The organism is Cohnella lupini (assembly GCF_003386205.1).
Classification (GTDB): Bacteria; Bacillota; Bacilli; order Paenibacillales; family Paenibacillaceae; genus Cohnella; species Cohnella lupini.
Genome location: NZ_QRDY01000018.1, coordinates 1 through 57,671, shown reverse-complemented (window position 1 = coordinate 57,671; position 57,671 = coordinate 1). Strand labels below are relative to the sequence as shown.

Annotated in this window: 42 protein-coding genes and 2 pseudogenes (1 of these 44 running past the window's edge); 25 read left to right on the top strand and 19 right to left on the bottom strand. The window is 49.4% G+C overall.

The window, feature by feature from the left end:
* A protein-coding gene (locus DFP95_RS22150; RefSeq protein ID WP_115994882.1) for a sensor histidine kinase crosses the window boundary here: on the bottom strand, positions 1 to 1,081 show its 5' portion. It extends 68 nt beyond the left edge of the window; the window shows 1,081 of its 1,149 coding nt (coding positions 1-1,081); its start codon is at positions 1,079 to 1,081; its stop codon lies off the left edge, out of view.
* Entirely contained in the window at positions 1,078 to 1,764 is a 687-nt protein-coding gene (locus DFP95_RS22145) for a response regulator transcription factor (RefSeq protein WP_115994881.1), read from the bottom strand. The genes DFP95_RS22150 and DFP95_RS22145 overlap by 4 nt, the downstream gene beginning before the upstream one ends.
* A gap of 202 nt (positions 1,765 to 1,966) precedes the next feature.
* Here DFP95_RS22145 and DFP95_RS22140 point away from each other — a divergent pair, with 202 nt between their 5' ends.
* Together DFP95_RS22140 and DFP95_RS22130 are read left to right on the top strand one after the other, a co-directional pair.
* Positions 1,967 to 2,446, top strand: coding sequence for a DUF6220 domain-containing protein (locus DFP95_RS22140; protein ID WP_147304207.1), 480 nt, complete (start codon positions 1,967 to 1,969; stop codon positions 2,444 to 2,446).
* Between the two features lie 310 nt (positions 2,447 to 2,756).
* Positions 2,757 to 5,000 carry an MMPL family transporter gene (locus tag DFP95_RS22130; RefSeq protein WP_115994878.1) on the top strand — a complete coding sequence of 748 codons (2,244 nt, stop codon included), beginning with the start codon at positions 2,757 to 2,759 and terminating at the stop codon, positions 4,998 to 5,000.
* 194 nt (positions 5,001 to 5,194) lie between these two features.
* Here DFP95_RS22130 and DFP95_RS22125 read toward each other — a convergent pair whose 3' ends face one another.
* The 4 genes from DFP95_RS22125 to DFP95_RS22110 are packed head-to-tail and all read right to left on the bottom strand — an operon-like array spanning position 5,195 to position 7,952.
* On the bottom strand, positions 5,195 to 5,554 hold the full coding sequence (locus DFP95_RS22125; protein WP_115994877.1) for a hypothetical protein: 360 nt from the start codon (positions 5,552 to 5,554) through the stop codon (positions 5,195 to 5,197).
* Positions 5,555 to 5,556: 2 nt separating this feature from the next.
* A complete protein-coding gene (locus tag DFP95_RS22120; RefSeq protein ID WP_115994876.1) occupies positions 5,557 to 6,963 on the bottom strand; it encodes a hypothetical protein in 1,407 nt (468 codons plus the stop codon).
* On the bottom strand, positions 6,964 to 7,356 hold the full coding sequence (locus DFP95_RS22115) for a hypothetical protein (protein WP_115994875.1): 393 nt from the start codon (positions 7,354 to 7,356) through the stop codon (positions 6,964 to 6,966). It abuts the gene before it with no gap.
* Between the two features lie 32 nt (positions 7,357 to 7,388).
* Complete coding sequence (locus tag DFP95_RS22110; RefSeq protein ID WP_115994874.1) at positions 7,389 to 7,952, bottom strand: hypothetical protein; 564 nt, start codon at positions 7,950 to 7,952, stop codon at positions 7,389 to 7,391.
* Between the two features lie 544 nt (positions 7,953 to 8,496).
* Here DFP95_RS22110 and DFP95_RS29875 point away from each other — a divergent pair.
* From DFP95_RS29875 to DFP95_RS22095, 5 genes and pseudogenes are all read left to right on the top strand, one after another.
* Positions 8,497 to 9,408, top strand: a pseudogene (locus DFP95_RS29875) (purple acid phosphatase family protein); the annotation flags it as partial.
* Positions 9,409 to 11,326: 1,918 nt separating this feature from the next.
* A pseudogene (locus DFP95_RS29870) lies at positions 11,327 to 11,590 on the top strand (hypothetical protein); the annotation flags it as partial.
* 59 nt (positions 11,591 to 11,649) lie between these two features.
* Positions 11,650 to 12,207 carry an S-layer homology domain-containing protein gene (locus DFP95_RS29865; protein WP_425453315.1) on the top strand — a complete coding sequence of 186 codons (558 nt, stop codon included), beginning with the start codon at positions 11,650 to 11,652 and terminating at the stop codon, positions 12,205 to 12,207.
* A 116-nt stretch (positions 12,208 to 12,323) separates the two neighbouring features.
* Positions 12,324 to 13,478: a HupE/UreJ family protein gene (locus DFP95_RS22100; protein WP_115994872.1), complete on the top strand. Its 1,155-nt coding sequence runs from the start codon at positions 12,324 to 12,326 to the stop codon at positions 13,476 to 13,478.
* Between the two features lie 11 nt (positions 13,479 to 13,489).
* On the top strand, positions 13,490 to 14,641 hold the full coding sequence (locus tag DFP95_RS22095) for a tetratricopeptide repeat protein (protein WP_115994871.1): 1,152 nt from the start codon (positions 13,490 to 13,492) through the stop codon (positions 14,639 to 14,641).
* Positions 14,642 to 14,830: 189 nt separating this feature from the next.
* On the opposite strand, the gene DFP95_RS22090 is transcribed toward DFP95_RS22095, so the two are convergent.
* Both DFP95_RS22090 and DFP95_RS22085 read right to left on the bottom strand, forming a co-directional pair.
* Complete coding sequence (locus tag DFP95_RS22090) at positions 14,831 to 16,348, bottom strand: response regulator (protein ID WP_115994870.1); 1,518 nt, start codon at positions 16,346 to 16,348, stop codon at positions 14,831 to 14,833.
* Between the two features lie 20 nt (positions 16,349 to 16,368).
* The gene (locus tag DFP95_RS22085) at positions 16,369 to 18,132 is read right to left on the bottom strand and encodes a cache domain-containing sensor histidine kinase (protein WP_181907563.1); all 1,764 of its coding nucleotides are present in this window, start codon (positions 18,130 to 18,132) and stop codon (positions 16,369 to 16,371) included.
* A 218-nt stretch (positions 18,133 to 18,350) separates the two neighbouring features.
* On the opposite strand from DFP95_RS22085, the gene DFP95_RS22080 reads away from it, so the two are divergent.
* The 5 genes from DFP95_RS22080 (at position 18,351) to DFP95_RS22055 (ending at position 25,487) form a co-directional block, all read left to right on the top strand.
* On the top strand, positions 18,351 to 19,703 hold the full coding sequence (locus DFP95_RS22080; protein ID WP_181907562.1) for an ABC transporter substrate-binding protein: 1,353 nt from the start codon (positions 18,351 to 18,353) through the stop codon (positions 19,701 to 19,703).
* Positions 19,704 to 19,804: 101 nt separating this feature from the next.
* Positions 19,805 to 20,677: a carbohydrate ABC transporter permease gene (locus DFP95_RS22075; RefSeq protein ID WP_245987852.1), complete on the top strand. Its 873-nt coding sequence runs from the start codon at positions 19,805 to 19,807 to the stop codon at positions 20,675 to 20,677.
* Entirely contained in the window at positions 20,674 to 21,504 is an 831-nt protein-coding gene (locus tag DFP95_RS22070; RefSeq protein WP_115994867.1) for a carbohydrate ABC transporter permease, read from the top strand. Before DFP95_RS22075 ends, DFP95_RS22070 begins: the two co-directional genes overlap by 4 nt.
* A 37-nt stretch (positions 21,505 to 21,541) precedes the next feature.
* Positions 21,542 to 23,611, top strand: coding sequence for an alpha-amylase family protein (locus DFP95_RS22065; RefSeq protein ID WP_115994866.1), 2,070 nt, complete (start codon positions 21,542 to 21,544; stop codon positions 23,609 to 23,611).
* A 346-nt stretch (positions 23,612 to 23,957) separates the two neighbouring features.
* The gene (locus tag DFP95_RS22055; protein ID WP_115994928.1) at positions 23,958 to 25,487 is read left to right on the top strand and encodes an ATP-binding protein; all 1,530 of its coding nucleotides are present in this window, start codon (positions 23,958 to 23,960) and stop codon (positions 25,485 to 25,487) included.
* Between the two features lie 65 nt (positions 25,488 to 25,552).
* On the opposite strand, the gene DFP95_RS22050 is transcribed toward DFP95_RS22055, so the two are convergent.
* From DFP95_RS22050 to DFP95_RS22025, 6 genes are all read right to left on the bottom strand, one after another.
* Entirely contained in the window at positions 25,553 to 26,431 is an 879-nt protein-coding gene (locus DFP95_RS22050; protein ID WP_115994864.1) for a carbohydrate ABC transporter permease, read from the bottom strand.
* A 17-nt stretch (positions 26,432 to 26,448) separates the two neighbouring features.
* The gene (locus DFP95_RS22045) at positions 26,449 to 27,375 is read right to left on the bottom strand and encodes an ABC transporter permease (protein WP_115994863.1); all 927 of its coding nucleotides are present in this window, start codon (positions 27,373 to 27,375) and stop codon (positions 26,449 to 26,451) included.
* A gap of 104 nt (positions 27,376 to 27,479) precedes the next feature.
* Positions 27,480 to 29,201 carry a type 2 periplasmic-binding domain-containing protein gene (locus tag DFP95_RS22040; RefSeq protein WP_181907561.1) on the bottom strand — a complete coding sequence of 574 codons (1,722 nt, stop codon included), beginning with the start codon at positions 29,199 to 29,201 and terminating at the stop codon, positions 27,480 to 27,482.
* Between the two features lie 131 nt (positions 29,202 to 29,332).
* The gene (locus DFP95_RS22035; RefSeq protein WP_115994861.1) at positions 29,333 to 30,967 is read right to left on the bottom strand and encodes a response regulator transcription factor; all 1,635 of its coding nucleotides are present in this window, start codon (positions 30,965 to 30,967) and stop codon (positions 29,333 to 29,335) included.
* Positions 30,942 to 32,720 carry a sensor histidine kinase gene (locus DFP95_RS22030; RefSeq protein WP_115994860.1) on the bottom strand — a complete coding sequence of 593 codons (1,779 nt, stop codon included), beginning with the start codon at positions 32,718 to 32,720 and terminating at the stop codon, positions 30,942 to 30,944. Before DFP95_RS22030 ends, DFP95_RS22035 begins: the two co-directional genes overlap by 26 nt.
* Before the next feature lie 15 nt (positions 32,721 to 32,735).
* Positions 32,736 to 33,995: a beta-galactosidase gene (locus DFP95_RS22025; protein ID WP_115994859.1), complete on the bottom strand. Its 1,260-nt coding sequence runs from the start codon at positions 33,993 to 33,995 to the stop codon at positions 32,736 to 32,738.
* 618 nt (positions 33,996 to 34,613) lie between these two features.
* Between DFP95_RS22025 and DFP95_RS22020 the strand changes: the two genes are divergently transcribed.
* Together DFP95_RS22020 and DFP95_RS22015 are read left to right on the top strand one after the other, a co-directional pair.
* Positions 34,614 to 35,765: a YecA family protein gene (locus tag DFP95_RS22020; protein ID WP_115994858.1), complete on the top strand. Its 1,152-nt coding sequence runs from the start codon at positions 34,614 to 34,616 to the stop codon at positions 35,763 to 35,765.
* Positions 35,762 to 36,517: an SDR family NAD(P)-dependent oxidoreductase gene (locus tag DFP95_RS22015; protein WP_115994857.1), complete on the top strand. Its 756-nt coding sequence runs from the start codon at positions 35,762 to 35,764 to the stop codon at positions 36,515 to 36,517. The genes DFP95_RS22020 and DFP95_RS22015 overlap by 4 nt, the downstream gene beginning before the upstream one ends.
* A gap of 64 nt (positions 36,518 to 36,581) precedes the next feature.
* On the opposite strand, the gene DFP95_RS22010 is transcribed toward DFP95_RS22015, so the two are convergent.
* Complete coding sequence (locus DFP95_RS22010) at positions 36,582 to 37,580, bottom strand: aldo/keto reductase (protein ID WP_115994927.1); 999 nt, start codon at positions 37,578 to 37,580, stop codon at positions 36,582 to 36,584.
* A gap of 76 nt (positions 37,581 to 37,656) precedes the next feature.
* Positions 37,657 to 38,592, bottom strand: a complete 936-nt coding sequence (locus DFP95_RS22005) for a serine hydrolase domain-containing protein (RefSeq protein WP_115994856.1) — start codon at positions 38,590 to 38,592, stop codon at positions 37,657 to 37,659.
* Positions 38,593 to 38,748: 156 nt separating this feature from the next.
* Between DFP95_RS22005 and DFP95_RS22000 the strand changes: the two genes are divergently transcribed.
* The 7 genes from DFP95_RS22000 (at position 38,749) to DFP95_RS21970 (ending at position 45,114) form a co-directional block, all read left to right on the top strand.
* The gene (locus tag DFP95_RS22000; protein ID WP_115994855.1) at positions 38,749 to 39,033 is read left to right on the top strand and encodes a hypothetical protein; all 285 of its coding nucleotides are present in this window, start codon (positions 38,749 to 38,751) and stop codon (positions 39,031 to 39,033) included.
* A gap of 42 nt (positions 39,034 to 39,075) precedes the next feature.
* On the top strand, positions 39,076 to 39,603 hold the full coding sequence (locus DFP95_RS21995; protein ID WP_115994854.1) for a hypothetical protein: 528 nt from the start codon (positions 39,076 to 39,078) through the stop codon (positions 39,601 to 39,603).
* 446 nt (positions 39,604 to 40,049) lie between these two features.
* Positions 40,050 to 41,351, top strand: coding sequence for an ABC transporter substrate-binding protein (locus DFP95_RS21990; RefSeq protein WP_115994853.1), 1,302 nt, complete (start codon positions 40,050 to 40,052; stop codon positions 41,349 to 41,351).
* 80 nt (positions 41,352 to 41,431) lie between these two features.
* Entirely contained in the window at positions 41,432 to 42,361 is a 930-nt protein-coding gene (locus DFP95_RS21985) for a carbohydrate ABC transporter permease (protein WP_115994852.1), read from the top strand.
* 1 nt (position 42,362) lies between these two features.
* Complete coding sequence (locus tag DFP95_RS21980) at positions 42,363 to 43,190, top strand: carbohydrate ABC transporter permease (protein WP_115994851.1); 828 nt, start codon at positions 42,363 to 42,365, stop codon at positions 43,188 to 43,190.
* Positions 43,191 to 43,220: 30 nt separating this feature from the next.
* The gene (locus DFP95_RS21975) at positions 43,221 to 44,411 is read left to right on the top strand and encodes a trans-sulfuration enzyme family protein (RefSeq protein ID WP_115994850.1); all 1,191 of its coding nucleotides are present in this window, start codon (positions 43,221 to 43,223) and stop codon (positions 44,409 to 44,411) included.
* Positions 44,412 to 44,436: 25 nt separating this feature from the next.
* Entirely contained in the window at positions 44,437 to 45,114 is a 678-nt protein-coding gene (locus DFP95_RS21970) for a FadR/GntR family transcriptional regulator (RefSeq protein ID WP_245987848.1), read from the top strand.
* 64 nt (positions 45,115 to 45,178) lie between these two features.
* Here DFP95_RS21970 and DFP95_RS21965 read toward each other — a convergent pair whose 3' ends face one another.
* Positions 45,179 to 46,663, bottom strand: a complete 1,485-nt coding sequence (locus tag DFP95_RS21965) for an ABC transporter substrate-binding protein (protein ID WP_115994849.1) — start codon at positions 46,661 to 46,663, stop codon at positions 45,179 to 45,181.
* A 567-nt stretch (positions 46,664 to 47,230) separates the two neighbouring features.
* Entirely contained in the window at positions 47,231 to 48,643 is a 1,413-nt protein-coding gene (locus tag DFP95_RS21955) for an extracellular solute-binding protein (RefSeq protein WP_115994847.1), read from the bottom strand.
* Between the two features lie 228 nt (positions 48,644 to 48,871).
* On the opposite strand from DFP95_RS21955, the gene DFP95_RS21950 reads away from it, so the two are divergent.
* Positions 48,872 to 50,101, top strand: coding sequence for an aminopeptidase (locus DFP95_RS21950; protein ID WP_115994846.1), 1,230 nt, complete (start codon positions 48,872 to 48,874; stop codon positions 50,099 to 50,101).
* 85 nt (positions 50,102 to 50,186) lie between these two features.
* On the opposite strand, the gene DFP95_RS21945 is transcribed toward DFP95_RS21950, so the two are convergent.
* Positions 50,187 to 55,208, bottom strand: a complete 5,022-nt coding sequence (locus DFP95_RS21945; RefSeq protein ID WP_115994845.1) for an endo-1,4-beta-xylanase — start codon at positions 55,206 to 55,208, stop codon at positions 50,187 to 50,189.
* 334 nt (positions 55,209 to 55,542) lie between these two features.
* On the opposite strand from DFP95_RS21945, the gene DFP95_RS21940 reads away from it, so the two are divergent.
* The 3 genes from DFP95_RS21940 (at position 55,543) to DFP95_RS21930 (ending at position 57,518) form a co-directional block, all read left to right on the top strand.
* Positions 55,543 to 56,067, top strand: a complete 525-nt coding sequence (locus DFP95_RS21940) for a zinc-binding metallopeptidase family protein (RefSeq protein WP_115994844.1) — start codon at positions 55,543 to 55,545, stop codon at positions 56,065 to 56,067.
* Positions 56,068 to 56,156: 89 nt separating this feature from the next.
* Positions 56,157 to 57,020: a M28 family metallopeptidase gene (locus DFP95_RS21935; RefSeq protein ID WP_181907560.1), complete on the top strand. Its 864-nt coding sequence runs from the start codon at positions 56,157 to 56,159 to the stop codon at positions 57,018 to 57,020.
* A gap of 123 nt (positions 57,021 to 57,143) precedes the next feature.
* Positions 57,144 to 57,518 carry a hypothetical protein gene (locus tag DFP95_RS21930; RefSeq protein WP_147304206.1) on the top strand — a complete coding sequence of 125 codons (375 nt, stop codon included), beginning with the start codon at positions 57,144 to 57,146 and terminating at the stop codon, positions 57,516 to 57,518.
* The last annotated feature ends 153 nt before the right edge of the window (positions 57,519 to 57,671 follow it).

The following is a 57,671-nucleotide window of genomic DNA, read 5'->3' as shown; positions in this document are numbered from 1 at the left end:
CGACGCGGATGAAACCGCCGTGGGCCCTGACCAAATGATGAGCGATCGATAATCCGAGCCCTGTTCCCCCAGTATGCCGCGAACGGGCCTTTTCCACGCGATAAAAACGATCGAATAGATGGGTCAGCTCATCGGCTGGAATACCGATGCCGGTGTCTATCATGGAGACACATGTATAGACTGCATTCAGATCCAGGACCTTGTCTTCAATGACAACCGAAATCTTTCCGCCTTCCGGCGTGTAGCGGATTGCATTAGTCAATATATTAATGAACACCTGCGTGATCCGTCTCGCGTCGGCCATCACCGTTATTGGCCTCGTGTTCGAATAGAAGCTTATTTCCAATCCGTTATCGTCAGCCTCCATTTTCACGTCATCAACGATTTGTTCGAGTCTTGCGGACAGATCGAGCGGTTTGCAATCCAATGTCAACCGACCCGCCTCAGCCAGCGACAATACATGAAGATCTTCCACAAGCAGGCCTAAGCGAATCACTTCATCATGGAGTCTAAGCAGCATTTCAGGAGGGACGGATTGACCGGTCTGTTGAGCGTTTTCTAATTTTAGCTGCATGATAGACAGCGGTGTTCGAAGCTCGTGAGCGACATCAGCTACCAAACGTCTGCGGGCATCCTCGGCTTCACGCAGGCGAAATGTCATATCATTGAACGTTTTGGCGACTTTTCCATACTCATCTTTCGAGTCTACAGGCACTTTGACGTTCAGGTCGCCCTGCGTCACGCGCTCTATGGCGGCAATAAGCTTTTTGAGCGGAAGGGTAAGCACCCCCGATATCCAAAAACTGAAAAACAACCCGATCGCAACAAAAAAGAACAAGCGCATGCCGTTCGTGACTTTGAGCAGCGCGTTCAGCCGCGTATGTTCAAGGATATAAGATTGGAACATTTCGATTCGCTCATCGGGGGAGGCGCTCAAATAGTCGGCATCGTTTTGTACCCTTTGAAATTGATCGATCAAGCCGCTTGTGTAAACTTGCGTCGTAAGGGAGAAAGTGAAACTAACGATGAGCACGAGAAGACCCATACAGGCAAATATTTTCATGCGTACCGTCAGCTTCATGATTGTTCACCGAATCGGTAACCGAAACCGTATACCGTCTGTATATATCGGGGATTGGTCGGATCGTCTCCCAACTTGCGGCGAAGATTCCGGATATGGGAATCCATCGTTCTTTCGTATCCCATATATTCATCCTCGAGTGCGGATTTTAATAATTGCAGGCGGCTGAAAACAATACCGGGACGCGCAGCCAACGTGTACAAAATTTTGAATTCCGTCGGTGTCAGTTGGATCTCCTGACCGTCCTTGAATACCTTACACTTGACCTCGGAAATGATCAGGTTGTCTCTTTCCAAGGAAATCGACCTGTCTTCAGGTCCGTGCAAGCGGCGAAGTAAAGCTCGGATGCGCGAAGCAAGCTCGCGCAAGCTGAACGGCTTCGTCAAATAATCGTCCGCACCGATTTCCAGACCGACGATTTTATCCGATTCATCCGATCGGGCCGTGACCATTATAATACCGCAATGCGAGGTTTGCCTTAATTCACGGCATACCTCGATGCCGCTTTTCTCGGGGAGCATCCAATCAAGCACGACGATATCAGGCCGTTCAGAGCGCGCAATTGTAAGCGCATCCTTGCCGGTGCAGGCCGTCAATACCCGAAACCCTTCACGTTGCAGATAGGTGTGCATCTCTTCAAGCATGCCCTGTTCGTCCTCTACAAGCAACAATTTCGGTTCCATTCCAATCACATCTTTCCAGTTTAGTCTGCTTAAATTGGGAAAATACACCTTACCGAAAATTATACCGTAATTGAACATGTTCTTGGAGAAATCCACACAAAAGGGGGAGGATCTGCATAAGTTCTCGACATTTATTGTTTATACTGACTGGGAAACGAGAGAAAAACCCGATCGATCATAATTTAACGAAAGCGAGGTTTCAATGATGAGCAACCTATCCCTAAACCGAAGTGAACCTGAAGTCGGGGATCGTGCGGTGGAAATAACCAATCTTTCACCGCTCGCAGTTAGAGCGCGTTTGGTGTTTAAGGCAATGGTAAGGATATTTGCGATTTGCATTTTGATTCAGGTGTTTCTTGCCGGTCTAGCACTGTTTTGGGATTCGGCACAATGGGCCAGCCATACAGGCTTTGCCAGATTGCTGATCATTGTTTCGATCCTGATACTCGGGATTTCTTTCATTGCGCGGCTGCCGCTCTCTCTTCGACTGCGCAGTGCGGGTTTGTTCGGCATCATCATATTGATAGCGGTCAGCGCCGAATTACCGTCTGGAATTGGATATTTATCTGCTCTTCATCCGGTACTCGCTCTGCTGTTGTTTCTTGGGACTGTGTCCCTCATAAGGAAGACCGATGCCCTCAATAAAGAAAAAAAGAAAGAATCTGCGGAGAAAAGCGGTTAAATGGAGTTTCGATCACAATCTTCAACATGGATGGAGAGGAAAGATGCCACCCTAATCTATCCGATTATCTACTGGCCTTTCTATTCCTTATCACGTCTGGAGTATCGCTGCATCTGGTTGCGCATGATTATGAGAATAGAACTCATTGGTTTCGAAACATTGTATTTGTTCTATATGGAATGTCCGGTATCCTTGTTCTCTTTATTATTTTTCCAAGACTATGACTGAAAGACAGGCAAGTAATTCTAGAAACGTTCGAGCCTCCGAGCCATGGATGGAGTACGAGATTTGTTTAAAAGGAGAATCCGGAATGAAAGATCGATTAGGGATCCATAAATGGGTGGCGAGTCCAACAACCAGATGGGTTACTTTGCTTATTTGGTTAGTCGCTGCTTGGCTGCTGAACGCGTTGGCACCGCCGATTAGCAAAGAAGTCGTGAATAATGCTCCCCCGTTGCCGGACACCAGGCCATCCGTGCAAGCACGCGAAATGGTTGTGAGAGAATATCCGAACGCGGAAGATGCTATTGCCTTAATCGTGTGGCACCGCCAAGGAGGACTGACCGATACCGACCTGCAGCGAATCCAACAATTTACCGAAAGGTTATCGACACATCCCGTACCCTATCAGACATCCGTAGCGCCCTTGCATCAAATGTCGCTTCAAGCTTTGAAAACGAAGCTGTCGGAGGACGGCAGCACCATCGTCTCGCAAGTCTTCTTCAATAAAAGCGCGCAATCGAATGAGTGGAAGGAAGGGGTAGATCAAGCGAGGGAAGAAGCAACCGTCCTTTTCGGTTCAGATCCGTTCACCGTCGCCATCGATTCCTCGACCGATCTGAACGCAAGAGTTACCGGCCCTGTCGGCATACAGATCGACGCAACCGGAGTATTCGCTCAGGCCGACAAAACGTTGCTCTTCGGTACCGTACTTCTTGTGCTCGTACTGCTGCTACTCATTTACCGCTCGCCGATTCTTGCTATACTGCCACTGGTTGCCGTAGGCATCGCTTACCTCGTCATCAGTCCGATTTTGGGTTGGATGGTGCACGGCGGCATGATAACGGTGGAAAAGCAAGGAATCAATATCATGACGGTATTATTGTTCGGCGCCGGTACGGATTATTGCCTGTTCCTCATTTACCGGTTCCGCCAATTGCTCAAGACCGAACCGGACAAGGGCAAGGCACTTCGCGGCGCTATTTCCGGATCTTCAGGCGCAATCGCGATGAGCGGGTTAACCGTCATTCTCTCGCTCCTTGCGATGATCGCAGCGGAGTACGGTTCATTCCGACTACTCGCCGCACCGTTCGCGATTGCCATCTTCATTATAGGACTGGCCAGCTTGACGCTTGTACCTGCTTTGCTCGCCATTATGGGGCGAGCTTCGTTCTGGCCGTTCATTCCGAGGACGCCGGAGATGCTGGCCGAACTAGCCAAGAGCAAAGGTCAATCGGCCCCTACTGCGAGCAAGCCGTCGCGTAACTCGAGCGGTTCTCTTATTGTACGTCGGCCTTGGCTCATAATGGTCCTGACCTGCTTGATACTTGGCGGATTTGCCGTATTCTCGACTCAGGTTAAATTCACGTTCGATAAGCTGGCCATGTTCCCAGAAACGATGGCATCCCTCGAAGGATTCTCGGTCATTGGCGAGCAGTTCTCGCCCGGCGATCTTGCTCCCGTTAAAGTAATCGTGGATACCGACGGCAAGGATCTGGACGTTGCGCAGACTTTGGCCTCGCTTCCTTACGTGACGCAAGTATCCGAGCCGCAGGCAGGGAAGACGAACCCTTCAATTATGGCGTATGACGTACGGCTCAACCTGAATCCATATTCGATGGATGCGATGAATTTGATTCCGGAGCTCCGCCAATCGATCGAAGCAACGTTACTTCTGTCAGGTGACGCGAACGCTGCGAAACATGTATGGATTTCCGGAGAGACAGCTGAGCAATATGACACGAAAGAAACAAACATACGGGATATGCGCATCATCTTGCCGCTGATCATTGTCATGATCGCAACGCTCCTAGTTATGTATCTACGTTCTTTGATCGCTGCGACTTACCTTATTTTAACCGTATTACTCTCGTATTTGTCGGCTTTGGGAATAGGGTGGCTCGTCTTGCACCATATCCTGGGCATGGATGCGATTCAAGGGACGATACCGCTATATTCGTTCGTGTTTTTAATTGCTCTGGGCGAGGATTACAACATTTTCGTGATATCTTCCATATGGAAAAAAAGTAAACGTATGCCGTTGAAACAGGCGGTCTTGGAAGGCGTTGGCGAGACGGGATCCGTCATTGCATCGGCAGGCCTCATTCTTGCGGGTACGTTCGCCGTTTTGATCATGATGCCGGTTCAGTTGATGTTGCAAATGGGAGTCATCGTCGCGCTCGGAATTCTGCTCGATACGTTCGTTGTGCGTCCATTCCTCGTACCGGCCATTACGCTTCTTCTGGGCAAGTGGGCATTCTGGCCCGGACGCCGAAACTCCGCTTTAGGCTCGGATTTCACCTCTATCGAAAAGCAATTCGAGGCTGGTCGATAGCGAGGGATGGGGCTAAAATAAGTCGCTCCGGTCCGAAGGAGGACATTGCAGGATGGCTGATTCGCGGCGTGGAGAATGGGAAATGTCTTGAAACACAAACAAATGCCCTTCCGACTTCCTATTGGGAAGCGAAAGGGCTGAAAGTATTGCATTCACGTTATTCGATAAAACCATTGAAAGTCATATCTCGTTATTTACCAACGATAGTACTCTGTGCCTTCATTCTCGTCCGCTATATAGACAGTTACATTGCGAACCTTCAAGAAACCGGGTGCGTAACGATTTCCTTGGTCATCAACGAATTCGGATAAAGGGAAGCTGGATCTGCCGAGGGACAACACATCCACCACATAGTTGTATTTGTCATCAACAGTAATTTTTACATCGTATCGAACATCTCCGCTCCGGTTCTGTACGATCAAATTCGTTTTCGTAACGCCGATATCCGTAAAAGGAACCGTGCCGGATGGAACGGGGATGCATCCGGTCGTGAAGACGGCAAGGCAAACGATGAGCAACAATGATAATGTGTATTTTCTCAGGTTTGTCCGCATCGTCAACGTTCCTCTCGATTTGATTCAATAGATAGGCCAAGGTCGAAAAATAGATTGGGAGCGGAGGGATGGCTGCGATGCACTTCAACGGCAACAACATTAGTCCCCTGCACAAGCTTGTTCAAGTGCGCTTTCAGATCGATTCTCCGATAGAAATTAAAATCGTTCGCGAAGGCTAACGACGAATCGGATAAGAGTCCGGTTTCAATGGCGTCTCGGGATACGGCCTGACCATTTAAGTAAACGACATATCCATCCTCATAAGCGATATTCAGCGATAATCCTGACCAATCCTCCGGATTGCCATTCAATTCAAACGACTTGCGAAAATAATAAGTAGGGGACTTCCCGGCCTCCACGTTCGTTTCAATATAAGATTTCCGCTCGCCGACATTCGTATATCCGAAAGGAGCTCTGCCGATTTTCCAGTCTGAATCGTCGTATTCCGGACTTCGCCAATCGTCTGAAGGGAGTTTAACAATTTCACTGGGAAAAGTCTCGATAATCGGACCTTCTCCCGTTACATCGTACCCTTCGGGAATGGTCGTTATAATCTCCTTGCTGCCCGGATGATAGCTCCATACGGATTGGATGCCTACTAGCGGAATTTCCTGTTTGTGTTCGAATGAGTCAAGGTTAATCGTATTCTGTTCCAGGCGATCAAGCACATCTCCCTGTTGATTCTCGACTTTAATGGACAGCTTATTCTTGCTTACGTCGATGATCGTAAGGAAGGATGCTTCCTTCACCGCGGACAAGTCCCATACTCTCCAGCCATCATATTCGGTAGGCGTATAGTTAGAGGGCTCTACTTCAACGGACTTTTCGAGAGTGAAGACGGAATTTCCGATGAAAACCGCGGATATGCCGGCCGACCGGAAGGCACTCCATATTTCGGGACGCTTCGGATCTTCGCTAAGCCAGGCAAAGGCGAACGCTTGATTCGAACGATCGACGGTCTCTTTGAGCCATTCTAACTGAACATCTTCTGCATCCGATAATCGACGCGCGTTAAGGAAGAATAGCTTGGCGTTATCGTTACTGATCGAATATACGGTTTTTCCGTAACCCGGAAGCGTCGCGGACGGCACATGAGGATATTCTTGATTAAAAAGGCTATCCGTTGTAGAGCCATCATAGACGGGATAGAATTGAGACTTTTGCGCTTCGAGTTGATTTTGCAGCAATTGATCGGAAGCGGCAAAATAAGAAATGTCCCCGAATTGCTTCGTCCAATCCCCAAGTTCCCCTTGAACTTGGCTAAAGTAACCCAATTGAACCGACTTTGGCGGGGTGGGCGACTTGTTTCCCTTCATTGGAATATTCGACCAATAAAAAGAAGCAACAAGAATGCAAAAAGTCGCGAGTACAACTAGCGGAAGTTTATATTTATATAGAGTTGACATCATTCATCCCCCTCCTGCCGGCGAAGTATTAGGCAAGGCGGGCCACCACATTAAGGCGTGATAAACGGGTGGAAAGACGATAATCAAATTGGCAAGAAAGGCAACGATAAAGCCGATCGTCCATGGTTTCAGAGCAACCTCGATTCGTCCGATCGTCCAATGGAGTATAATCCATGTGGCCAACCAGACTACCAATCCCGCCACTTCTTTGCCGGCATACGGACCGATCCCCCACCAGCCGGGAATCACGGAACCCATCTTTAGCAATAAAGGGTTGGCTCTGACCGGATTGTATACGCTCCATAAATGACAGAATGTCGTCGTTACAATACCGAGCCATACCGAAAGCAGTACGGCTACGATTTCGCCTGATTTTGGCTGTTTATGTGCTTGCATGATGTTCTCCCCTTACTAAACCGTGTTTAAAATCAGACCATTTTTAGTTTCGCTAACCCGAACCCTAACACGAATCCGATCAGCAAGCAGATCCAGAATAACGTAACCAATAATGCAACGATCGAGCTAGCTGCAGATCCTGGAACAAGATTATGTCGAAATCGGCGCAATAGGAATGCTGCTCCGATTCCCAAAGGGAGCGGATAAAGCGCGACGAATTCTTTAAATTCCATCATGATCGAATGCAACGGAGGGTTATAGTACATCAGCCATTCCTGGGGACCGTCCGGGGCCCGGTAAGCGATGTATAGCCAGTTTCCGAATATGATCGTGAGTAGCACCAAGAGATTTGTGAGCCATAGCATCAATTCGAGTTTGGTAGCGGCTCCCTTCTTGCCGCGAAGCATGGGATAAACCAGATGGATCGTTTGACAGCTTAAGATGACGGTGATGGTTGCGCCCAACCCGTGTAGAATAGCCATCAGCTTATGGTTGCTGACTCCTAGGGCATTAAACAAGGGGATGGACAAAAATAAGAGGGCGGCTACGCTCGCTTGCGTGATCGCAAACTCTTTTGCAGTAAAGAAGGTTTTCATCGGCTGATCTATCACTCTCTCTCGGGAATACTTGTTGGTATTTGTCGCATCACACTAATTCTAAAAGGAAATGTATCGAGAATGTCATCGAGAAATCATGGCATTGTTAATTTGGAATGTGAATTTACTCAGAATGATTTCCTTATTGCGTTTTTTTACTTTTTCTTAACTTTCGCTATTGACTAATAGATTTCAGTTCATCAGGATTTGCGATTCTATGTTGTAAAAAATGTAATATATAAATTTTTACATAGTAATATAAAAGTTTTTACATATAAAATACACTTCTTTTGAAAGTAAGATGTATAGTTTCCTTTGGATCAATTTAGTCAGGGAATGTCTTCTGACCGAATCTATTCCATGTTACGAGAGGAAAGAAAGAATAGGAGCAAATCAGCCGAGGCAAAAGAAATATGCCGCCCGCCTTGGTCAATGCGATGAAGGGGGGCAAAGACAAGAAAAATTTCATAGTATCGTCTGAGTGTTGCAAAGGAACGGTTTTCTGAGATTCTAACTACTAATCCAATAAGACAAGAGGGAAAACATGAAAAATATAAGTAAATGGTGGAAAAGCTTGCTGGTTCTAAGTATTCTTGTTGCTCTCTTCAACGTAGCCGTGTTCCGTACGTCGGCTGCCAGCAACATTCTGAAAGGTCCGTACTTGTTGTTTAATGGCGGGAATACTTCCATGTCCGTTCTTTGGCAGACAAGCGCGAACGACTCGAACGTAATTCGCTGGGGTACCGATAAATCGTATGGGATGGGAGAAGAGACCGTTCCCGTGAACCGCGATGACAGGCAGCACCGGTTCGACATCACAGGGTTGCAGCCGGGAACCTTATACTACTATCAAGTAGACGATCAAAGCGGTTCTTTCCGTACCGCGCCGGCCGATAACGCTACATCCGTAAAGTTTCTCTCTTATGGAGATAGCCGGACGAACCCGTCCAATCAGGACAAGGTAGCAACCAGAGCGCGCTTGGATTATCAAGCCGACCCGGACTACCAGACTATTCTTTTGAACAGCGGGGATTTTGCCGCGCAGGATACCGAGAGCGACTGGACTTCGCAATACTTCGTCGACGGGACTACCTATCCCGAGATGCATGCTTTCCAGGCTGAGGTTCCCATGGTTGGCGCAAGGGGCAACCATGAGAATACAGGTTCGGTCTACAATAAGTACTATCCTTACCCTTACGTGGCCGACAACTACTGGTCCTTCGATTACGGTCCGGTCCACATTGCAATCGTTGACGAGTACGCACCTTTTGCCAAGGATACCGCTCAGTACAAATGGTTGGAAAACGACCTGGCAACCTCCACCAAACCGTGGAAGATCGTTCAGGGCCATCAACCGGGATGGGGCGCCGGTACTCATGCGAACAACACCGATGTCCAAAGCAGCATCCACCCGCTCCTGCAGAAGTACGGGGTACAGATGTACTTAAACGGACACAACCATAACTACGCGCGTGCAGAAGTCGATGGTATCGAATACGTAACTGCCGGCGGCGGCGGCGCTCCCTTGTATACCCCGAATCCTAATGCCGAGAATATCGTTACGACGGACATGTCTTACCACCTTGCCGAGTTTGATATTGAGGGCGAAACGCTCACTATGACCGCCCGTAGAGCAGACGGCACGGTCATTGAGACAATAAATATTAACCAGAAGCTACCCGATATATCCAAGTTAACACTAGCTGCAGATGGAGATACTTTACAAACGGATTCTCCTCAAAGCAGCGTGAAGCTCGGATTGACGGCTGTCGACAGCCAAGATGCCCCTGTGGATCTCACGGATGTTAACGTGAAATATAAAACGGATAAGCCGGACATTCTTTCCATTGCGGAAGACGGCACGGTGACCATCAAGAACAAACCTGTATTCAATGAATCCGTCAAGGTTTGGGCGCAGTTCCTTAACGTTAAGAGTAATGAATTGACTTTAAAAGTCCAAAATCCGGATGGGCTGGCGGAAGCAAAATTAACGTCGGATAGCGATTCGCTTAACGCTGGCTCTCAAGCTAAGCTAAGTTTATCGTTGAAAGACAATTTGCAAGCGGACATCGACCCGACCGGAGCCGATGTCGTATATAGGACGAGCAATGATGACGTATTGGCTATTTCTGCTGACGGGATTGTAACCGTGCGGAATCAAACGCCTCGCGTTACGAACGTAAGCATTTGGGCGGAAGCTACCGTTCAAGGAAGAACGGTCGAAAGCAATAAGGTATCCATCATTGTCGGCGTTACATCAGGCGGGGCTTCTCATGAGATCATAGCGCCAATCAAAGGCGTATACGACACTACCGAAGAACATGCAGACGGGACATTGGATCTTGGTAGTCCCCACCTGGAAATTGTAAATAACCAGCAGATCATACTCAGATTTGATAAACTGGCCCTTCCTAAAGGAGCTAAGATTCTTGATGCCTATGTTCAGTTTTCCGCTGCCGATCCCACTGCAAACGTTGACCCGTTTGATGTGAATATTTATGCGGAAGCAATTGCAAATTCACTTCTGGAAGATCCGGGTGATGTTTCATCACGTGTTAAGACGAATGATTTTGTAAACTGGAAGGATGCGCCGGCGTGGACAGTAGAACATGAAGCCGGTCCAGCTCAGCAAACGCCTAACGTTGCATCTTTGGTCCAAGAAATTGTAAATATGGAGGGGTGGAAGGAAGGGAATGCTTTGAGCTTCATTCTAACCGGTCAGGGCTCCAGATCCGCCGAGTCCTTCTATGGTGCAGGCTCCCACGCAGACCAGATTCCACAACTTCATGTCATTTACTCAAATCCGGAATCAGTTCCGACTGATCCGGGCGATGGCGAAGGAACAAATGAGATCGTAGCGCCTATCAAGAACGCTATGGACGATATGGAAGAGCTTGAAGACGGGTCGATGGATTCTGGTAGTTCCGACCTGGAAATCGTAATGGAAGACAACACACAGCAGATCGGACTCAGATTCGCTGATCTGGCCATTCCTAAAGGGGCCACAGTTCAAGATGCCTATATTCAGTTTTCCGTCGACGAACCCGACAAGAACTTGGATCCGTTTGATGTGAATATTTATGCGGAAGATGTATCTAATTCGGCATCGGTTGCAAATGTTACTTACAATATCTCATCCCGTGTGAAAACGGCTAGTTCTATTAACTGGAAAGATGTACCTTTGTGGACAGTAGAACATGAAGCAGGTCCAAACCAGCAAACGCCGAATCTTGCATCATTGGTACAGGGAATCATTAATAAGGGTGAATGGAATGAAGGGAATGCCATGACCTTCATTCTAAACGGGCAAGGCACTAGAACCGCTGAGGCCTTTGAAGGCGCAGGTTCTCACGCAGACCAAATTCCACAACTCCATGTCACTTATACCGTTCCAGCGAATCCAGGTAACGGCGGCGGAACACCGACGAATCCAGATAACGGAGGCGGAAATACGAATCCGGACAACGGAGGCGGAAATACGAACCCGGATAACGGAGGCGGAAATACGAATCCGGATAACGGAGGCGGAAATACGAATCCGGACAACGGAGGCGGAAATACGAATCCGGACAACGGAGGCGGAAATACGAATCCGGACAACGGAGGCGGAAATACGAATCCAAGTAACGGAAGCGGAACGACGAACCCAGGTAACGGAAGCGGAACAACGAATCCGGGCAACGGCGGCAATCCGGTCATCCCGGCAATTCCGTTCAAGGACGTCGACTCGCATTACGATTGGGCGAAGGACGCGATCGCGGTTCTGGCCGATCAAGGCATCATCAACGGAACTTCGGCCACTAGCTTTGAGCCGAGCAATCGCATTACGCGCGCCGACTTTATGATGATGCTCGTTCGCATGCTGGATCTAAATGCAGACGTCACATCCAACTTCAGCGACGTGAGCGCTAACGCGTACTACTATAAAGCGCTTGGCATCGTCAAAACGCTTGGCATCGCAAACGGCGCAGGCGGTAACAAATTCAATCCGGGCGAGTTCATTTCTCGTCAGGATATGATGGTGCTCATGAGCCGGGCGATGGACGTGACCGGCAAGCTGGACCTTAGCGGCACGCCGTCCGACTTGAGCGGGTTCAAGGACAAGGCGAAACTAGCGCCTTACGCGAACGACGCCGCGGCTAAAATGGTGAAAGCGGGAATTGTTCAAGGCAGCGGTTCGGCGCTGAACCCAACGGGCCAGGTGACAAGAGCGGAAACCGCGGTAATGATTTATCGTCTATACTTGATGCTGTAGAACGGTAAAAGCTTAGTTTAGGAAAGGCTCGTACAAAGCATGACAAATAGGCGGTCGCATGAGATTTATTATCATGCGACCGCTTAATTACTAACGGAAGAATAGAGGACAGCATCATGTCTAAACAATGGTTCATAAGATTAGCATCCATGTTCCTAATTGCCGTATTTTTATTAAAAGCTAGCCCTGTTTCCGCTCACGAAATGAATTTAGGGGGATCCAAATGGGCCATTGAAAAGGATCGCATCGTATTCACGATTGATCTCGGATACCAACTGTTCCCGCAAATCGAAGGAATAAAGGATCTCGGTTACGATCTTGAACATCTTTCCGATGAACAGCTCGGCACTATAATAACGGACGTTATTCAACCTTACATTAACGAGAAGCTGTCGGTGTCCGTCAATGAAAGTCTATACCCGGTCAAGGTTGATAGAATAGAGCGCGACAGGGAAATATGGAACATTTGGTTGGAAATCAACGATATTAGCTTTGACCAGCAAGACAACAAGGTTAAGATTGATTACCATCTCTTATTTAATGAAACTAAGAACGACCACATCAATGTCGGCACTATCTATTTCACGAATGCCGATGACGAGTCGTTGCAGGAGACCTTCAACTATACCCAACCGAATCTATATAATACATTCACACCTAGTAACACCACGTGGGAATTCTCGATGAAATCCAAGCCTCCAAGCGTATGGTCTAAAATATACGACTTTATCGTTCTTGGAATCGAACACATCTTGAGCGGATTCGATCATATCGCGTTCTTGGTCGCCCTCATCGTAATAGGATTAACGACAAGAGAAGCTTTAAAAATTATCACGGCATTTACCGTAGCGCATAGCATTACTTTGCTTTTATCGGCTTTGCAGGTAGTCACTCTGAACTCCAGATTTGTCGAGAGCATGATTGCCTTATCTATCTGTTACGTCGCTATAGAGAATATATGGAAAAAACAAGCCAAATATCGCTGGATCGTCACCTTCGCCTTCGGGTTGATGCACGGATTCGGATTCGCCAGCGTTCTTCAAGATTACGTGAAGGGGAAATCAGATCTTGTCCTCTCGGTCGTATCCTTTAACGTAGGCGTAGAAGTGGGACAACTGATGATCTTCTTGGTTCTGCTGCCCGTCCTCTATTTGCTGAAGAAGAAAATACCCGCCAGGCAAGTCACGATCGGGGTATCCGCGGTCATCTTTATTCTTGGCTTGGGCTGGCTGATCGGAAGAGTATTCGACATGCAATTGCTTCCGTTCTAGAAGGGGAAACTATGAAAAAAAATCATTCGGCACCTTTGTTTGTTTCCATTGCGATTGCTTTCCTTCTTTTGTTTGTTAGTTCGAATAGTTGTATGGCACAAGATGATCCCCGAGATCTCGAACAGGATTACATCAAAAGAGCAAGCGATCTTCTTGTCGATAAAAACTATGAACAGGCTGCAAGGGTATTAGAGGAATTATTGGCCAAACAACCGGACTTGAATAATGAAACGATCTATAAGCAGCTGACCTATATTTATGATGATTACTTGTTTAACTTTGAAGAGGCATTGTCTCTATATGAAAAATATCTTGTTCGATTTCCTAAAGGAAAATTCGTAGATAGCTTTCGCGAAAGAGTTGCGTATTTAAAAGATCGGCGCTCTGAATGGCAAGCTTTACGCGATTTTAGAAAAATCATGTTAGAAGTAGATAAAGATCGAATCCTTGAAAGTTTAAAGGAAGTCGAAGTCATTCTTACAACGAACGAGAATGCATTAATTGCTCCAGAAATGCACCGTTATTTGGCTAATTCTTATTTTGAAACCAAACAATATCAAAAGGCAAGAAAACATATGGAGGAGTACGTGAAGAGTTTTGACAAAACCGGCATATCCAATGCCGACAAAGCTCTAACCCTCGATTTGTATTCCGATATCCTGATTAGGGTGCATCGTTTCGACATGGCGTTAAAGGCTCAAGATCAAATCAAAAGGCTTGGAAATCAGGAAGAGAACGGGCCTATTGAAACGAAAAAAATATCGATTAAAGAGCAACGGACCATGTGGAACGGATTTAGGCTTTCCTTCTTCTATTTCATAGCGGTAATGATATTGTTAATTCCCATCAAGTTTTGGCGGCATTTCGCATGGCATGAATTTAAACAACTCGTAAAACCTATCCTGCTCCTCGCCCTATTATTACTAGGCCCCGTTTTGTTCCTGAATCGTATTGGAGGGCAGGAGATTAAACTTACGTTTTTTCTATACCTGTGGGGCTTGTCGGTTCTTTCGCTGGTAATCATTAAGCTTCTTGCGCCTCTATCACTAAGAGTAGGCAGAACGGCTTATATTTCAATAAGTTTAATTCATATGGCTGCCGCCAGTTTCATGACCTATTACTTGACCGTGTACACACCGATGTTGATTTTCTTTCAACGATAAGGATGGAATTTCAATGAATGTAAATATGGATCCATTAAGTAGCTTAAATATGATCTTATTAGGAGGCTCGGCAGCTGCAGCCATTTTAATAATCACCATTTATGCCTTTATTTTCTCGAAGAAGGGATGAAAAACGCTTCCGTGTTACTGGATCCCAATAGACTGTAGGAGTTACATTATAGACCTGGTTTAAAGCGGTTCGTCCGGGGCTTTAATCTTTTTTTTGTATTCGCTGGGACTGCACCCGCTGTATTGTTTGAACACCTTGCAGAAATAATGCTGATCGCCGAACCCGAGCGCGTCGGCGATGTCTTTGATTAATAGTCTTTCGTTGTTCGCGAGCAGCTTTTGGGCATGTTTCATTTGCAATTGCCTGTAGTATTCGACTGGCGTCAATCCAGTGAATTTCTTGACGATCCGGATGATGTACGAAGGAGAATAGGCCAACTCGCGGCATAAATCCTGCAGGCCGACCGGCTTGGCGAGATTGGCTCTGCAGTAAGCTTCGATCGCGTCAAACGTCTCTTTGGAGGAGAGGCGGCCGTGTAAACCGTCATCGAATATCGGGATGAAAATATCGGACAGCCGCTGATTCAATTCGGCGTGCGTACTGCTTTTGTACACGGCTTCATCGAGCAGTCCGTCCGAGGGGAGCAGGTCATGCGATTCCCGATGAAGGGCTGATCTTAACGCTTCGACAAGATCTCTAAGCGTCGTTCTGATTTGCGGGACCGCGATGGCATGCCGTTCGCATTCGTTCATCCATGCCGCAAGCTCGGAGCTGAAATTGTCCTTTTGCCCTTGTTTGATAAGGGAAGTCAGCCTAAGTCTGTAGTTTTCGTCCGTTTCGCGAAGCCGCCGTCCGAGCACCGGCGTCTCCTCGGCAGAGAATACCCCCGACCCGGAAAGGGATACATTCTCGTCAAGAATCGCGCTTAAAGCGCCATAGAGTGCTTTTATTTTGGAAGGATCGCTCTGCAGGGCAGTAAAGATTCCGTTCGCGCGGGAATTCTCGCTTCTTAAAGCCCGGATCAAACGATCGAACCGGATATCCGGCTCTATCGCATCCCGGGCATCGCTCCAGCCTATAATGATGGCCTTCTCGGAATCGGCCGGCGTGTCTGCGACGCGGCATGCCGCCTCCGGAAAGATTCGCCGGCAAACGCCTAGCAGTTGGTTTTTGTCCCATGAATATCCGCCGGTTCTCAGATAACCGCTGCGAAGAACCAACAGAACGTAATAAGGGCCGGGAAGCGGATGCTTATTCTCGTCCGAAGCCATGTAGGGATTAATTAACCTGGTGAATGCTTCCTGTTCATCGTTTTCCCGCTCGCCTTCCAATTCGAAAATCGTTTTTTGCAATGTCGCGTTCAATTCTTTGGAGTCGAGGGGCTTGAGCAGATACTCGCATACGCTAAGCTTGATCGCTTGGCGGGCGTATTCGAAGTCGTCGAAGCCGCTCAGCAGAAAGTAACGGACTTCCGGTCGGATTTCCTTGGCCAGCCGGATAAACGTCAGTCCGTCCATTCTGGGCATCCGGATGTCGGTGAACACGATATCGACGGGATTGCTCTTCAGCATCTCTAGCGCCTCGGCGCCGTTAAAGGCGGTATGAGTCACGAGCAGTCGATTGTCCGCGGACTCGATCTGAACCTTAATATTGCGAAGAATCGGCTTACTGTCTTCGACGATCATCACTTTATACACCGTTCGTGCCCCCTTCGCGTTCAAGTCATGCTCTCGTCAGCCCCTCGTATCGATACGCTTAAGCCTTCCTTCCCGTTGTCCAGCGCGATGCGAAGAGTATTCGGATACAACATCCTGAGACGCATTACCGTGTTCAATATGCCCATTCCCCCGATGCCGGACGGCTGCTCGAACGTTCCGGACAATAGGATTTCGGCGATTTGCCGCTCCAATAGAAGTTTGCGTTCCTCGGCGATTCCGGCTCCGTTGTCCCGGATGACGATTTCCCAACCGAACCGGTCCCCAGAACAATCTATCGATACCTTCCATGGCGGATTTATATTCCCGAACGCATGCTGAATCGCGTTTTCGACGAAGGGCTGAATGGTGAGCCTAGGCAATTCGACGATATACGCCGTGTCCCGGACGTCTATGGCGAAATCCACGAAATCCTCGTATTTGCACTGGATCAGCGATAAATAATTCATCGTATATTGAATTTCCTCTTCCAGCTTCACCGGCCGCCAAGGCGAATCCGCCAAGTAGCGCAGCATGTCGGACAGCTTTTTGCACATTGCGATGACGTCCTCGTGCCGCCGTTCTTGCGCCGAAATACTGATTAAGTATAGAATGTTGTGGATAAAATGCGGAGCCATCTGCGATTGCAACGCGGAGAAACGGGCCTTGGATTCTTTCTCGCGCGACTGAAGCTCCAGCTTCATGGACTGCTTGAGACGTTCCATCATCTGCTGGAAGGCATCGTTCAGCATGTTCATTTCGTTGCTCGGCGATTTGCGGTTCATGAAAAGCTGGAAATTGTCGAAATCCACTTTAAGAATGCCGGAGCGGAGTTTGCGAATCGGCGCCGTCATGCGCAGGCTGATCGTATAGATCGCGCTAACCGATAAAGACAATATGGTTAATACGAGCAGTAACGTTGTATTTTGAAGCGTATACAAAGACTTGAAAACGGATTCATCGGAATGTTTGATAACGGTCGTTAATCCTGAAGTCTCGGAATAGCGAGCCGTATAGTAGTAATTGCCGTGAACGAATCCATTGCCGTCCGCCGCGATCGCCCTCTCGAGAAGATTCATCACGCTTGGTTCAATTCGCAGAGGCGGATAGATGACCCGACGGTCGGAATCGAAGATGAATGCTTCCCCGTCTTTGCCAAGATTGGCGATCTGGGCAATGCGCGAGTAATCCTGCTGCACCTCGATATATCCGAGCACATCGCCCGAAATTTCGGCGAAGGGACGAATGCTGCTGATCGACGGCGGAGCGTTCCCATCAGTTCGGTTCTCGTTGCGGATATAGAGGACGCTGGACGATTCCAGCTTTTTCCTGTATGCCGGACTGTTGTATACCTTCTCGAAATTAGATTCGAGCAGCAAGGGTCCGTATGAAAACTTGAAACGGTTCTTGCGTCCGAAGATATAAACCTTAGACGTATTGAAATCCGAAGAATTGATTAAATAGGAGGAGTAGCTTTCGAAGCTGCGATCGAAAAACAATGTTTCGTATTGAGTAAGCTCGTGGGTAAGCTTGTCCAACTGCCGCATGTCGTCCATCAGATTACGGTTAGCGACCGAGTTGCGGGACAATTGGCTCAAGTCGTTGAAGTAAAGATCGACCTGCTGGGCGATTTTGGCGTTAAGCTGCTCGGAATTGGCGATCATCGCTTTCTCGTAAGCGCGGAGCACGTAGGAATTGATAAACCAGTAGACTCCGAGGATGATCAGGGCTATAACGAAGGAGAACACAAGCATGAAACCGATATGAACCTTGATACGGTTAAACATGGTTGTCGCAACTCCCCCCTCTGCCGTGCATACAGCATAGCTTACATTCCCCATTCCATCAATATGCTTGTTAACCTGGGCAGATAGCGGACAATTGGGCGGTTCAAAATATTACACATGAAGTGTGCAATTGCTTACATGGCACAGAAAAGCAGGGATGCGTTAAGATAAACCCTGTCAGTGATTGCGCTTACAAAAACATGCGAAGGGGATTACGTATGGGATACTTGAGGCAAAAAAGCATTCTGCTCGCGGCTACGGTCGCGTTCGTCGCCGTTATGGCGGGATGCGGCGGAGGCAACGCGGGTAATGGCAGCGAATTGAAGGGGCAACAGGAGCAGAGCTCCGGCTCCGTCGCTCCTGCGAAGGAAAGCGTGACAATTACGATGGAGGTCGGCCAAGCGCTTAAGGAAGTAGCGCCGCATGCTTTCAGCCAGGCGAATATCGACGAGTTCGAGAAGCAGACGAACGTCAAAGTCAAAGTCATCATCGATCCGGATAATCAGGTGAAGAACGTGTTGCAGACCAAGCTTTCGACGAGCGAGACGCCGGACATCGTCGTATTCAACAAGGTGTCGGGCGAGAACGAGCTGAACACCGCGAATTACATGCTGGACTTGAGCGGGGAACCTTGGGTTCGGCGACTAACCAATCCGGATGCGCTGAAAGCTCCGGATGGCAACATCTACGGCTTCGTCATGCAAAGCCCGCTTGACGCGCAAGCGATCGTGTATAACAAAGCGATATTCCAGGAGCTCGGCCTGTCCGTTCCGACCAGCTACGACGAGTTCCTCGCCGTATGCGAGAAGATCAAGCAAGCCGGAATCGCGCCGATTTTCGCTCCGTTCAAAGACCGTTGGACGTTCCAGATTTGGACGGCGGGTCCATTCGGTTACGTCGCAACCAAGGAGAAGCCTTCGCTTTGGGCGGATATCAACGCAGGGACGACAAAATTCTCCGAAGTTCCGGAATTCGAGGAAATTCTGACCAAGGGCTTGCAACTGGTCGAACGCGGCTATATCAGCCCATCCGCGTTGTCCGATGATTATAACATGGCACCGGACGCGTTCATGAAGAAGAAGGCGGCGATGATGATCATGGGCGACTGGTTCGTCTCCGATATGAAGGTAAAGGATCCGTCGATCGAGCTCGGCTTGTTCCCGGTCCCCGCGTTCAACGGCAAGGACCTGATGATCTCTCAATCGCAGATCACCGGAATGCTCCATATCCCCAAGGCGGCCAAGTATCCGGAGGAAGCGAAGATGTTCCTCGATTTCCTGTCGCAGAAAGAACAGATGGACCGCGCGCAGTCGGATCAACCGTTCATGCCTTCGGTGAACGATGCTTCCGCGCCGTCGCTCACTCCGCTTCAGCAGGAGATTTACGATACGTATATTAAAACGAATAAAGCAGTCGTCGAAATGAACGCTTTCATGAAAGTCGATCTAACCGAGCTATGGAAATATTACCAGGACATGATCGCCGGAGGCAAAACGCCGAAGCAGGTTCTGGAAGCTTGGGACGAGAAATTCGCCGAATTGATGAGCGCCGCCAATCAACCTGGATTTTAAGCAGGGCGATCGCCCGAGCGGGATCCGCCAAGTGCCGAACACGGGGGCCGGCGGATCTCGTCGTCCCGGGCGGGTAGATCAAACGGAAAGGGGAACGTCCATTGAGAAAGAGCGCCAGCTTGTATTCCTATCGGCTTGTCATTCCGGCGCTGGTGATGTACGGCCTGGTCTTCATCTACCCGACGATTACCGGCTTCTATTACTCGTTCACGGATTGGTCACCGATAAACGGCATTCTGAAGTTCAGCGGGTTGGATAACTTCAAATATATTTTCAACAACGATGCCCTGCTGCTCGCCATCCGCAACACGATAGTCTACGCGGCGATATGCATCGTGCTCAAGAACGTATTCGGTCTGCTTCTCGCAGTCGCGCTTAATACGGCGATTCGGAGCAGAAACTGGCTTCGCGCCGTGTTCTTTGCGCCGTCGATCGTTTCTTCGATCGTGATCGGCCTCGTCTTCATCCCGATATTGCAGCCCGAAGGCTTGCTGAACGAGTTCGCTTCGTTTATCGGCTTGGGGGCGCTTCGGCAATATTGGCTGTCGGATACGAGCATCGTAATCTTCACGATCGCGGCGGTATCGATTTGGCAGTGGACCGGCTATCATATGGCGATATATCTGGCGGGCTTGCAGTCGATATCGAACGATTTCTACGAGGCGTCTACGATCGACGGCGCCAATGCTTGGCAACGATTTCGTTTTATGACGATTCCTCTGCTGTCGGCCTCTATCAACATTAACGTTATGCTTAGCCTGGTCGGCGGATTGCGAGTCTTCGGAGAAGTGTATTCCTTGACGAACGGCGGGCCAGGCAATGCCTCGCAGGTGCTGTCCACTTCCGTGTTCGTCTTGTTCGGGGAAGGCCGCTGGGGATTGGGAACTGCCCTGAACACCTTACTGTTCCTGATTGTTTCCGTCGCGGCGATTCCGTTGCTGCGCAAGATGAGGAAACAGGAGGTGGAGGCATGAGTCTTATTCGCAAACGCGCTCCGCTCCTGCTGCTCGAGGCGGTGATGCTTCTGCTTTCGCTAACGGTGATCGTACCGTTCTTGATTATGATATTCGGCTCGCTGAAGACCGGTCTGGAAGCGACCGCCTTCGACTTGACCTTGCCAGTAAAGTGGATGTGGCAAAACTACAAACAGGCAATCGTGGAGGGCGATATGGTCCGGTCGTTCGTGAACGGCGCGGTGATCACTTGCGCCGCCGTCGCCTTGAATATCGTGACGACTTCGATGGCCGCCTTCATTATCGCTAGGAAGAACACCCGGCTCTCCGGGTTCCTCTATTACTTTTTCTTCATCGGCATGATAGCGCCGATGCAGCTTATTCCTACGATCCGGCTGTTTCAATCGATCGAGCTGTATGGAACGTATTTGAGCGTAATACTGATCTATTGCTCCATCAACATGGCGTTCAGCATTTTCTTGTATACAGGATTCATTCGGACGACGATCCCGCAGGCGCTGGACGAGGCCGCGGTACTGGAAGGCGCGTCGCTTGTCCGATTGTTTTTCGGCGTCGTGTTCCCTCTGCTCAAGCCGATCAATCTTACGATTCTGATCATCGTGTTCATGAATATATGGAACGACATTAACATCCCGCTGTTCTTCTTGAGCGATCCGGACAAATGGACTTTGCCGCTATCCGTCTATCAATTTTTCGGCATGTTCAGCGGAAGCAGCTGGAATCTCGTCTTCGCCAATCTGGTGCTTACGGCGTTGCCGATCATCGTGCTATATTTGTTCTGCCAACGGTATATCGTCTCCGGCTTGACCGCCGGCGCCGTGAAATAAGTAGAAATAAACAATGGAGAAGGAGAAATCGATACTTATGAACCCTCAGACCCGATTAAGATTCAGGCAAGTCCATATGGATTTCCACACTAGTCCCGACATTCCGGGAGTGGGGGAGCACTTCGACCCCGAGGAATTCGCCGGCATGCTCGAGGAAGCAAGAGTCGATTCTGTCACCTGCTTCGCAAGATGCCACCACGGCATGCTCTATTACGAATCCGAGCTGTTTCCCGAACGCGTTCATCCTCACCTTAAACGCCGTGACCTGCTTAAGGAGCAAATCGATGCTTGCCATCGCCGGGATATCCGGGTGCCGATCTACATTACGGTGCAGTGGGATTATTACACCGCGATGGCGCATCCGGAGTGGTTGTCCGTCTCCGAGAACGGCGACATATTGGCCGGTCCGGAGGAGCTAACGCAGAAGCCGTTCGAGCCCGGATTTTACCATATCCTGTGCGTGAACTCGCCTTATCGCGACTTTCTGTTCGCCCATACCGGAGAAGTATTGGAGAAGTTCGATCCGGCGGACGGTCTGTTCTTCGATATCCTGTTCCCGGTCAGTTGCGCCTGCCGGTATTGCCGGGAAGGAATGCTGGAGGAAGGGCTTCGGCCGCATTCCGACGCCGACCGGATGGCCTATTCGCTGCGATCGATCAACGGGTTCAAACGCGAGATGAGCGCGTTCATCCGCTCGCGCAATCCAACTGCGACGATATTTTACAACCGCGGCCACATTGGTACGGAGCATCGCGAGGTGGCTGCCGAGTTTAGCCACTTCGAGCTAGAGTCGCTTCCGAGCGGTTTGTGGGGCTATCTTCATTTTCCGGCTACGATCCGGTATGCCCGGAAGCTGGGCCTCGATTGCGTAGGCGTAACCGGCAAGTTCCATACGATGTGGGGCGATTTCCACTCCTTTAAAAACAAGGCGGCGCTGGAGTTCGAGACGTTCCGCATGCTTGCTCTCGGGGCCAAGTGCATGATCGGGGACCAGCTTGAGCCCGGCGGCAAACTGTCCGCTCCGGTCTATGATTTGATCGGCTCCGTCTTTCGGGAGATCGAACGGAAGGAGCCTTGGTGCGTCGACGCGGTACCGGTCGCGGAAATCGGGGTCGTCACGCCGGAGGTCTACGCCGGAGATGGGCTCGGCGAGCTGCATCCTGCGCTGCGCGGGGCGATCCGCATGCTTCAGGAAGGGGCGCATCAGTTCGACGTGATCGACTTCTACAGCGATTTGAGTCCATACAAGGTGATCATTCTGCCAGATACGATTCTCGTCGACGAAACGTTCGCGGGCAAATTGGAGCATTACGTCCGAAGCGGAGGCTCGCTGATCGCCACCTTTGAATCGGGGATGGGTCTGGACAAGAACCGCTTCCTTCTGCCCGGCATGGAACTAAGCCTTGAAGCGGAGCCGACCTTGGACATTCACGGCAATCCGGTAAGGGGCAAGCAGTATTATCGATTCGATTATGCGGAATACGTCGTTCCGGTTGGGGAGATCGGGCGGGGGCTTCCGCCGACGGAGCACGTGATGTACGCCAAAGGAGTGGAGCTGACGGCAGGCGCCGGCTCGACCGTGCTAGCCAAGACTGTTCGTCCTTATTTCGACCGGACTTACCGGCATTTCTGTTCGCACCGTCAGACGCCTTCTTCCGGGATCGAAGGTACGGATGCCATCGTGCGCGGCGGCAACGGCAGGACGATCTATTTCGCCCATCCTCTATTCTCGCAATATAACCGCAACGCGCCGCGTTGGTGCAAGCAGTTCGTGCTGAACGCCATCGAAATGCTGATCGGCAAGCCGTTGTTGATGCACGACGGCCCGAGCTCGGTGTTCGCTTCCGTCAACGAGCAACCGTCCGATAGCCGCACGGTCGTTCACCTACTTCACTATATCCCGGAGAGAAGAAGCGTGGATATCGATATTATCGAAGACGTTATTCCCCTGTACGACGTTCGGATCTCACTGGCGGGCGAGCCGGGAGTTAAGCGCGTCGCCTGCGTTCCCGACGGCCCCGAGATTGCGTTCGAGGAGAGGGACGGTAGAACGGTGTTCTCGGTGCCTGAAATCCGCGGGCATCAAATGATCGCTATAGAGCGTTAAATGGCCGAGGAGCCCGTTCCGACGATATGTCGGGCGGGCTTATTCGCGCGCGCAAAAACCGAATAAATCGCGTTCTTGGAGTTGCTAAGTTCGTCGTCCTCGAATCGTGAAATACCGGATTGGATGAATTTGAATGTTCTGCAAGGTCGGATTCTGTCGAGGAAAGAATCAAATTTCAAGAATGAAAATCCTTCTCATTTACTCCATTAATCTGTAGTATAAGTAGTGAGGCTTGGCTAAGCCAAGCCGCATTTTCGTTTCTATATGGGACTTTAACTTGCTGTTGTTGGAGGGCTCTTATTTGTTTTTCAAGGTTCTCGTGCCCATCATTTGTGGCTTAACCATAATGGCCTCATTGCTTTTGAATAAAACGACGAATATCTGGATGCTAATCTTGTTCGGTTCGCTTTTCGCGCTTAGCGTCGTGTTTCAGAAGAAGCACCCTATCGTACCCAAAATACAGATTATTTTTCTTGTCCTATTCCATTGGTACAGCCATATGAACTGGTGCTTGGGCTTATACTACATCTTAATTCTGATGGCCGCTCACACCAAGCAAACGTACAAACAAACCATACCGATCTTTTTATTGTATATCCTTCTGTACTCTACCATCCGATTATCTTACCAACCCTTAAATACCTACAACATGCTGGTCTCCATTTATGATTTTATAGGCGCGGCAATCGTCGGGTCTCTTTATCGTTATTTTTTTAGCTTGGAAGCCGAAAAGAAAAAGTTGAAAGAGAATAATAATTTCTTGGTCACCCACGATTCCCTTACCAAGCTTTTAAACTACGAGGGTTACGTCAACGCGCTTCAAGATTTAATTAACAAACAAAATCATTTTGTTCTGATCCTAATCGATTTTCAAGACTTTAAGTCCATTAATAATCAAAGCATAAGCAACGGAAACGAAGCTTTGGTAAATATATCGTTACTTCTGAAGCGTTTATTCGCAAATGCCCATACAATCTCCCGTTACGCAGGAGATCGGTTTGCCGTAACGATTCCGTCAAAAGAAAACGCGTTACACGAGATTAGCGAATTACTGAGTTCGAATGTGTTAGGATTTCAGGTTACTTACAGCATGACTCAATTCCCTCAGGAGTCGGCGTCGAAGGAAGAGCTAATCTCTATCGCCGAAGAGAAATTGTTTCAAAACAAGCGGATGATATGGTTGAAACGCGAAGAGGATTTATTCCGATCCGAGAAAATGAGAGCCGTTGGCGAATTGGCGGCAGGAATGGCGCATGAAATACGCAACCCTCTCACGACAATAAAAGGGTTTATGCAGTTGTCGCAAAAAAGCGGATACAATATCGGTCCTTGGTTTGAAACCATCATGAGCGAAATCACAAGAATGAACGAGCTGACGGCAGAATTCCTGCAATTTTCCAAGCCGAATATCAGTAAGATGAAAGCGGAATCTGTAACCGGGTGTTTAGACAGATTACTATTCTTGACCGAATCGGATGCCGCTTATCGCGGTCATAAAATCATGCTGGATATTGCCGACGACTCGCTATATGTCTATATTGATCGGGATAAAATGGTCCAAGTGTTGGTGAATCTCGTAAGGAACGGTCTGGAAGCCATGAGCGAACCGGGGGTTCTATCCATACGGGCTAAACGGGAAGAGGGGAATGCCGTCGTTGAAATTGAGGATACCGGTCCTGGAATTCCAGTATCGGAGCAAGCTAAAATATTTCAACCCTTCTATACGACGAAAGAGGAAGGTACCGGACTTGGGCTATCGATATGCCAAAAAATCGCGCAGGATCACGGCGGAAACTTGGAGATTCAAAGTGACGTCGGTAGCGGGGCGGTTTTTAGTTTAAGTTTGCCTGCATATGACTGGGCTCCCGAAGGCTGAAAAACGCGACACAAGAAATCGACATGAATGGCCGATTTCTTGTGTCGCGTTCGAGAGTGGGGAGGTTATTCCTTAACCGCTCCGAGAACGATGCCTTTCACGAAAAAGCGCTGGAGAAATGGGTATACGAGCAGAATAGGAAGCGCACCGATGAAGATTTGCGCCGATTTGACGGATTTATTCGATATATTCTCCATATCCTCCGGATTAATGGCCATTTTGGTGAAATCCTGCTGAACGATGATGGTCTGCAGCAACGTTGCCAACGGGTAATTGGATGCGTCCGTATTATAGAGCATGCCATGGAACCATTCGTTCCAATGAAAGACCATCGTGAACAAGGCCAATGTGGCGAGAGCCGGCAGCGACAGGGGCAAGTAGATGTTCCACATCGTCTTGAAGTGGCCTGCTCCGTCGATGAGCGCCGCCTCTTCCATCTCCTTCGGAATGTTGCGGAAGAAGTTGAGCAGCAGGATGATCGACCATACTTCAACGGCCGTGGGGAGGACGAGCGCCCACAAGGAGTTGTTCAAGCCAAGCTTCATAATCAGGATATAGTTCGGCACGAGGCCGCCCGTGAACAGCATCGTGAATACGAAGAACCATGCGTATAGGGAGCGGCCTCTAAAGCTGTAAGATTCTTTGGACAACGGGTAAGCGGTTATCGCGGCGATAATGAGAAAAATAGCGGTGCCAAGAAGCGTTCTTTGCAATGAAACGATGAGCGAGCGGCTGAAGTTGCGGTTGGACAACGTGTCGATGAACGAGTCGAACGTAAAGTCCACCGGCCATAAGTAAACCAGATTCGCCGTCGCCGCATCCCTTCCGCTTAAAGAAATGGCGAGAATATGAATCATCGGCAGCACGCAGCACAGGCTGATGCAAGCCAGAAAGATCGTATTGAACCAGGTAAAGAGGCGATAGCCATTCGTGCGATAGATCACGCCGTTTCCCCCTTCCGTCAGAATATGCGGTATCCGGCGAATTTGTAGGCAAGCCGGTAAGCAACGACGATCAGAACGAATCCGATCGCGGATTTGAACAGGCCGACCGCTGTGCCGAAGCCCATGTTGCCGCTAATGATTGCCGTCCGATAGACGTACGTATCGATAATGTCGCCTTTGTCGTAAACGAGCGCGTTGTACAAATTGAATATTTGATCGAATCCCGCGTTGAGAACGTTGCCGAGCGACAGCGTAGCAAGCACGATCGTAATCGGCATCATGGCTGGAATCGTAATATGCAAGGTTTGTTTCCAGCGGTTCGCGCCGTCTACGACGGCTGCTTCGTACAACGACGGGCTGACGCCCGCAAGCGCGGCGAGGAACACGATCGTTCCGAATCCGAATTCCTTCCAGACATGGCTGATGACTACCGTAAATCGAAACCAATCTCCATCGCCCAGGAAGAAGATCGGCTGGATGCCGAACAAATTACCAAGCAGCTTGTTGATCATTCCTCCTTCGGTCGACAGTATTTCGAGAAGGATCCCCCCGAGAATGACCCACGACAAGAAGTGCGGCAAGTAGACGAGCGTCTGCACGGATCGTTTGAACGAGGAGACTCGCACTTCGTTCAGTAGCAGCGAAAACAAGAACGGGGCGATCAAGCCGGCGATAATCTTGGACAAAGCGAGAATAAGCGTGTTCCACATGACTTGGATGCTATCGGGTTGTCCGAACAGCTTCTCGAAATTTTTCCAACCTACCCAAGGCGAATCCATGATTCCCGTCCAAGGCTTGAAATCCTGAAACGCCATAACGATGCCGCCCATCGGCACGTAAGCGAATAGAAGAGTAAGCAGAACGGCGGGAATGAGCATCATATGAAGCGGCCAATTGCGCTTGAGATTCCACTTGCGGCTTCTCCGAGCCAGTGTATTGCCCATTATCCTCCACTCCTTATTCTCTATAGAACTAGTGGGCCGCAGATCAGCCCGCCCGGCGAGAGCGGGCTAATCTGCGGCCTGGATTCGATTAAACCCGAGATTGATTATCCGCCGTTCGCGGCATTATACCAGTCGGTAACTTCCTTCTGGATTTGGTCTCCGCCGGCGCTTTTCCAGTTTTGAACCCACTTGTCGTAGTAATCGAGCGGTTCTTTGCCGTAAATGATTTTGCTGAACATTTCCGCTTCCATCTTGTCTAGATTCTCCTGCTTATCCTTCATCGTCTGCGTTTGCGGACCGTTGTATAGGTTGTTCACGGTGTGCTCGCGCTGCTCGTAAATATACTTGGCCGACAGCTTCGCCTGCATCGGGGACGTGGCCAATGTTTCCTCGTAAGGAGTCGCCGGCGCTCTGCCGTCCGCCAGTTCCGCCAACGCCTTGATCTGCTTGGACGGTACGACCGGAGCCATGAACAGGAACTGAGGGGCGTGCCTACCGCCCGGGATTTCGTTCTCCGTCGTAACCCGTTTGCCTCCGACGAAGTCGTAATCGTAGCCTCTGGCGAAGCCGAATTCGAACTCCCCGCCTTTCGGCGGATCCTCGTAATGTTCGTAAAGATAATTCTGATATTCGAACAACACTTCCGGATGCTTCATGTCTTTGTTAATGAGGAGCACCAGCCAGTGGTTGAGACCGTTGCCGATCTGTCCGATTTGGCCGTCCGGTCCTGCGGGAAGCGGATAAGGCTGTACGTTCGCGCCCTTGACGTTCGTCTCCGTCGCGTTGAACGGCCAGTTGTACGCCCATTGCGTCGAAAATGCGATGCCCGCCTGGCCGGATGTGTACAATTCCATCGCCTTGACCTCATCTTGAATGCCGACTTCTTTGTGCAAATAGCCTTTGTCGATCCATTCTTTGATTTTGCCGATCGCCGTCTTCGTTTCCGGCGTCGTCGTACCGTATACGATTTCCCCTTGAGCGTTTTTATGCCAAATGCTCATGAACGAACCGTAGGAGCCCATGATGGGGTTAAGCCCGAGCCACGTCGCCAAGTTGTATTTGACCGTCTTTAAGGCGGCGGCTACGGCGATCGTGTTCTTTTTCCCGTCTTTATCCGGATCCTTGTTCACGAACGCATCCATCACGACTTCCAACTCTTCGGTCGTGGTCGGCGCCTTCATGCCCAGGTTATCCAGCCAGTCTTGGCGGATCCACATGACGTCGTCGTGCAGAAGAGACGACTCGATCATCGGAATGCCGTATGTTTGGCCATCGCGCTTATAAGGTAGCCATACGTCTTTCGTTTCGTCCATCGCGGCTTTCCACTCGTCCGAAGCGTATTTATCGAACAGTTCGCCAACGGGTTGGAATTTGCCGGAATCGATCAACGTGTGCGCGACGTCCACGGGGACGTAGAGATAGTCCGGCATGGGTTCGTTCGCGGTCAAAGTCAGCATCAGCTTCGTCTTGAACGCGTCGTTGGTCGTTGGAGTCGTCCATAGAATCTTTTGCTTGATTCCCATCCGATCTTCCAGCCAGCGGGTGAATACGTTGTCGTCGAGCGTCTCGCCGTTCTTGAACTTCAGTTCAGGACCGATTTGTTTAACGGTCGTGATCTCGATCGGCGGATCGTATTTTCCGTCCTTCATGACGAGAGCGTCCGATTCCGGCGAGCTTTCCGTGCTTGAGGATGCTTCGGTCGTCGTTGCTTCAGTCGTTGCCGAAGGCGAGCTGGATTCATTCCCATCGTTCTTGCCGCTGCACGCCGCGAGCAGCGTTGCCGCGATGAACATAACGGCGATGGCCATCGATATTCGTCTTTGCATACAAGCTATCCCCTTCCTCATTCCTTATATTGATCCTTTGCAATTTCAGTATAAATAGCGCTTCCATAAGGGGATATGGGAAGATTTCAACATCGCGTGTAATTTATTAACTATTCTGAATATACGGGTAATTACCTTTCTCTGTACTCTTGAGGCGTGCGCTCGAATTGCTTTTTGAATACTTTGTTGAAGTATGCTTGATCAAGGCCGACCTGCTGGGCGATTTCATAGATTTTGAGTTCGGAGTGCTTCAGCAAATACACCGCTTTTTCCATTCGGATCTGATGGATATATTCGCGCAGATTTTCGCCGGTTTCCTGTTTGAAAATTTTGGACAAGTAGACGGGGTGGAAGTGGACGTGGTCCGCGATCGCCTGCAAGGACACGTCTTCCTGCAGACGATCGACGACGTAAGACTGTACTTTCGATAACAATTCCTTCCGAGAATCGCTTACGTAATTGTCTACGCTTGTCCGCAGCCGCTCCAGTACGGCGAGCGACCATTCCTTGAGCCGGACGGCCGAACGTAAACGGTCATCGTCGGACGTCGCGCTATCCATCATAAGATCGGATAACGGTTGTCCGTTCTTATGTGCGAAGTGTGAGAAGCTGGAAGCCATGGAGAAATAAGCTTCCATGAGATGCTCCCTCGAAGAAGGGAAACGGTTACGCAAATCGTTATAGATGGCATTCACTTTATTGGCCGCTTCGTCCCATTTCCCCGTATCCAGCAAATTCAGCAACGTCGGCAGCCGGTACAGCTCATCTAGCGCGGTAGTCTTCGCGGTCTCCTGATCCTCGTCGCCCATGGAATAGAATAACCCGCTGCTGCTGCCGATTCGATTCCGAAACGAGGTCATTGCCGTTTCATATAATCCCCGGATATTGCCCGGAAACTCTCCCCAATTACTCACCATAATCGATAGATTGCCTTTCAGATACGTATGAACGCTCATTTGCACCTGCGCGGCTAATCGTTCTACAAGTCGCAGGGTATCTTCCTCGACCGGCTCCGGTTGTTCCGCATCGGAGAGGGGCTCGCGATCCCGGAGCCGAAGAACGAATACCAAATAAGCATGGGTATCCGAATGATACCAGGTATCGAATCGCTTCCCGAATATCTCCTCCGTAATATTGCATACGGCGTATTCGAGCAATTGGAGCCTACGGGCATCGTAGCCGTAGAATTCATCCTCCAGCCGGACGAGAAGCAGGGAAACGGTATCCCCTGGGGCGAATGGAAGCTTGAGCAGCTCCAACTTAAGCATTAACGCCTTTCGTTCGGGCACGAGCCCTTGCAGCAAATCCCCGAGCAGGTTGTGCTTGAGCAGCGGCATATGCTCCCGCAACGCGACAACGGATGCCTTGTATTCGCTTATCTGCTCCCATTCCGCCCTGAGCTTCGCTTGCACCTTCCGTATCGTTTCCGCCAATTCGTCCTCATGAATCGGCTTCAGCAAGTAATCCGTCGTCTCGGCCCGAATCGCTTCGCGCGCATAATCGAACTCCCCGTGTCCGGACAGAATGATGCAACGGGTCCCGGACCAGCGTTCGCGGATTTCGCGGATAAGCTCAAGGCCGTTCATGCCCGGCATGCGGATATCCGTGATGACGATATCGACATGATGCTGGTTAAGCTGTTGTAGGGCTTCGTAAGCGGAGGAAGCCGTATAGACGTGATCGATCTCGAGTTTCTCCCAGGCAATCGTATACTTCAGTCCTTCAATCACGGAATACTCGTCATCGACGATCATCACTCGAAACATCCGAATCCACTCCTTCCGGAAAGATATAGTCGCTAGGCGTCCACGACAGCTTTACGACTAAGCCCGCCTGCTCCGAGTGCAGGTAGTGAACGCCGGCCTGATCTCCGAAACGCAAGGCCAGTCGCTGATTCACGTTCCAGACGCCGTATCCGGTTTCATCGCTGACCGGCTGCTTCAATCGCCGGTTCAATTCCTGAAGCCGTTCCGCGGCCATCCCGACGCCGGTATCCTCGATCTCCAGCCATACGCCTTCTCGATTCGCACCTCCGGTGATCCTGATGGTTCCGCCTCCAGGCTTCGGCTCGATCCCATGAATAACCGCATTCTCGACGATCGGCTGCAGCAACAGGCGCGGAATTTGCAATTGCTGAAGCTTCTCCGGCACTTCGATCGCGTAGTCGATCCGGTTTAAACGCAGCTTTTGAATTTCCAAGTAATTCCGAACGAGGGTCAACTCGTCGGCAACGGTCGTATCCGGTTTCTCCAGACGGGTCGTGTATTTAAAGAAATTGCCCAAGTTGATCGCCATCCGTTCAATCGGCTCCAACCGTTCCAATCGGGCCATATTGACGATGAAATACAGGCAGTTATACAGAAAATGCGGATTAATCTGGGATTGAAGCTGCTTCAGCTGCGCATCCCGGGAGCGAAGCTGCTCGGTATACACGTTCTCTATTAATCGTTGAATTTGTTCGGTCATATCGTTGAAACGCTGAAATACGAAGCTGAATTCCGTATTCTTCACGGATTGGATGCGGGTGCTGAAATCGCCGTTCTTCACCTGGCGGAGGCTTCGCATCAACGTCAGGATGGGGCGTTGGACTTGTCGGTACAGCATGAAAGCGGCGAATAAGCCTAGCAACAGCTGTAAGACGAGAGAAGCATAGAAAAGCCGGGTACTGTTAACGATCGGAGACAGCACCTGCTGCATCGGAACGTAATCGACGATCGCCCAACCCTTGAGGTTGGTCTGGATATAGTTCACCAGATAGGTTTGACCGGACAGCTTGGCGCGGAAAGAATCCGACCAATCAAGCGGCCGTTGCCTAAGCAACTGAGCCACTTGTTCGGTCAGATTCTCGTTTTGCGTCCGATTCGCTATGATGCCAAGCTCCGCGTGATACATGAACGGATCCCCTTGGCCCGTAGCCTTATAATCGTTGAGCAACTGAATCAGGTTATCGTCGTCGAGCCTCAGCTCGACGACGTTATCGGCTTTAAGCGGGTCGCTGTAGCCTGACGATGAACGGATGGAATAGAATAAAAACTGGTAATTAGGCTTCGAGGCGTCGCCGCTCTTCTCGGAAATCCATTCGCTGGCCGCGCGTCCGGTAAGCATATCGTCATCGTAGTTAATCAAAGCGGCAGGATTAATGGCTTCTTGTTTTTTGGGAAAGTAGATGGTGCTCCGCGAGGGCCAGTCCGACTGGATGTTCTGAATGGTGATTCGATCTTCCGCTTTCCTTTTCGTATCGACGACATCGAAAAAGCTTTCGAAGCCTTCGATCGTCTCGAACGATATGACGATCGGATCGCTCCCTAGCTGAATAGCCGATTTGGCCAGATGATCGAGCTGCAGATTAAGCCGATTCTGCGCAAAGGCGAGCCTGCTGTCGATCGCGTTTTTGATCTCGTTCTGCACGACCCCGACCGATACCCGGTTCGAATAGACATACAAGCCGAAGATCGGAATAAGAAGGAAGACGATAAACAAAATCACCTTGTGGAAGATGGTCAGACGGCCTAGCAACATAGCATATCCCCTTTGCTACGATTCGATAAGGTCTGCGCTTAACACTTCGCGGTGCGTCGCCGTCACGGAAGCCGTGAACTCCTCCCAAGGCTTATCATCGGCGGTTAGCAGCCCATAATTGCCGTTCAGCGGGTGTCGATTGGAGTTGAAGTCGTACAAGGCGAACCAATGGGCTCCTACGCACGAAGGAAACGCCGCAGCCTTTTTAATAAACATATCATATATTTGTCCCCGGCGTTTCTGATCTTTTACCGTGGCATGCTGCGCGCCGTTCGTGCTGCTCAAGTAACCGGCCTGACGTCCCGCGCAGAAGCTGAATTCGGTGACCATTACCGGTTTACCCGTCAGATTGGCTACGCGAGTCAACCACTTTTCCGGAAAATGGCGGGTGTAGAAGTTCAGGGACACGACGTCCAAATATTGTCCCATGACTTCCAATACGACTTCCGGAGTGCTGGCTCCGACCAATCGGCAACCCAGAACCAGGTGGTCCGAGTCGTACGTCTTCAGCAAGGAGGTAGTGGTGCCGTAATAGGTCTCCGCTATTAGCTTCAGGAAGTCCAATTTGTCCTGCTCGAAAGCCTCGGTTTCGGCCGTGTAGCTGAAGATGGTAAGCAGATCGTCGAACTCCCAATATTCGCCGCTCCAAGCCTCGTTGAGCCGGTCGATGTCTCCGTAACGCTCCTTGAGGAAGCGGACCCATCTCTGTTTGCCGGGCGCATGAGAGGGCAGCTCGAAATAATCCTGAACGAGATTCGCCGGATCCGCGCCTAGCTTCATATCGTCCATGCCCCACTGGCCGCCCTTGCCCCACCAATGCAGTTCGTTATCCGTGTAGTAGCCGATCAGAGAAGGGTCGTCCTTCAGCATGCGTCCCTCGCCGTAGAAGTGCTCGCTTAGCACGCGTTGGACCGAATAGACGAAGCTGCTGCAGAACACGTCGGGAAAACCGAAGCCCCAATCCACATTGACTTTATTGGCATGCTGGGACATTCGGAGCTCGATCGTTTTCGGAAACGAATTGCCCCAATAGTATTTCTCGTGCCAGGCCGCCAGCGTGTTGAATCCGTACTCGCGAATTTGCTCCAGCTTCCGGTCGGCAAATTTGGGGAACCATGAGCCGTCGTCTCCGTATTCCTGCATTTTGGCGCTGCTGAGACTGTCCGGAAGGAACACGCAATTCACTCCGAGTGAGAAGAAGGGCTTGCCGTTCGGATCAAGCAGCGACCAGCTTCCGTCCTCTTTGCGGCTTGTGGTGAAATATCGATTCGTCATCTGGATATGGCCCCTTTCATGTGTTGTTTTTTTAACTAGACATAGTATTAATACTAGAGGTAACGAATCGACATTAGTATTGGAAACCTTGAATCTGGATTGTGTTCTGTTAGCGTGTTTTGTCCGCCGGGAGGCGGAAGCCGCAACCCTTAAATATCGACACAGCAGTTCATTCGTTTCAGGACTATTTCGAGCTGATCGCACGATACATTTTTAAATACGATGTGTTTCATTGTATTTTTGAAGCATGTTCAAGAATTATGCTGGATAAAGATGTTTTTTATGACTATTGGCCTCCGATTGTTCTATTCCATTCAGAAATACAATCTATAGTGATGTTCCTCATCGTACTTTGATTGCATAAGCGCCAAACAGCGACAATAACGATGATTATCATTCTACTTCCCTTGACTTACCACTTTTGATAGCTCGTATTTGGTCAAGTCTAACCGCAGAGCAAGCTTTTATCTCGAAGTGACGGATGGCGAAGCCATTTTTCTTGTCTCATTTCTTATCCTTAGCGTGTTGTTTCTTTTCCTCATAGCGTAGGCACAGAATCGAATTCCCTCAAATCATGTATAATGATTAAAAAGAACAGAACAGAGGGTTGTGATACGAATGATCGATCTCATGGAGATGTACAATCGGAGGAATCAAGAACTCGCCATCCAGGGTGCGGTAAAATATCGTCTGGAAGAAATTCTATCGTTGCTTGGCAAGAATCGTTTAACGGATATAGCTACTTCAATCGGTTTGCCTGGGCGGTCTTCAATGAAAAAGGCAGAACTTGCCGCTCGGTTGCCCGAAGTTCTATTAAAGGAATATAGACTGGATGCTACGTTGCTATTGGCCCGGGAAGAGGAGTTTCAGTTCTTTCAGAATGTACGGAGTCAGCCCTGCTTACAAGCTGACGATATCACGCCCGGCACTTATTTGCACTTCGTGGATTACGGGGTTTTATTTACGTTTTGGCAAAAGGACAAGCTGTATTTCGTTATCCCCGAAGAAGTGAAAGAGGCTCTGCGACAGTTGGATTGGGATGCGTTGCTATTGACCCGTGCAAGGGAGCAAGTCGTGCTTCAATATGTAAACGCCGCGGTTAATCTCTACGGGGTTTGCACGCCGGAACTGATTCTCGAGATCTATAACGATCAGAACGATCAAAGCTTAAGACTGCAAGACCTCGAGGAGATCACCGATTTTCATTTGAAAAGAGTGCAGTTTTATGAGCGGATGGATGGTTATTATGTGAGTCAGTACTTTGACGAGAGTACCGTTCAGGAAATGCAAGCTCTCCTGAAGCGAATTCAGAACAAGCCTCGATATATTCCAAGTAAAGAGAAGTTCCTAATGTACTCGGACGATCACTATTCCGAGATGACGCCGCAGTTATTGCAGCTGAGACTCTTTATTCTCAATCAGTTGTGCGAGGATGCCGAGCTTGTGGATTCGGCCATTGACGATATTCAGATTGCCTGCTCTATGGAAGAGCCTTTGCAGTCGATCGTGAACGAGTTGGATAGAAGAGGGATCACTTTTGACAATATCAATCAAGTAAAAAGGTTCAGCTCTCTGGTGACGGAAGTATATAACCACACCCGGCTTTGGTCCAACTGCGGGCATACGCCTGCCGAATTGGGCGCTCTAACGGGAGGCTCGGCTATCCGTGCAATTCCGGGACAACGCGTCGTGGCCGCCAAGGTTGGGAGAAACGACCCTTGTCCGTGCGGAAGCGGGAAGAAATATAAGAAGTGTTGTGGCGAACAATGAACGAAGCGCGATTGAATGGTCGAATCGCTCTGATCACCGGAGCGGGAGCGGGTATCGGCAGGGTATTGGCTCAGAGCTACGCGCGCGAAGGGGCTTTTGTGGTCGCAGTTGACCGAAATGCCGAAGAGCTACGGCGAACAGAGGAGTTAATAAAGGCGGAAGGGTTTCAGGTCGGCGCCTTAGTGATGGATATATCGAAGCCGGAGGAGATTGAGCAGTTGTTTCAGAGCTTGAAGCAACGGCAAGGGCGATTAGACGTTCTAGTCAACAATGCCGGCTTCGGGGTGCGGAAATCTCCCTATGACCTGGAGTTGTCGGAGTGGGACAGCGTATTGAATACGAACTTGCGGGGGACGTTCCTCTGTTCGCGGGAAGCGGCCAAGCTCATGCGAGACAACGGTGGCGGCTCTATCGTCAACATTTCCTCCACGCGGGCACTCATGTCCGAAGCGAATTCGGAGGCTTATGCGGCATCCAAGGGCGGAATATTGTCGCTCACGCACGCGATGGCCGTCTCCTTGGGACCGGATAAGATTACGGTGAACGCGATTTGTCCCGGTTGGATCGAGACGGGAGACTACGACAAGCTTCGAACGGAGGACCATGCTCAGCATCCTTCCGGAAGAGTCGGAACCCCAATGGATATCGCGCGCGCATGTCTCTATCTGACGGATCCTCGCAACGATTTCATTACCGGGACGCAGATGATCATAGACGGCGGAATGACGCGCCGAATGATCTACGAAGAATAACGGAAAGTCAGGCGAAACGAAAGGGAGTCGGTGCGGTTCATTCAGCCGCGACGACTCCCTTTCTTTATTTAAACCGGTAAAAGCGCGGTTCCTCGAACCAGAAGCTTCCGTCTTGGGAAAAGTCTACATAAGGGCTTGGAGACACAAGATTAATCTGATTTAAATCTTCTTCCGTTAATCGAGTCTCGAGCGCTTTCAGATTGTCGCTCAATTGCTTCTCGTTCCGAATGCCGACGACCGGAATGATGCCCGGACGATGCAGCAACCAAGCCAAGGCGAATTGCCCGAGCGTCATCCCTTTGGACTCGGCCCATTGCGCGAGTTGCTCTACTCGGACCAACTTCTCCCGATTTTTAGGGGAATCCGGATCCATTCGCTCTCCGCGGGAGTTGTCCGGAAGCGGCTGCCCCAACCGATACTTGCCCGATAACCAGCCCCCGTCCAGCGGAGAGTAGCATAGAGTGGAGAGTCCGTGACGTTCGGAGGCAGGCAAAATTTCCTGCTCGATATAACGGTTGAAGATATGATAGGAAGGTTGATTCGTAACGAAGCGTTCAAGGTTCATTTTGTCGCTGACCCATAGAGATTCTACGATCCTCCAGGCTTCGAAATTCGAACAACCGATATAACGGACCTTACCTTGTTTAACGAGGTCATCCAACGCCCGCAAAGTCTCGTCCAACGGAGTGTGCGGATCCGGCCGGTGAACTTGATACAGATCTATGTAGTCGGTATTAAGCCGCTTCAAGCTGGCCTCGACCTGGCGCATGATGCGGTAACGGCTTGCGCCTTCCCCGTTCGGCCCCTCGGCGGTCCGGACTTTGAATTTCGTCGCCACGATGACTTGATCTCTTCGGCCCTTGATCGCTTTGCCGATAATTTCCTCGCTGGTTCCTTTTCCGTACGTGTCCGCCGTATCCAAGAAATTGATACCGGAATCCAACACGCGGTCAATGACGGATAGAGAGGTTTTTTCGTCCAAATCCCAATTCCCGTAAGTCATCGTTCCCAAGCATAGACGAGAAACCTGTAAGCCCGTTCTTCCCAAATACGAGTATTCCATCATGAACGACCTCCAATGATTTTTTCTTGCTTTCACTATGAGTATAACGTATGGAGATGTTTTTTTTACAAATTGATTAACTCAAGCCGGCAGCGTGAACTTCGATCAAGAACGGAGCAATTCGTTGTCGGAAGAGATCCAGCGGCATCAGCCCCTTCTTGCGTTGCTTGCGAGTCAGGACGACGACGGCATCAAGAGTCGGCACGATAATAATGAATTGTCCTCCGAATCCCCGAGCGTAATAGAAGTCGAGTTCGCTAACGGATTCGCTCCACCAATGCCAGCCATAGAAGCCCCGTTCGGGTGCCTTAACGGCAATGGCAGGCTTCGTTGAACGCTCTACAAGAGAGCGGGAAATGAGCTGTCGATGATTCCAGACCCCTTGATGCAAATAAAGAAGTCCGAATTTCAGCATATCGTGCGCGGTAAGCTGCAATCCGAATCCCCCGGTATGAATCCCCTGAGGATCGCGTTTCCAATCATATTGTTCGATGCCAAGCGGGGAGAAGAGATTAAGCTCGGCATATCGGGCGATGTCCATACCCGTTGCTTGCGCTAATATAGCGGCCAATAATTGCGAGACGCCGGAATTGTAAACCATCCTGGTACCGGGTTCGTCGGACAGGGGTTGCTCTAGAACATAACTTATCCAATCCGGCGATCGGGACATTTGGGGAAAGGAGTTTAATCCCCCGAATTCATTCCACCGGAACCCGGCCGTCAGCGTCAGCAGATGCTCGAGCGTAATGCTTTTCTTGCGCGCGTCTTTATCGTTGAGCAGTTGAGGAAAATAGCGCGATATTAACGTATCCGTTGAAGCAACAAGTCCTTGTTCCATAGCTATGCAGATAAGCGCCGATAGTACGCTTTTGGTGCAGGAGTTAATGGGCATTAGCCGGGAAGAAGCTTGCTCCGACTTTTCATAATGATAGATGGGCTCTCCTTGGTAATGAATGATACAACTGCTTAAATCATAGGCTTCGACCTCATGTGACCATGCAGTGAAATTCATCTATTTCATTCCTTCGTGTTGTCGAATTGGAAATTCGGAAGTCGCGGAGTTCGTAGTCCTCTTGAAGTATAGGATATCAGAAAAGGACGGCTATCAATAATCTTCCCCAAAGGAATACCCGCTATTTCCGGCGGATTCGCGGTTGTCGGCGCGAAATTGTACCGGAAGGAATTCGGCTACTTCTGCCATCGTCCCAAGGGAACGCGCGATTGGCTGATGATGTATATCGTCTCCGGCATCGGAATCATCGAGAAAGTGCCGCAAACGTTCGAATGCAACAGCGGAGACCTGGTTCTGATCGCTTCGGGAACTAGGCAAGAGTTCTACACCGCCGAGGAGAGCGTCTGGGAAAAGATGTGGTGCCATTTCACGTCGAGGCAGAACTTCTACAGCTGGCTGTCGTTCGCGGACAACGTGGACGGCGTTCTTATCTTGCGGTAGTCGGGCGAGGACAAGGAGCAGGTTCGCAAAGCATTCGAGAGGATGCTGAAAAATTATTGTTCCATCAGCCCCCACCGGGGGTGCACCGCCATAGTCGGAATTTACGACCTTGAGGAGAGCAATCCTCGAGGCTTCATCGCCAAAGTCGGTTTTCCCGACCATGGGGAGAGCGAGCCACCGGGATGCACCGCCATAGTCGGATTTTCCGACCATGAGGAGAACAATCCTCGAGGCTTCATCGCCAAAGTCGGTTTTCCCGACCATGAGGAGAGCAAACCACCGGGCTACATCGCCATAGTCGGATTTTCCGACCATGGGGAGAGAGAGCCACCGTGCTACAACGCCATAGTCGGATTTTCCGACCATGAGGAGAGCAAACCACCGGGCTACACCGCCATAGTCGGATTTTCCGACCATGAGGAGAGCAAACCACTGGGCTACACCGCCATAGTCGGATTTTCCGACCATGAGAAGAGCAAACTACCGGGCTACAACGCCATAGTCGGAATTTCCGACCATGGGGAGAGAGAGCCACCGGGCTACAACGCCAAAGTCGGTTTTCCTGACTAAGAGGAGAGCGAACCACCTTGGCTGCATCGCCATAGTCCCCTCAGGGATACCATTGTCCGGGTTGAGGAGGCTGGCTTGAAACTTCCGAAAGAAAAGAATTGAGCTCAAGAACGTGCCGAGGGTATTGCCCAGTAAGGACATGCAGGAAAGAGTAGTGGGGAGAGGCATGAATAATCGAGTAACGATAGTGACTTCGGGTGAATAGTTGGGAGATGCACGAAATATTCCCTTCGTGAGCGTTTTCCGGTATTTAGCGACTTCTAATATCATCCGAATATTCAGAAATAAAATAATATTGCGAATTAAAAGAAAATTATTGAAAATTAAAGCGTTGCCATTTACAATTGTACCTATCATACAGGCTGAATGCTAAGATGCATGCTTGGGTGATACATACGAGAATGCCGGATGAGTTGGAGGCTTGTTATTAAAAGGAGGTTATTTCAATGGCGGCAAAAAAAGGGAAAAGGATGTTGCTCGTTGCAATTGCAGGCGTTCTGCTCTTGAGCGTTATGGCAGGTTGCAGCAGCAACGGCGGGAGCGGAAAGAAAGTCACGTTGCGGATGATCGAAAGCTTGACTAGTCCCGGTCGCACAACCGTTTTGAAAGAGATGATTTCCAAATTCGAAACGGCGAATCCGAATATTACTGTCGAGTTGATTTCCCCCCCTTTCGACCAAGCCGACAACAAAATCAAGACGATTCTCGGAGCTAAGCAGGATCTCGACGTATTGGAAGTACGCGACCTTACCGTTTCTGAATTTGCTAATAACGACTATCTCGAGCCTCTTAATGATTACGTAAAGGACTGGCCGGATTACGCAACCGAGGTCGACGTGGCCAAATCGGTCGCAACGCTTAACGATAAGCTGTACTTTATTACGAACGGCATGTACCAGCGTCAAATGTTCTATCGCAAAGACTGGTTCCAGGAGCTAGGCATTGAGCCGCCGAAGAACTACGAAGAAATGGTGGCGGCCGCGGTCAAGCTGACGGATCCAAGCAAGAACCGTTTCGGCTTCTCATTCCGCGGGGGAGCAGGAGCTAACAGCGTTCCGGATACGATCATTCTTAACGCCAACTTCGATCGTATCGATCATGAGGATTCGATGTTCTTGACGGATGGCAAGACGATGTATTCGACGCCGGAGGCGAAGAAAGCCGTTGATCTGTATGTAAAACTGTACAAAGAAGGTTCTCCGAAGGATTCGATCAACTGGGGCTACCAAGAGCAGGTTCAAGCGTTCACGTCGGGAGTCACCGGCATCCTGCTGCAAGACCCGGACGCTATCCCGGCGCTGATGGAAAAGATGGATGTCAGCACAATCGGCACGGCCCCAATGCCGAAAGGACCAAGCGGCAAGGCGTTTACGGCAACCGGCGGCGGCGGATGGGGGATTACCAAATATTCGAAGCATAAGGACGAGGCGTTCAAGCTTATCTCGTTCCTGTCGAGTCCGGAACAAAATACTTATTTCGCTCAGAAGACCGCACTCATTCCAATCCACTCTACGGCAAGCAACGATCCGTTCTTCCAAACGGATTTGTATAAATCGTTGCTTGAAATGTCTAGCAAGCCGGACGAATTCGTTAACCTGAAAGCAAACACGAAGTACCCGGGCACGGGCCAATGGGGTCAAGTGGCGATGGAAACCGGTCAGTCGATGCTGCTAGGGCAGGTGTCGGTAGAAGATACTTTGAAAAAATGGGATCAGTTCTGGGCGGATCAGAGAGCGAATTTAAAATAAAATAAATGGGATGTTAAAGGACGATGGGTGGCGGGCAGCCCCCATCGTTTACCATTTTATGAGTAAAGGCGGTGCGATTCATGAAAGACGATCATCCTTCTATTATCGGACGATTTCAGGCAGGTTTCCGTAATTCGCCGCGCGGATTCATCTTCTTCAGCTTGTTGCCGACGCTGATACTGGTGCTGGCATTTACGTACTATCCGTTCTTGCGCGGCATTGTGATGGCGTTTCAAAACTATCAACTCTTCGACCTGACCAACGTCCGTTTCATCGGCTTGGACAACTTCAAGAACATATTTAACGATCCGAAATTCAAACATGCAGCGGTCAATAGCGCCTATTGGGTGTTCATCTCTCTCATTTTGCAATTTACGATCGGATTGACGGTCGCGCTTATGTTAAGCAAGCGATTCCGCGGGCGGGGAATTTTTCAGGGCTTTGTTTTTTATTCATGGGCGTTGTCCGGATTTCTGATCGGGTTGATCTGGAAGTGGATGTTCAACTCGCAGATCGGGGTCATCAACGATTTGCTGCTGCGCACCGGCATTATTCAGGAGCGAATCGGTTTCTTGTCGGATCCGAATTGGGCGATGACATCGGTCATTATCGCGAACGTCTGGTATGGCATCGCTTTTTTCGCGATCATGCTGCTGGCCGCGCTGCAATCGGTGCCGTCGGAGCTGTACGAAGCGGGAAGCATGGACGGTGCGAGCGGCGCGCGTAAGCTGTTTAACATCACGATGCCTTACATTATGCCGACGGTAATTACGACAACGCTGTTGCGCGCGATCTGGATATTCAACGATCCATCGATAATATACGGGTTGACGAACGGAGGACCTGCGGGCTCGACTCATATTCTGTCTTCGTTAATGCTCGACAAGATTATGTACGGCGGCGATTACGGAGCGGCTTCCGCCATCGGAATCGTGATGATCGGCATCCTTCTGCTCTACACGATCTTTTATTTGTCGGTAACGAGATCAGCGAAAATGGGGGACTTTTAATATGAAGAGACACCTGATGAAAGGTTCGAAGGTCGTCTTCTTGGCTCTCTATCTCATTTTTATGGTGTTTCCGCTCTATTGGATCGTCATTACGTCGCTGAAGCCGCAAAAAGAAATTTTCTCGTTCCCGCTGAAATATTGGCCAAGCGAGCTGACCTTTGAAAATTATATTAACATCATTAAAATTTCCAAATTCCACGTCTATATAGCAAACAGCTTGCTGATTTCCCTAAGCGCTGCCTTGATTGTTTGCTGCATCGCGGTTCTTAGCGCCTACGTACTGGCCCGGTACAAATTCCGCAGCCATCGTCAGGTGATGCTGGGCTTCTTCCTGACCCAGATGCTACCGGGCTTCGTGGCGCTCGCTCCTCTATATTTGCTTATGAGTAGACTGGATTTGATTAATACGCGGTATTCCCTCATTTTGATGTATACCGTGGGCTTGATCCCGTTCTCGACGATATTGCTCAAAGGGTTCTTCGAACGGATTCCGTCCAGCCTTGAAGAGGCGGCGATGATCGACGGCTGCTCCCGTTTGTCGGCGCTTATTCGCGTCATTATGCCCGTTATGATGAATGGGATCGCGGCCACTTTTATTTTCGCGTTCGTGCAGAACTGGAACGAGTTGTTCATGGCCGTCCTGTTTATAGACAACGAATCGCTGAAGACGCTACCCGTGGCGATGAATTCATTCGTGATGAAATTCGACGTCGATTGGGGCGCTATGTCTGCCGGTACCGTCTTGTCCGTTATCCCGACAATCGCATTGTTTGCCATCGCGCAACGCTTCATCGTTGAAGGTTTGACGCAGGGCGCCGTCAAGGGATAAGGTAACGATATATGGAAAGGAACATAGAAGATGACAGATAAGAACGAGCGAGAATGGCAGTATACGTCGACATCTCACGATGCCGTCGATGATAGGCATCACGGGTCCATTAATATTCCGATCTATCAATCCAGCTTGTTCGCTTTCGAGTCGTACGACAAGTTCGAGGAGGCTACGCGGAATTCGCGGATCTCTCATGTCTATTCTCGGGGAAATAACCCGACCGTGCGGTATTTAGAGGATAAGCTGGCTGAACTGGAACGCGCGGAGACGGCGAAGTGTTTTGCTTCGGGAATGGCCGCCATTACGGCGGCGATCCTATCCAATGTCAAGACGGGCGACCATATCGTCTGCGTGGATCAGGCATACGGTCCGACAAGAGAGTTCGTGACCGGTTACCTAAAGCGCTTCGGCATCGAATCGTCGTTGGTGGATGGACGTTCGCTGGACAACATTCGTTCAGCCATTCGTCCGGAAACCAAGCTGATCTATTTGGAAAGCCCGACGTCGATGCTGTTCCAACTGCAGGACTTGGCTGCTTGCGCGGAGCTCGCCCGCAGCCGCGGAATCGTCACCATAATCGACAACTCCTGGGCGACGCCGGTATTCCAGCGCCCCCTAGAGCTGGGCATCGATCTCGTCGTTCACTCCATCACGAAATACATTTCCGGGCAAAGCGACAGCGTCGCCGGTGTCGTGCTAGGCTCCGAGCGACTCATTAGCCGGATTGCCGAGGATGAATATATGCTGTTCGGGGGAATTATGACGGCGTATACCGCAGCGCAGGTCACCCGTTGCTTGCGTACGCTGCCCCTGCGGATGGAACGGCATGAGCGCAGCGCGCTGGCGGTCGCGGCTCATATGGTTAGCCAGTCGTACGTGCTGCGAGTCAATCATCCCGCGCTCTCATCACATCCGCAGTATGCGCTTGGACAACAACAAATGAGCGGTTCTAGCGGACTCTTCTCATTTGAATCCGATGTGCCGCATGAAATCATGCGACAATGGGCGAGCCGGCTTAGACTATTCAAAATCGGCGTTAGCTGGGGCGGATTCGAATCGCTCGTCACGGTCAATCCGGCCAATGCGGGTTGCGTGACGGAAGCCCGCAGCTTGGTTCGTCTGCATATCGGGCTGGAGAGCGTCGACGATCTGATCCTAGATATGGATCGGACCTGGGCGGCCATGTCATTGACCGACGAAGGCGTTAGCGCCGATTAATTAAAGTAACAAGGAGTGACCCGCAGTGGCAAAAATCCAAAAACAAACGATGCCCGAATTGGTGTCGCAGGAAATTCAAAATTATATCGAAGAAAAGGAGCTGCGAGAAGGGGACAAGCTTCCGTCGGTCGAGGCGATGACGAATATGTTCGGCGTAGGCCGCTCTTCGCTTCGCGAAGCGCTCCGTTATCTTGAAGCGATCGATGCCATCACCGTCGTCAACGGAAAAGGGATTTACGTCCGCGATGTAGGAACTTATCGATTTGCCGGCAAAATCAAAATAGAAAAAGAGAAGCAATTTTTGCTCTCGATCTTAGAGGTTCGTCGGGCGCTGGAAGGCAAGGCGGTCGAATTGGCGGCTAAGCGGATTACTCAAGCGCAGATCGAAGAATTGACGGAATGCTTGAACGAATACGCTAAACTGAAAGAGGCAGGGGAGCATACCGCCCAAATCGACTTGGCTTTTCACCGCGGAATTATGAAGGCGGCGGGGAATACGATTTTGTACGGCGTGCTCGAGTCGTTCTCCGTCTTATACGAAAAGTTTTTCAATGAACCGCTTGGCGATACGAGGCTCTTCGACGAAACGTACGAGTATCATCACACGATGTTCGCGGGGATTGCGGCTCGCGATCCGGAGCTTGCGCTGTCGGAATTCGACAAGCTAATGAACTGCATCGAGGACATTATTAGAACCTATTGAATATGTCTTCAGTTTAGTGGAATAAGAAGGAAGGCTACCGGATATTCTCCAGTAGCCTTCCTTCTTATTCGTTCAGATAAAGATTCATTTTGCTTTGAACTAGTTTGGCTACATTGTCCGCGGATTTCTGACCGGCAAAGAAAGCCTTGGTTTCTTTGGTGATAATCTCGTTGAATTTCGACTGCGTATTGACGTGATGCGTAGCCCCTAGAATATAGTCGCGCAATGCGGCAAGCGAAGCGCTGTCAACCTTCACGGAGGTGGAATTGGCTGTTTGAATCGTTCCGGCAGCTTCTAACTGTTGCACTAGCTTGTTATAAGCCGTTTGATTGATCGGAAGTCCGAAGCCGCGACCTTCGTTGTCGGTATAAGATTGCATGGATTCATCCGTCATCAGAAATTTAAGGAATTCCCATGCTTCTTTCTTATGCGGCGAGGAAGAGGTGATACCGACGGTTCCGAAGGTGGAGAAATAGCTACCGGATTCTGCGTTTTTCGGGTGCGGTTTCGTATACAATTTCGGTTTCGTAAACTTTTTGCCCATAAAAGGGTTTGAATAGCTAGCCGAGGTGTTCGTGAGATAGTCGCCTGGCGAGGAGATACTCGCTTCGTAGAAATAGGAATCCATGTAAGTGCCGCCGGAACCGGCAACGCCGGGAGCGGTGGGAAGGCCTTTTTCCTTATAAATATCGTACACGACGCCATCAACGAATAACGACCTCACCTGCTTCATCATGTTGGCAAACTCCGTTTGATTGAAATTTGAGTTCTTATTGGATACGGTGACGAGCGTGGAGTAATTTTCCTTTGCCATGGACAGCAGCAAATCGTCGGGGATGCCGTTAAAAGCATAATCCCGGTCGCCTGTTTGCTTCAACTGTTTCATTACTTTAACGAATTCATCCATCGTCCAGTTTTTGTCGTCGAATTCGACGCCTGTTTTCGAGATCGCCTCCGAATCGCCGAACAGCCCTTCAAGGGAGAAATAAAGCGGCGCTCCATAAAGCCCTCCGTCGATCTTCGAATAATCCAGAATATTGGAGAAATAATTCTCTTTCGTGAACGAGGAATCTTGCTTCATCTGGTCGTCCAGATTGACAAGCAGGCCGCGCTTCATGTACTTTTCTGCGGGAAACAGATCCATTTCGATCAGATCCGGGCCTTTGCCGGCTAATAGGGACGTATTGGTAGTCGTGATGTATTTCTCCTGATTCAAGAGCATATCGTTCAGGTCTTTACCAGAAGCCGTTCCGGACTGAAGCTCGATTTCGATATTGGGATGGAGCTGTTCGTATTTCGTTACTGCCGTCTTTAGTTGATCGGTTAAATAATAAGTGGAAAACACAAGCTTCGCGGGTTCGCTTTCGTCTGGCGCTTCCGTGCCGTTCGATTCCTCGCTGTTCGGTCCCGCGCTGTTAGATCCCGTTTCGTCTATCGTCGATTCCTGCGAAGGCTTTGAATCGCCTTGGTCACTATTCGAGGGACTACAAGCGGAAAGAAACAGCAGCAGGCAAACGCTGATCCAACTCGTTTTTTTCATCGCTATCATCTTCTTTCTCCTTAATTAAAATACTGGAATCTACCAAATATATAGCAGAGATATCGCCGCGATATCATGGGCTTGTAAACAAGTTGTCTACGTTAGGCCTCCTAAATCCCACGGCCGAAATAACCGTGGCACGCACGGCTATTATGCAGAAAGAACCTCCCACAGCCGAAATAACCGTGCCACGCACGGCTATTTTGCGAAAAGAACCTCCCACAGCCGAAATAACCGTGCCACGCACGGCTATTATGAAGAAAGTACCCTCCACAGCCGAAATAACCGTGCCACGCACGGCTATTTTGCAGAAAGAACCTCCCACAGCCGAAATAACCGTGCCACGCACGGCTATTATGCAGAAAGAACCTCCCACAGCCATAATAACCGTGCCACGCACGGCTATTATGAAGAAAGTACCCTCCACAGCCGATATAACCGTGCCACGCACGGCTATTATGAAGAAAGAACCTCCACATCCGAAATAACCGTGCCACGCACGGCTATTATGAAGATTCAATAGCGATTTTTGCTCTATCCGAGTTGTCAGACGAAGAGGAGAGTCCTTGTCGCCGTTTATTCGTTAAGGATGAGGTTGACTTTGCTCTGAACGAGCTTCGCGACTTCCGTCGCCGGTTTCTGCCCGCTGAAGAAGGCTTGGGCTTCCTTCATGATCGTCTCGTCTATTTTCGAGGGCGTACGCACCCAGTGAACGGCTTTCGTTAAATGATCTTTTAGCAGATCCAGCTTTTCGTTGTCGACGGCGATCCCTTGAATAGTGCCCGCTTGTTTCAACTTGTCGACCAACGAATCGTAAGCTATCTTGTTAATCGGGAACCCCCGGGTGTCTGTAGACGCAGCGGCAGACGACTGTGCTTCGTCGCTTATGAGATATTGGATAAACTCCCATGCCTCCTGCTTATGGGGAGAGTTAGCGTTTATGCCTACCGTGCCGAACGTGTTGAAATAGCCCCCGGCGCCGATATCTTGCGGATGAGGCTTCGTGTACAGCTTCGTGTGTTCGGCAAAACCGTCCGACAAATAAATTTCAAAGGAGTCTATCGGAAATTCGTTGAAATATGCCTTCGTGTTGCTAGTAGCCGTGCTTCCTCTGCCGCCTCCGTCCTTGAGCATGTCGAACAACAAGCCGTCGTCGAACATCCCTTTAACTTGATTCATGAGGCTGGCGAATAAATCAGAATCGAATGTTTGCTTTCCGTTATTCTCCTTAACGAGATGGCTGAAGTTTTCGGTGGCCATCTCGGTCAGCATAAAGGATGGTTCGCTAATCAATGCGTGTTGGTGCTCGCCTTCTTGCTGCAATTGCCGAGCTACCTCCACAAAATCATTCCATGTCCAATTGCTGTCGTTGATCGGCACTCCGGCCTTGCTAATTGCCGCGGCATCGCCTATAAATCCTTCGAGGGAAAAGTACAGCGGCATTCCGTACAGGCTTCCCCCGTTCTTCGCGTTGTCCAGGACGTTGGCGAAATAATCTTGCGGGCGGAACGAGGAACTTTCCTTAATCATCTCGTTTAGATCGACGAGAAGATCACGATTCGCATATGTCTCCATCGGCAAAATATCCAACTCGATCAGATCCGGGCCTTTGCCCGCCAGAATGGCCGTATTCGAGACGGTGACGTATTTATCCCTAAGGTTCTGCGCTTCTTTTAGATCCTTTCCGTAGGACGGCGTAGCTTGCTGCTCGATCTCGACGTTAGGATGCAGCTCTTCGTATTTCTTCACGGCCGACTTCATCTTGTCGCTCAGAAAATAGGTGGCGAACGTAAGCTTCACGGGACCGTCGGAGCTCTTCGTTTCAATGAGTTGTCCTCCCGGCAAAGAGTCGGTTGGCTGCTTCGCAGGCGATAATTCCGTAAAGGGTTTCGCGTCGTTATCAGAGTTGCTGCATGCGGCGAGCAGGAATACTAGACTTGTCAGGGCCCACGCGATCTTCTTCAAGTTGATTCCCTCATTTCTTGGCATGTATCTACTCTAAATACGATAAGGGAAAGATGTCTCCAAAGTTTGACAAGAATGAAATCAAAGTGTAAACAAGATGATCGCCGAAGCGTAGAAAAACCGACAGCAAGGGTCGGCGAGCTTTCACCGAGTGTGCAAAGCCTTTAGCGATTTGGTATTGTAGTCAATAAGCTTCATTTGTTGTCGGCAATAGTTAGCCGTGTTAAGGAAGGGTAGAGAGGAGTTCGACGAATGGAAGCCTTTGATGAAATGTTGAACAAATATGCCGAATTAGTCGTTAGGGTCGGAGTGAACGTTCAAGCGGGGCAAGTGCTTATCGTACATTCTCCAATTGAAACGGCAGAGTTAACGCGATTAATCGTAGCGAAAGCTTATGAGGCGGGAGCCAAATTCGTCATAGTCGAATGGGATGACGATGCGATTACCCGTGCCCGATACGAGAATGCGTCCGATGATTCCTTCGAGTATTATCCGCAGTGGTTAGCTGATGGTATGGTGCGGTTTGCCGAAGAAGGCGGGGCGATCCTGCATATCAAGGTACCCAATCCGGATCTTTTCCAGGGTATCGATTCTTCAAAAGTAGCAACGGCTGTAAAGTCTGCGGCGATAGCACGAAAGGAATATTCAAACTATACGCGGAGTAGCAAAATCAGCTGGTCGCTGATCAAAGCCCCAACTCGCGCATGGGCAAACAAAGTATTCGCCGACCTTCCGGAAGAGCAACGAGTGGATGCCATGTGGGAGGCGATTTTCCGAATGGTACGCGTGAATACCGAAGATCCGATAGCCGCTTGGCGGGAGCATATCGATCGGTTGAAGACGAGTCAGAATTTACTAAACGCAAAACGATACAAGAGTCTCCATTATCGCGCGCCGGGAACGGATTTACGCGTAGCGCTTCCCGAAGGCCATATTTGGCGCGGCGGAGGCGGAGAGAATGAGAAGGGCGTCTATTTTGTCGCGAATATGCCGACGGAAGAAGTGTACACTATGCCGCATCGTACCGGCGTGAACGGGACGGTCAAGAGCACGCTGCCGCTCAATTTGAACGGAAGGCTCGTCGAAGGAATCACTTTTACGTTCAAGGACGGTAAAGTGGTTGCTTACGATGCCGAGTCGGGTCGCGAGCATTTAACTTCATTACTAGAGACGGACGAAGGTGCCTCTTACCTTGGAGAGATGGCATTAGTGCCGCACGATTCCCCGATATCGAACCTGAACATAGTGTTTTATAATACGGGAATCGACGAGAACGCTTCCTGTCATTTCGCGCTTGGAAGCGCGTATCCAGTTAATCTGGAAGGCGGGACGAATCTAACCAGCGAGGAGCTTCTGGAGCGGGGGGCCAATGTAAGTCTGACGCATGTCGATTTTATGATCGGTTGCGCCGATCTCGATATAGACGGAGAACTGCCCGACGGTACCATCGAGCCTGTATTTCGGCAAGGGAACTGGGCTTAATAGAAGAAAAGAAGAGCCAACCTTAACGAATTAGGTTGGCTCTTCTTTATAGTTGGCTCTAGAGACTGTGCCTACCGATTACAGATTACAAATTCCAGATACGGTAGAGGATGACTGCGGCTTCAGCGCGGGTAAGCGTATCTGAAGGCGCAAGCTTGCCGTTCTTGCCGTTTACAATCCCGGATTTCACGAGACCGGCAACGCTGTTTTTCGCGTAAGCGGATATACTCGCTGCATCGGGATAAGCGTCTAAAGCTCCGTTGGCTTCGACGTGCTTGCCGGCTTCAGCTAGCGCGCGTGCCGTAAGCACCATCATATCTTGACGAGAGATATTGCCGTTCGGATTGAACGTATTGTCTCCAATGCCAGTGGCGATTCCTAATGCCTTCGCGATAGCCAGCTCATTGTAATAATAAGCGGTTTCATCGACGTCGCTGAACATAACTTCCTCTTTGCCGTTTCCTTGCAATTCAAGCGCTCTTACAAGTAGGGCAATGAAGTCCGCTCTCTTGATGAAAGCCGAGGGAGCGAAGCTATTCTCAGAAGTTCCCTTGATAACATCGCGAGCTGCCATGGCGTCAATCGCTTGCTTCGCCCATGGCACGTTCTTCAGGTCTCCGAAGGTTTTGACGACGGAGGTCACGGCATAGGTGCTGAAGTGCGTCGTTTGGAACACGACGGTTCCGGTTGCCGCATCATAACGGCCGTTCGGGATGGATGTCGCATTGCCTTTGCCATCGATGTACCAAACCACGATCGAATCCGGGTTGCTAAGCTCTTCTGCCGTTGGAGTGTAAGGGACAGAGACCTTTACAGGTGCATCCGGGTTGTTCCAGGCTACGACTTTGTCACCGACTACCAAATTTAGATCCAGCACCGGACGATTTCCGATTCGTTCGCGAGTAGCTGCATCCAAGCCGTCCGTAGAAGCTTTGGTCACGCGGATGGATACTTGTTCTGCGGTCTCCGTCACATTGGACAGCATGTTGCTTGGAATTTCGATCGTTGCATTTTCGGTCGAGAGTAAGAGTACGAAATTTTCTGTGCCTTTCAAGCTCGAAGTCGGCAATTGCACTTCATACGATTTCACGTCTGATTGCTTCGGAACGTCGATAACGATTTGTTTCTTGCCGTTTGCTGCCGGATCGGCAAGCTCCAGCGCTCTCTTCAGATTATCGTCGGACACTTTGCCCGTTACGCGGCCGCCATCGTTCTTCACTTCAGGCTTGATCGTAACTACGCCGTCTTGATCTACGACGCTTCCTGTCGACGGGATATATACGCTGCCGCCGCCAGAATTTACGACTTTGCCGACGAGGGTTAACTCTCCGTAATTGGATGTGTCCATATAGCCGGTGCCGGTGGTATCGTTCCACGCGGCAACGCTTTGACGGGCGCCGTCTTTCGCGTCATTGATCTGAACGTCAAAGCCCAGCTTCTTGTCGTTGCCCGGCGTAACTGACGTTAACGGAATCTTCACCTCAACTGTGTAGTTTGTTCCGGAAACCTTGGTTGCGGATGCGAAACCGGTTTCGATACCAGTCGGATTGAAGGAAGTCTCGTTGTCAAAGTTAACTCTGTATTGTCCATCGTCAGCTTGATAGGAGGATGTTTTTTCGTTGTTTTGATCTAAGAAAATTTCGACGGAATCCTGTTCGTACGCGGCTGCGCTGGTTTTGTCGAGCTGCGCGTCGCTCACTTGGATCAATACATACAGGTTCTGATCATCCCATAGAGCTTTTGCTACACCTGTTGCGCCTTGCCATGCCATCTGATACCGATTAATCGGTATCTCGGCCGCCTCGCTCCAAGCGCTATCAACAGTTCCATCTACTGCAGGGGTAGCAAATTTAGCGGTAGATTGATTAGCGGTCGTTGATTCAGGAATATGCTCTTCCATAAATTTGTCCGGGTCGGTGACGCCGTAGTAGGCCGGTTTGGCCTGCAGGTCCTTATCGAACAGCAACGGATTTTGGGCGGCTCTCCAGCTCGAGGAGTCATTCAATCCCCAGAACGTCACCCGTTTGATATTCGCGGCGTGAGCCTTATAAATCTTAAACAACTCTGCGTATAAATAGCCTTGAGCATTCGCAAGCTTCTCGGAAAGTTGAGAGTTGCTTCCGGCTGTGATATCAAGCTCGGTAATGCTGACTTCTACGCCTAAGGAAATAAACTTCTCCAAGGACAATTTTACGTTTTCGGGATTCGTGTTGACGTTGTAGTGCCCTTGCATGCCGACGCCGTCGATGAGGAGTTTGCCAGGATGCGTCAGCGCGTACTTATCGTTGATTTCTTTGACCATGCTGTAAATGGCCTGCGCTTTATTCTGATTATCATCGTTATAATCATTGTAATAAAGCTTGATATCCCAACCGGGATTCGCATCCAACACTTCTCTTGCCGCCAGGAAAGACTGCTCTACGTAGTCGGATCCGATGGCGGTATACCAAGGAGACTGTCGCAGCGCCGCTTTCCAATCGGTCGGATTAGACGGGTTATCGTTCATCGCTTCGTTGACTACATCCCAGGAAATGACCTTGTCGCCGAAATGCTCCATGACCGTTTCGATATGGGTTTTCAGATTAGCGAGAGCATCGTCTCGTCCCAGAGGAATCGTATTGTTTTCCGAATCCGTTATCGTATTCAACCAAGTCGGCGACTGCTGATGCCATACCAGTACATGCCCGTGCACCTGTAATCCCTCAGCCAGAGCTTTATCGACTAGAGCATCCGCATTGCCAGGGGAAAATGTTTTATCCGTAGCGTACAATTGATCCGGTTTCATCGCGTTTTCCGCCGTGACGACATTGTGATGCATCTTGAGAAGCTCAAGTCTAGTGCCAGCCATATCCGCTGAAGAGACTGCGTTTCCGATCAGGAAATCGTTCTCATAAGCTTCTTTAATCGGAGTTAAATCTTTCTGTATGCCGATCGGGCCAGAGCCCGTGTTCTCAAAGCTAATATCATCGATATAGAAAGATGCCGTTGCGTTATTCGAACTCTCCACATAGATCGTTAAATATTCGCTGCTTGCATTGGTGTAACGGTAGGTTCCTTCGAACTGAACCCAGCCATCGTTGGTACTGATTGTTTTTTGTGTAAGGTTATTAAAGCTGGGAGTTGTTTGACCGACCTGCGTAGACAATTGAAGCTGTGAGCTCGCGGGTTCGACCAGTTTGACCCAGAAGGAAATCTTATATTCGAAGCCCTGGTCCACATATTTCTCCACGCGTAGTGCCGGTCCATGCCAAGTATTGGATCTGCCCTCTACTTTCAAAGCGTACGAGCCATTATTGGTGTGATTGGCTTCATCCGTAACGGTCAGAGTTTCGGTGCCTGCCCTGCCTAGGAAGCCGCCTGCCGTTTGATCCTCGAAGTCGATCGTGGAGAAGTTCAATGCCGGCGGTCTGTCCGCCGTAATGAGGAGATCTCCGATGAAGAACGGAACGCTCTTCCCTTCCTCGTTTGATTGGAAACGCAGACTTGTTGCCTTACTGGTATCGACGGTAAACTTACTAGTCAAAGTGAAAGCTTCTCCGGCTACAAAGCTGGCGCCGGTCAATAAACCGTAATCGTTTATCGTTTGTAGCCAAGCTTGAGCACCTGCAGGCACAGTAGCATTAGCGTCAACATAACCTTTAGCGGTTATCAAATAGGTTTTGCCGTTTTCCATGCCTAAATCGCTGAATTTGAAATCCGCCGCATCATAGTTGTTAACTCTGTTGCTTATATATAAAGCTTTTCCGTCGGCATTGCCGTCAAAAACTTTGTCAACAACCCGCGTCAGGGTAGCGCCGCCCGATGGCGTCTCAACTCCGGTAGCGGTGTCGAAAGCTTCGTGATAATCTCCTGGCTCATTACCGGTATCCGGTGGAATATCGGCCGTGACGAGGATGTCTCCAATGTAGAACGGAACGGTTTTCCCTTCGGGATTCGTTTGGAAACGCAGGCTCGTCGCAAGGCTGGTATTAACGGTATACTTGGCAGTCAAAGTTAAAGCTTCTCCGGCTACAAAGTTTACACCTGCCAACCAACCGAAATTATTAATGGTTTGAAGAGCGGCTTGAGCGCCGGTCGGCACAGACGTATCGGCATCAACATAAACGGATGCCGTTACCGAGTATGTTTTGCCGTTTTCCATGCCTAATTCGCTGAATTCGAAATCCGCCGCATCATAGTCGTTCGTTCTGTTGCTTACATATAATGCTTTTCCGTCAGCATTGCCTGCGAACACTTTATCGGAGACCCGCGTCAGACTGGCGCCTCCCGATTGCGTTTCATCGCCGCTAGCCGCATCGAAGTCTTCGTGATATATCGTTACCGTATCCGGCTCTTCTGCCGGTGCCGGTCCGCCAATCCAACCGGCGATTTCGCTAAGGGTAGTACTCATCTTGATATAGTGACGACCCATCGCGTGATCGCCTTCATTCGGGTACCCTACTTTAAAGGAATACTTAATGCCATTATCTGCGGCCGCGGCTTGAGCATTAGCATTAAACTGGCCGTAAGGGTAAGCAAATAGAATAGAATCTTTGCCCGTAATCCCTTTAATGAATTCATTAGCCGTAGCTATTTCTGCTGAAGCATCTGACTCGGATATAGAATTCCAAATATTCTCATCATGGTTCACAGAATGATTCTGAATGCTGATATTGGGGTTGTTATCGACAATCGATTCCAATTGAGCAAGAGACATACTGAAGCCGCCGCCGATCCAACCGCTGACCACGAATTGAACGGCATTCATATCATGCTCGTTTAATATCGGCACCGTGTTCTCCACGAAATCAGACGTAGCGTCGTCGAACGTTAGCAGAATCGGCTTTGCCGGAATATCTTCCGGTGCTGCTTCACCTTTCAGGATACTAACATATTGTTCGGCAGTTAACGTAGTGTAGCCATTGTCGTCCAGGTATTGCATATGCTTCTTGAAATTATCTACGCTCGTATGAGTCCAATCATCTGTCGGGTTAGTTACTACCTTATGGTACAAGAGAACTGGAATATTCGGTTCTGCCGCTTCGGCAGCCGGCGCGAGCCAAACTGTCTGGATCAGTAAAGCGGCTGCAAGGAAGGTCGAGACGATTCTTCTTAGCTTTCTACTCATTCGTTACATTCCCCCTGAATTAATAGGATTAAATAAGTTAAGCGCTTACAAACTTATCGAGCAGGTCCTCCTTTTCCGGCTTAAGTATAACGCAGATCAAAAAAACCTTTTACTGGAAGAACTAAAGAACATATTGTACTTATTAAATATTGAGGAATAAATCACGACAATTAATGTCATACTCGAACACCGCTGAATTTTATTCGTATTTTCTCCTCCTCAAGCTATTGTTTTACAAAATAAAATATGATTGTAAATATATAGGAGGTTGTGATATTTTTGATGATATGATGAAATTAATGGTCGTTTACTGGCGGGATGAGGGGTAATTCAAATGAAAACTCTACTTAATTTATTAATTATTGGATTATTAATTGTTCTTATGAACGGCTGTACTAATGAAAGCAATGAAAGCGGTCCGGGGGACTCAGGCTATAAGGAAATAGTGGAGGAACTCTCTTCCGCAAAAATGGAGGGACGATTAACGGGGACGCAAGGAAACGATTTGGCTGTAGAAATGATTGCAAATGAATTCAAGGAAATCGGTCTTGAATATTATGAGAATGATAGCTTTAAGAGTCCCTACTCTCAAACCGTGCTAGATAACGAAAATATGTTATTGCAGGTTATTCTTAACGATGGTAAGACCAAATCGTTTGAGTATGGAGAGGATTATCTGGAGCAGCAGGTTAGCTTCGACTTCGAAGGTCAAGGATTAATAGAAACGGCAATAGATCAATTAACGCCAGATAGCGTGTTCGTTACTGAACAAATGGGGGATTTGCCAAAAGGGGTGCAAAGCGAGGGGAAGTTCATATTACTAAAGAGCGATAACTTCAAGCGCTATCTCCAACAATGAATAGTAAAAAACCAATCCTGCAAATAAGCGCCGACACATACGATTATTTGATTACACATAGATCCGATATTGAGAAGATTGAGCTTCAAATGAAATATAAAGAAAAATCTACCGAAGCCCAAAATGTAATCGGTGTAATTAAAGGGAATTCCTCAACGGAAGAAGCAGACAAGCACGTGATTTATTTGTCTGCACATTTGGATTCATTAGGGAAAGTAAATAAACAAGTCTTTAATGGATCAGGTGATAATGCATCAGGTATAAGTTCACTGATTCACTTGGCCAATAGTTTGAAGGAATTCTCGGAAAATAATGAGTTGGCAGCTGACATTGTATTTTGTGCTTTTAATGGTGAAGAATCGAATAGGCAGGGAAGTAAAGCTTTTGTTCAAAGCCTAGAAGGAGGGCGCCATTCCCTTAACATAAATCTAGATACGATTGGGGTAAGGGAAGGAGATTATTTAATTGTAGGGGATGCAACGAGTGAGAGTCTGTCAAAAAGTCTAGAAGGTTTCTTTAACGATCATGGAATAAAAGCGAGTCTCATGGATGGATTTGGTAGTGATCATATCTCTTATAACGAGAAGAGTATTCCTGGAGTTACGATTGGCAAGTCGGAAGTGTCAAACATTCATTCAATTATGGATAGGCCGGATTATGTGGATTATAAACAATTGGCTAATATTACTGATGCCATTTTTAATTTTGTGATTAGCCAAAACAGTGGTGGAATTGATGCTCTTAGCAATGAACAAAGCATTAGCGAGAATGCAATTCCTGAAACCGCACCACAAATGGCTGAAGATGAAATAACAGAAATGCATAAGCTTACCGAAGAAATAAAAGCAAGGCTGAACTTTAAAGAATATGGAATGTACGAGTGGAAATCCAATCGTAACCTGTTCGTATATCAAGATCATTTTAAGTTCGAGACGGTTGAAGCAGCAGGCTAAGAATTTGCAAACTTCAACTTGCTAAGTTCAATTAATGGCTATTCTTTCATTAACGGTAATATTAATGTTGATATGAACTCGATAAATAAAGAAGTAGCAGCTACAGCGGAATCCAATAAGGTTATGAAATGGAACAAGGAATTAAATTTAGATGATATTATAGACATTAATTTGTCCTACTGCATGGAGTCCGATCAAGATTGCATAGGCATTACTGTTAGCAAGGATGACTACGAAACGCGTGATATAAACGGAAATAAGGTAGCTGGAGAGGCTTTTTCAATCGACGATAAAGAATATAAAGTCTTTGAAATCGATGGCGAGAATAAAATGGTTAACGTATTATTTATTAATAATGGGGTAACGTATTACGCTCGGTTAGTAAAAGGAGTATTCGATGGAACTGGCATCGGTTTGGTTTGGAAAGAAGAGAGCAATAAGCAATACGCTGACTTTGCTGCAAGCTTGCCATGGGATAGTCTATTTAATGGAAAATAGATGATGGGCTGTTCTATCGAAAAACTCGGCCGTAAGCGGTCGGGTTTTTTGGACATAGCGCGCCTAGCCAAGCTAGGCACAACTAGCCGGTGGAAGTCCGGTCGAGGTAAGAGCCAAGTCGCCTCGTAGCTGACGGGCAACTGGTGGAGAGAT

What these genes read in the sequence shown, in the direction of transcription:
- DFP95_RS22080 (WP_181907562.1), top strand. Translation starts at nt 18,351, where the DNA reads ATGGGATACTTGAGGCAAAAAAGCATTCTGCTCGCGGCTACGGTCGCG.
- DFP95_RS22065 (WP_115994866.1), top strand. Translation starts at nt 21,542, where the DNA reads ATGAACCCTCAGACCCGATTAAGATTCAGGCAAGTCCATATGGATTTC.
- DFP95_RS22015 (WP_115994857.1), top strand. Translation starts at nt 35,762, where the DNA reads ATGAACGAAGCGCGATTGAATGGTCGAATCGCTCTGATCACCGGAGCG.
- DFP95_RS22040 (WP_181907561.1), bottom strand. Translation starts at nt 29,201, where the DNA reads ATGCAAAGACGAATATCGATGGCCATCGCCGTTATGTTCATCGCGGCA.
- DFP95_RS22100 (WP_115994872.1), top strand. Translation starts at nt 12,324, where the DNA reads ATGTCTAAACAATGGTTCATAAGATTAGCATCCATGTTCCTAATTGCC.
- DFP95_RS22130 (WP_115994878.1), top strand. Translation starts at nt 2,757, where the DNA reads ATGAAAGATCGATTAGGGATCCATAAATGGGTGGCGAGTCCAACAACC.
- DFP95_RS22030 (WP_115994860.1), bottom strand. Translation starts at nt 32,720, where the DNA reads ATGTTGCTAGGCCGTCTGACCATCTTCCACAAGGTGATTTTGTTTATC.
- DFP95_RS21975 (WP_115994850.1), top strand. Translation starts at nt 43,221, where the DNA reads ATGACAGATAAGAACGAGCGAGAATGGCAGTATACGTCGACATCTCAC.
- DFP95_RS22025 (WP_115994859.1), bottom strand. Translation starts at nt 33,995, where the DNA reads ATGACGAATCGATATTTCACCACAAGCCGCAAAGAGGACGGAAGCTGG.
- DFP95_RS21965 (WP_115994849.1), bottom strand. Translation starts at nt 46,663, where the DNA reads ATGATAGCGATGAAAAAAACGAGTTGGATCAGCGTTTGCCTGCTGCTG.
- DFP95_RS22110 (WP_115994874.1), bottom strand. Translation starts at nt 7,952, where the DNA reads ATGAAAACCTTCTTTACTGCAAAAGAGTTTGCGATCACGCAAGCGAGC.
- DFP95_RS21995 (WP_115994854.1), top strand. Translation starts at nt 39,076, where the DNA reads ATGCTGAAAAATTATTGTTCCATCAGCCCCCACCGGGGGTGCACCGCC.
- DFP95_RS21935 (WP_181907560.1), top strand. Translation starts at nt 56,157, where the DNA reads ATGAAATATAAAGAAAAATCTACCGAAGCCCAAAATGTAATCGGTGTA.
- DFP95_RS21930 (WP_147304206.1), top strand. Translation starts at nt 57,144, where the DNA reads ATGAAATGGAACAAGGAATTAAATTTAGATGATATTATAGACATTAAT.
- DFP95_RS22055 (WP_115994928.1), top strand. Translation starts at nt 23,958, where the DNA reads ATGGCCTCATTGCTTTTGAATAAAACGACGAATATCTGGATGCTAATC.
- DFP95_RS22010 (WP_115994927.1), bottom strand. Translation starts at nt 37,580, where the DNA reads ATGGAATACTCGTATTTGGGAAGAACGGGCTTACAGGTTTCTCGTCTA.
- DFP95_RS22125 (WP_115994877.1), bottom strand. Translation starts at nt 5,554, where the DNA reads ATGCGGACAAACCTGAGAAAATACACATTATCATTGTTGCTCATCGTT.
- DFP95_RS22005 (WP_115994856.1), bottom strand. Translation starts at nt 38,592, where the DNA reads ATGAATTTCACTGCATGGTCACATGAGGTCGAAGCCTATGATTTAAGC.
- DFP95_RS21950 (WP_115994846.1), top strand. Translation starts at nt 48,872, where the DNA reads ATGGAAGCCTTTGATGAAATGTTGAACAAATATGCCGAATTAGTCGTT.
- DFP95_RS22145 (WP_115994881.1), bottom strand. Translation starts at nt 1,764, where the DNA reads ATGGAACCGAAATTGTTGCTTGTAGAGGACGAACAGGGCATGCTTGAA.
- DFP95_RS21980 (WP_115994851.1), top strand. Translation starts at nt 42,363, where the DNA reads ATGAAGAGACACCTGATGAAAGGTTCGAAGGTCGTCTTCTTGGCTCTC.
- DFP95_RS22070 (WP_115994867.1), top strand. Translation starts at nt 20,674, where the DNA reads ATGAGTCTTATTCGCAAACGCGCTCCGCTCCTGCTGCTCGAGGCGGTG.
- DFP95_RS22045 (WP_115994863.1), bottom strand. Translation starts at nt 27,375, where the DNA reads ATGGGCAATACACTGGCTCGGAGAAGCCGCAAGTGGAATCTCAAGCGC.
- DFP95_RS22115 (WP_115994875.1), bottom strand. Translation starts at nt 7,356, where the DNA reads ATGCAAGCACATAAACAGCCAAAATCAGGCGAAATCGTAGCCGTACTG.
- DFP95_RS21985 (WP_115994852.1), top strand. Translation starts at nt 41,432, where the DNA reads ATGAAAGACGATCATCCTTCTATTATCGGACGATTTCAGGCAGGTTTC.
- DFP95_RS21990 (WP_115994853.1), top strand. Translation starts at nt 40,050, where the DNA reads ATGGCGGCAAAAAAAGGGAAAAGGATGTTGCTCGTTGCAATTGCAGGC.
- DFP95_RS22035 (WP_115994861.1), bottom strand. Translation starts at nt 30,967, where the DNA reads ATGTTTCGAGTGATGATCGTCGATGACGAGTATTCCGTGATTGAAGGA.
- DFP95_RS22140 (WP_147304207.1), top strand. Translation starts at nt 1,967, where the DNA reads ATGATGAGCAACCTATCCCTAAACCGAAGTGAACCTGAAGTCGGGGAT.
- DFP95_RS22085 (WP_181907563.1), bottom strand. Translation starts at nt 18,132, where the DNA reads ATGTTTAACCGTATCAAGGTTCATATCGGTTTCATGCTTGTGTTCTCC.
- DFP95_RS22095 (WP_115994871.1), top strand. Translation starts at nt 13,490, where the DNA reads ATGAAAAAAAATCATTCGGCACCTTTGTTTGTTTCCATTGCGATTGCT.
- DFP95_RS21940 (WP_115994844.1), top strand. Translation starts at nt 55,543, where the DNA reads ATGAAAACTCTACTTAATTTATTAATTATTGGATTATTAATTGTTCTT.
- DFP95_RS22020 (WP_115994858.1), top strand. Translation starts at nt 34,614, where the DNA reads ATGATCGATCTCATGGAGATGTACAATCGGAGGAATCAAGAACTCGCC.
- DFP95_RS21945 (WP_115994845.1), bottom strand. Translation starts at nt 55,208, where the DNA reads ATGAGTAGAAAGCTAAGAAGAATCGTCTCGACCTTCCTTGCAGCCGCT.
- DFP95_RS21955 (WP_115994847.1), bottom strand. Translation starts at nt 48,643, where the DNA reads ATGCCAAGAAATGAGGGAATCAACTTGAAGAAGATCGCGTGGGCCCTG.
- DFP95_RS22120 (WP_115994876.1), bottom strand. Translation starts at nt 6,963, where the DNA reads ATGATGTCAACTCTATATAAATATAAACTTCCGCTAGTTGTACTCGCG.